The organism is Nocardia sp. NPDC050408 (assembly GCF_044458905.1).
GTDB lineage: Bacteria > Actinomycetota > Actinomycetes > Mycobacteriales > Mycobacteriaceae > Nocardia.
On record NZ_JBITIL010000002.1, the window covers coordinates 297,376 to 355,046 of the forward strand.

The 57,671-nt window shown below is 66.2% G+C and carries 51 protein-coding genes and 1 pseudogene (2 of these 52 only partly in view); 17 read left to right on the forward strand and 35 right to left on the reverse strand.

Going from position 1 to position 57,671, the window contains the following annotated elements:
- The 12 genes from coaBC to ACIBJI_RS06215 form a co-directional block, all read right to left on the reverse strand.
- Positions 1-1,213 carry the 5' portion of a bifunctional phosphopantothenoylcysteine decarboxylase/phosphopantothenate--cysteine ligase CoaBC gene (gene coaBC, locus ACIBJI_RS06160; protein ID WP_364340214.1) on the reverse strand. The gene continues 11 nt to the left of window position 1, outside the view, so only the first 1,213 of its 1,224 coding nucleotides appear in the window; it begins with the start codon at positions 1,211-1,213; its stop codon lies beyond the left edge, outside the window.
- Positions 1,214-1,237: 24 nt separating this feature from the next.
- Positions 1,238-1,519 carry a DNA-directed RNA polymerase subunit omega gene (gene rpoZ, locus ACIBJI_RS06165; RefSeq protein ID WP_040692158.1) on the reverse strand — a complete coding sequence of 94 codons (282 nt, stop codon included), beginning with the start codon at positions 1,517-1,519 and terminating at the stop codon, positions 1,238-1,240.
- Positions 1,520-1,577: 58 nt separating this feature from the next.
- Entirely contained in the window at positions 1,578-2,162 is a 585-nt protein-coding gene (gmk, locus tag ACIBJI_RS06170; protein WP_364340211.1) for a guanylate kinase, read from the reverse strand.
- 8 nt (positions 2,163-2,170) lie between these two features.
- Positions 2,171-2,488, reverse strand: coding sequence for an integration host factor, actinobacterial type (gene mihF / locus ACIBJI_RS06175; RefSeq protein WP_040692163.1), 318 nt, complete (start codon positions 2,486-2,488; stop codon positions 2,171-2,173).
- Between the two features lie 663 nt (positions 2,489-3,151).
- Entirely contained in the window at positions 3,152-3,976 is an 825-nt protein-coding gene (gene pyrF, locus ACIBJI_RS06180; protein WP_364340208.1) for an orotidine-5'-phosphate decarboxylase, read from the reverse strand.
- A 16-nt stretch (positions 3,977-3,992) separates the two neighbouring features.
- Positions 3,993-7,301 (reverse strand): carbamoyl-phosphate synthase large subunit, encoded by a 3,309-nt coding sequence (gene carB, locus ACIBJI_RS06185; protein ID WP_396955068.1) that lies wholly within the window; start codon positions 7,299-7,301, stop codon positions 3,993-3,995.
- Positions 7,301-8,440: a glutamine-hydrolyzing carbamoyl-phosphate synthase small subunit gene (gene carA / locus ACIBJI_RS06190; RefSeq protein ID WP_364340716.1), complete on the reverse strand. Its 1,140-nt coding sequence runs from the start codon at positions 8,438-8,440 to the stop codon at positions 7,301-7,303. Before carA ends, carB begins: the two co-directional genes overlap by 1 nt.
- Before the next feature lie 23 nt (positions 8,441-8,463).
- Positions 8,464-8,955: a transporter gene (locus tag ACIBJI_RS06195; RefSeq protein ID WP_364340203.1), complete on the reverse strand. Its 492-nt coding sequence runs from the start codon at positions 8,953-8,955 to the stop codon at positions 8,464-8,466.
- Entirely contained in the window at positions 8,956-10,251 is a 1,296-nt protein-coding gene (locus tag ACIBJI_RS06200) for a dihydroorotase (RefSeq protein ID WP_364340201.1), read from the reverse strand.
- The gene (locus ACIBJI_RS06205; RefSeq protein ID WP_364340198.1) at positions 10,248-11,204 is read right to left on the reverse strand and encodes an aspartate carbamoyltransferase catalytic subunit; all 957 of its coding nucleotides are present in this window, start codon (positions 11,202-11,204) and stop codon (positions 10,248-10,250) included. Before ACIBJI_RS06205 ends, ACIBJI_RS06200 begins: the two co-directional genes overlap by 4 nt.
- 197 nt (positions 11,205-11,401) lie before the next feature.
- Positions 11,402-12,037 carry a bifunctional pyr operon transcriptional regulator/uracil phosphoribosyltransferase PyrR gene (gene pyrR, locus ACIBJI_RS06210; protein WP_040692178.1) on the reverse strand — a complete coding sequence of 212 codons (636 nt, stop codon included), beginning with the start codon at positions 12,035-12,037 and terminating at the stop codon, positions 11,402-11,404.
- A 152-nt stretch (positions 12,038-12,189) separates the two neighbouring features.
- Complete coding sequence (locus ACIBJI_RS06215; RefSeq protein ID WP_364340196.1) at positions 12,190-13,050, reverse strand: SAM-dependent methyltransferase; 861 nt, start codon at positions 13,048-13,050, stop codon at positions 12,190-12,192.
- A 104-nt stretch (positions 13,051-13,154) separates the two neighbouring features.
- Here ACIBJI_RS06215 and ACIBJI_RS06220 point away from each other — a divergent pair, with 104 nt between their 5' ends.
- From ACIBJI_RS06220 to ACIBJI_RS06230, 3 genes are read left to right on the forward strand one after another with little or no spacing between them, the layout of a single operon-like run.
- Positions 13,155-13,709: a helix-turn-helix domain-containing protein gene (locus ACIBJI_RS06220; protein ID WP_364340194.1), complete on the forward strand. Its 555-nt coding sequence runs from the start codon at positions 13,155-13,157 to the stop codon at positions 13,707-13,709.
- Between the two features lie 50 nt (positions 13,710-13,759).
- Entirely contained in the window at positions 13,760-14,386 is a 627-nt protein-coding gene (locus ACIBJI_RS06225) for an alpha-ketoglutarate-dependent dioxygenase AlkB (RefSeq protein WP_397083247.1), read from the forward strand.
- A gap of 51 nt (positions 14,387-14,437) precedes the next feature.
- The gene (locus tag ACIBJI_RS06230; RefSeq protein WP_397083249.1) at positions 14,438-14,884 is read left to right on the forward strand and encodes an SgcJ/EcaC family oxidoreductase; all 447 of its coding nucleotides are present in this window, start codon (positions 14,438-14,440) and stop codon (positions 14,882-14,884) included.
- A gap of 3 nt (positions 14,885-14,887) precedes the next feature.
- On the opposite strand, the gene ACIBJI_RS06235 is transcribed toward ACIBJI_RS06230, so the two are convergent.
- Positions 14,888-15,778, reverse strand: coding sequence for a hypothetical protein (locus ACIBJI_RS06235; RefSeq protein ID WP_397083251.1), 891 nt, complete (start codon positions 15,776-15,778; stop codon positions 14,888-14,890).
- Between the two features lie 169 nt (positions 15,779-15,947).
- On the opposite strand from ACIBJI_RS06235, the gene ACIBJI_RS06240 reads away from it, so the two are divergent.
- Positions 15,948-16,661 carry an HD domain-containing protein gene (locus ACIBJI_RS06240; protein ID WP_364340186.1) on the forward strand — a complete coding sequence of 238 codons (714 nt, stop codon included), beginning with the start codon at positions 15,948-15,950 and terminating at the stop codon, positions 16,659-16,661.
- On the opposite strand, the gene ACIBJI_RS06245 is transcribed toward ACIBJI_RS06240, so the two are convergent.
- Complete coding sequence (locus ACIBJI_RS06245; protein WP_364340184.1) at positions 16,658-17,233, reverse strand: helix-turn-helix domain-containing protein; 576 nt, start codon at positions 17,231-17,233, stop codon at positions 16,658-16,660. The genes ACIBJI_RS06240 and ACIBJI_RS06245 overlap by 4 nt on opposite strands.
- 81 nt (positions 17,234-17,314) lie before the next feature.
- Here ACIBJI_RS06245 and ACIBJI_RS06250 point away from each other — a divergent pair, with 81 nt between their 5' ends.
- Positions 17,315-18,283, forward strand: coding sequence for a zinc-binding alcohol dehydrogenase family protein (locus ACIBJI_RS06250; RefSeq protein ID WP_397083254.1), 969 nt, complete (start codon positions 17,315-17,317; stop codon positions 18,281-18,283).
- 196 nt (positions 18,284-18,479) lie between these two features.
- Here ACIBJI_RS06250 and ACIBJI_RS06255 read toward each other — a convergent pair whose 3' ends face one another.
- From ACIBJI_RS06255 to ACIBJI_RS06265, 3 genes are all read right to left on the reverse strand, one after another.
- Positions 18,480-19,709, reverse strand: coding sequence for an FAD-dependent oxidoreductase (locus ACIBJI_RS06255; protein ID WP_364340180.1), 1,230 nt, complete (start codon positions 19,707-19,709; stop codon positions 18,480-18,482).
- A 129-nt stretch (positions 19,710-19,838) separates the two neighbouring features.
- The gene (locus tag ACIBJI_RS06260) at positions 19,839-20,387 is read right to left on the reverse strand and encodes a DUF4334 domain-containing protein (RefSeq protein WP_396955058.1); all 549 of its coding nucleotides are present in this window, start codon (positions 20,385-20,387) and stop codon (positions 19,839-19,841) included.
- A gap of 66 nt (positions 20,388-20,453) precedes the next feature.
- Positions 20,454-26,156, reverse strand: coding sequence for a TIR domain-containing protein (locus ACIBJI_RS06265; RefSeq protein WP_397083257.1), 5,703 nt, complete (start codon positions 26,154-26,156; stop codon positions 20,454-20,456).
- A gap of 96 nt (positions 26,157-26,252) precedes the next feature.
- Here ACIBJI_RS06265 and ACIBJI_RS06270 point away from each other — a divergent pair, with 96 nt between their 5' ends.
- Positions 26,253-27,521 (forward strand): SLC13 family permease, encoded by a 1,269-nt coding sequence (locus ACIBJI_RS06270; protein ID WP_364340712.1) that lies wholly within the window; start codon positions 26,253-26,255, stop codon positions 27,519-27,521.
- A 1-nt stretch (position 27,522) separates the two neighbouring features.
- On the opposite strand, the gene ACIBJI_RS06275 is transcribed toward ACIBJI_RS06270, so the two are convergent.
- The 7 genes from ACIBJI_RS06275 to ACIBJI_RS06305 all read right to left on the reverse strand — a co-directional run bounded on the left by ACIBJI_RS06275 (position 27,523) and on the right by ACIBJI_RS06305 (position 32,899).
- The gene (locus ACIBJI_RS06275; protein ID WP_364340176.1) at positions 27,523-28,449 is read right to left on the reverse strand and encodes an inositol monophosphatase; all 927 of its coding nucleotides are present in this window, start codon (positions 28,447-28,449) and stop codon (positions 27,523-27,525) included.
- Positions 28,431-29,117, reverse strand: a complete 687-nt coding sequence (locus tag ACIBJI_RS06280; RefSeq protein ID WP_364340174.1) for a hypothetical protein — start codon at positions 29,115-29,117, stop codon at positions 28,431-28,433. Before ACIBJI_RS06280 ends, ACIBJI_RS06275 begins: the two co-directional genes overlap by 19 nt.
- Positions 29,118-30,014: a hypothetical protein gene (locus ACIBJI_RS06285; RefSeq protein ID WP_364340172.1), complete on the reverse strand. Its 897-nt coding sequence runs from the start codon at positions 30,012-30,014 to the stop codon at positions 29,118-29,120.
- Between the two features lie 339 nt (positions 30,015-30,353).
- Positions 30,354-30,620, reverse strand: coding sequence for a YciI family protein (locus tag ACIBJI_RS06290; RefSeq protein WP_364340170.1), 267 nt, complete (start codon positions 30,618-30,620; stop codon positions 30,354-30,356).
- Positions 30,617-31,126 (reverse strand): transcription antitermination factor NusB, encoded by a 510-nt coding sequence (gene nusB / locus ACIBJI_RS06295; RefSeq protein WP_364340168.1) that lies wholly within the window; start codon positions 31,124-31,126, stop codon positions 30,617-30,619. Before nusB ends, ACIBJI_RS06290 begins: the two co-directional genes overlap by 4 nt.
- 34 nt (positions 31,127-31,160) lie before the next feature.
- Positions 31,161-31,724 (reverse strand): elongation factor P, encoded by a 564-nt coding sequence (gene efp / locus ACIBJI_RS06300; protein ID WP_364340710.1) that lies wholly within the window; start codon positions 31,722-31,724, stop codon positions 31,161-31,163.
- 47 nt (positions 31,725-31,771) lie between these two features.
- The gene (locus ACIBJI_RS06305; protein WP_364340166.1) at positions 31,772-32,899 is read right to left on the reverse strand and encodes a Xaa-Pro peptidase family protein; all 1,128 of its coding nucleotides are present in this window, start codon (positions 32,897-32,899) and stop codon (positions 31,772-31,774) included.
- Between the two features lie 154 nt (positions 32,900-33,053).
- On the opposite strand from ACIBJI_RS06305, the gene ACIBJI_RS06310 reads away from it, so the two are divergent.
- The 4 genes and pseudogenes from ACIBJI_RS06310 to aroB all read left to right on the forward strand — a co-directional run bounded on the left by ACIBJI_RS06310 (position 33,054) and on the right by aroB (position 36,885).
- On the forward strand, positions 33,054-33,509 hold the full coding sequence (locus ACIBJI_RS06310) for an A24 family peptidase (protein ID WP_364340164.1): 456 nt from the start codon (positions 33,054-33,056) through the stop codon (positions 33,507-33,509).
- An 82-nt stretch (positions 33,510-33,591) separates the two neighbouring features.
- Positions 33,592-34,785, forward strand: a complete 1,194-nt coding sequence (gene aroC, locus ACIBJI_RS06315) for a chorismate synthase (protein WP_364340708.1) — start codon at positions 33,592-33,594, stop codon at positions 34,783-34,785.
- Positions 34,782-35,300 (forward strand): annotated as a pseudogene (locus ACIBJI_RS06320) (shikimate kinase); the annotation flags it as partial. The gene aroC and the pseudogene ACIBJI_RS06320, both read left to right, overlap by 4 nt.
- A 412-nt stretch (positions 35,301-35,712) precedes the next feature.
- Positions 35,713-36,885 (forward strand): 3-dehydroquinate synthase, encoded by a 1,173-nt coding sequence (aroB, locus tag ACIBJI_RS06325; protein WP_364340162.1) that lies wholly within the window; start codon positions 35,713-35,715, stop codon positions 36,883-36,885.
- Between the two features lie 257 nt (positions 36,886-37,142).
- On the opposite strand, the gene ACIBJI_RS06330 is transcribed toward aroB, so the two are convergent.
- From ACIBJI_RS06330 to ACIBJI_RS06355, 6 genes are all read right to left on the reverse strand, one after another.
- On the reverse strand, positions 37,143-37,625 hold the full coding sequence (locus tag ACIBJI_RS06330) for a B-4DMT family transporter (protein WP_364340160.1): 483 nt from the start codon (positions 37,623-37,625) through the stop codon (positions 37,143-37,145).
- Positions 37,626-37,671: 46 nt separating this feature from the next.
- Positions 37,672-38,484, reverse strand: a complete 813-nt coding sequence (locus ACIBJI_RS06335; RefSeq protein WP_364340158.1) for a shikimate dehydrogenase — start codon at positions 38,482-38,484, stop codon at positions 37,672-37,674.
- Positions 38,485-38,488: 4 nt separating this feature from the next.
- The gene (mltG, locus tag ACIBJI_RS06340; RefSeq protein WP_364340156.1) at positions 38,489-40,072 is read right to left on the reverse strand and encodes an endolytic transglycosylase MltG; all 1,584 of its coding nucleotides are present in this window, start codon (positions 40,070-40,072) and stop codon (positions 38,489-38,491) included.
- Positions 40,069-40,602 carry a Holliday junction resolvase RuvX gene (ruvX, locus tag ACIBJI_RS06345; protein ID WP_364340706.1) on the reverse strand — a complete coding sequence of 178 codons (534 nt, stop codon included), beginning with the start codon at positions 40,600-40,602 and terminating at the stop codon, positions 40,069-40,071. Before ruvX ends, mltG begins: the two co-directional genes overlap by 4 nt.
- On the reverse strand, positions 40,602-43,268 hold the full coding sequence (alaS, locus tag ACIBJI_RS06350) for an alanine--tRNA ligase (protein ID WP_364340154.1): 2,667 nt from the start codon (positions 43,266-43,268) through the stop codon (positions 40,602-40,604). Before alaS ends, ruvX begins: the two co-directional genes overlap by 1 nt.
- A gap of 94 nt (positions 43,269-43,362) precedes the next feature.
- Positions 43,363-44,709 carry a replication-associated recombination protein A gene (locus ACIBJI_RS06355; protein ID WP_397083261.1) on the reverse strand — a complete coding sequence of 449 codons (1,347 nt, stop codon included), beginning with the start codon at positions 44,707-44,709 and terminating at the stop codon, positions 43,363-43,365.
- A gap of 310 nt (positions 44,710-45,019) precedes the next feature.
- Here ACIBJI_RS06355 and ACIBJI_RS06360 point away from each other — a divergent pair, with 310 nt between their 5' ends.
- Positions 45,020-45,367, forward strand: coding sequence for a YciI family protein (locus ACIBJI_RS06360; RefSeq protein ID WP_364340152.1), 348 nt, complete (start codon positions 45,020-45,022; stop codon positions 45,365-45,367).
- Positions 45,368-45,371: 4 nt separating this feature from the next.
- On the forward strand, positions 45,372-46,628 hold the full coding sequence (locus ACIBJI_RS06365; protein WP_364340150.1) for a sigma-70 family RNA polymerase sigma factor: 1,257 nt from the start codon (positions 45,372-45,374) through the stop codon (positions 46,626-46,628).
- 19 nt (positions 46,629-46,647) lie between these two features.
- On the opposite strand, the gene ACIBJI_RS06370 is transcribed toward ACIBJI_RS06365, so the two are convergent.
- Entirely contained in the window at positions 46,648-47,817 is a 1,170-nt protein-coding gene (locus tag ACIBJI_RS06370; protein ID WP_364340148.1) for a kinase, read from the reverse strand.
- A gap of 193 nt (positions 47,818-48,010) precedes the next feature.
- Here ACIBJI_RS06370 and ACIBJI_RS06375 point away from each other — a divergent pair, with 193 nt between their 5' ends.
- Positions 48,011-49,297 (forward strand): hypothetical protein, encoded by a 1,287-nt coding sequence (locus tag ACIBJI_RS06375; RefSeq protein ID WP_397083264.1) that lies wholly within the window; start codon positions 48,011-48,013, stop codon positions 49,295-49,297.
- Positions 49,298-49,364: 67 nt separating this feature from the next.
- Here the strand turns inward: ACIBJI_RS06375 and ACIBJI_RS06380 are convergent, their stop codons facing one another.
- Together ACIBJI_RS06380 and aspS are read right to left on the reverse strand one after the other, a co-directional pair.
- On the reverse strand, positions 49,365-50,333 hold the full coding sequence (locus ACIBJI_RS06380) for a DUF389 domain-containing protein (RefSeq protein ID WP_364340144.1): 969 nt from the start codon (positions 50,331-50,333) through the stop codon (positions 49,365-49,367).
- Between the two features lie 170 nt (positions 50,334-50,503).
- Positions 50,504-52,300, reverse strand: coding sequence for an aspartate--tRNA ligase (gene aspS, locus ACIBJI_RS06385; RefSeq protein ID WP_364340142.1), 1,797 nt, complete (start codon positions 52,298-52,300; stop codon positions 50,504-50,506).
- Between the two features lie 340 nt (positions 52,301-52,640).
- Here aspS and ACIBJI_RS06390 point away from each other — a divergent pair, with 340 nt between their 5' ends.
- A complete protein-coding gene (locus tag ACIBJI_RS06390) occupies positions 52,641-53,564 on the forward strand; it encodes a neutral zinc metallopeptidase (protein WP_364340140.1) in 924 nt (307 codons plus the stop codon).
- A 63-nt stretch (positions 53,565-53,627) separates the two neighbouring features.
- Positions 53,628-54,149, forward strand: coding sequence for a hypothetical protein (locus tag ACIBJI_RS06395; protein WP_364340138.1), 522 nt, complete (start codon positions 53,628-53,630; stop codon positions 54,147-54,149).
- A 148-nt stretch (positions 54,150-54,297) separates the two neighbouring features.
- On the opposite strand, the gene ACIBJI_RS06400 is transcribed toward ACIBJI_RS06395, so the two are convergent.
- Both ACIBJI_RS06400 and ACIBJI_RS06405 read right to left on the reverse strand, forming a co-directional pair.
- Positions 54,298-55,899 carry a hypothetical protein gene (locus tag ACIBJI_RS06400; RefSeq protein WP_397083266.1) on the reverse strand — a complete coding sequence of 534 codons (1,602 nt, stop codon included), beginning with the start codon at positions 55,897-55,899 and terminating at the stop codon, positions 54,298-54,300.
- Positions 55,896-56,225 carry a type VII secretion target gene (locus tag ACIBJI_RS06405; RefSeq protein ID WP_364340134.1) on the reverse strand — a complete coding sequence of 110 codons (330 nt, stop codon included), beginning with the start codon at positions 56,223-56,225 and terminating at the stop codon, positions 55,896-55,898. Before ACIBJI_RS06405 ends, ACIBJI_RS06400 begins: the two co-directional genes overlap by 4 nt.
- Before the next feature lie 246 nt (positions 56,226-56,471).
- On the opposite strand from ACIBJI_RS06405, the gene ACIBJI_RS06410 reads away from it, so the two are divergent.
- Entirely contained in the window at positions 56,472-57,476 is a 1,005-nt protein-coding gene (locus ACIBJI_RS06410) for an NAD-dependent epimerase/dehydratase family protein (protein ID WP_364340132.1), read from the forward strand.
- Positions 57,477-57,507: 31 nt separating this feature from the next.
- A protein-coding gene (locus ACIBJI_RS06415; protein ID WP_364340129.1) for an Rv2578c family radical SAM protein crosses the window boundary here: on the forward strand, positions 57,508-57,671 show its 5' portion. The gene runs 853 nt beyond the window's last position; the window shows 164 of its 1,017 coding nt (coding positions 1-164); the start codon lies at positions 57,508-57,510; its stop codon lies off the right edge, out of view.

Genomic DNA, 57,671 nt, shown 5'->3' on the forward strand with positions numbered 1-57,671 from the left:
ACGGACCGAGCGCATCCAGCACCCGGCTGCCGAGCAATGCCTTCGATCCGTGGTCGAGCGCCTGTTCGGTGCCGTCGGCACCGAGTAGCCAGCCGTCGTTGGTGTCGACCTCGAACGCCTTGCCCTCGCCGACCGCGTTCACGACCAGCAGATCACAGCCCTTGCGCGCCAGTTTGGCCCGCGCGTGCGTGAGCACATCGCCGTGTTCGTCACCGGTTTCGGCGGCGAAGCCGACGATCGCGGTTCCGGGTAGCTGACCGTCGCGGCGCGCCTGAACCAGTCCGGCGAGAATATCGTCGGTCTTGGTCAGCGGGATCACGTCGGGCTCGTGTGCGCCCTTCTTGATCTTGGCGGCGGCCACGGTGGTCGGCCGGAAGTCGGCGACGGCCGCGGCCATGATCACCGCATCCGCACCGAGCGCATGCTTCTCGACGGCGGTCTTGAGTTGTTCGGCGGTCGTGATGTGCACGAGGTCGACGGCGGCGGGTGCGGCCATCTCGATCGTATTGCCCGCGATCAACGTGACCTGGGCGCCGCGCTGTGCGGCGACCCTGGCCAATGCGTAGCCCTGCTTGCCTGAGCTGCGATTGCCGAGGAAGCGCACCGGATCCAGCGGTTCCCTGGTGCCGCCCGCGGTGATCACCACGCGGCGGCCCACCAGATCGCGCGGTATGGCGTCGGCGCGTTCCAGCAGCAGCGTCGCCAGCCCGAAGATCTCCTCGGGCTCAGGCAACCGTCCGGGACCGGTATCGGTACCGGTCAACCGGCCCGACGCGGGTTCCATGACGATCGCACCATGCGCGCGCAGCGTCGCGACATTGGCGACGGTGGCCGGATGCTCCCACATCTCGGTATGCATCGCGGGCGCGAACAACACCGGACATCGGGCCGTCAGCAACGTGGCGGTGAGTAGATCGTCGGCGCGGCCCTGTGCGGCACGCGCCATCAGATCAGCGGTCGCCGGGGCGATGACCACAAGGTCCGCCTCCTGGCCCAACCGCACATGCGGCACCTCGGGCACATCGGTGAACACATCGGTGTGCACCGGGTTCCCGGAGAGTGCCTCGAAGGTTGCCTTGCCGACGAACTGCAGCGCCGACTCGGTGGGGATCACCCGTACCTGGTGCCCGGTCTCGGTGAACCGGCGCACGATCGAACAGGCCTTATAGGCGGCGATCCCTCCGCCGACGCCGACGACGATCCGTGTGGTCACTACGCCTCCGGCCTAGATGGGTTGTTACTCGCCTTCGGAGTGCTCGAGCAGGTCGGAGTGGATCTCACGCATCGCGACCGACAGCGGCTTCTCCTGCAGGCCGGGCTCGACCAGCGGGCCGACGTATTCGAGAATGCCGTCGCCGAGCTGGTTGTAGTAGTCGTTGATCTGACGGGCCCGCTTGGCCGCGTAGATCACCAGCGCGTACTTGGACGAGGTGCGCTCGAGCAACTCGTCGATCGGGGGGTTGGTGAGGCCGACCGGAGTGTCGTATGCGGGCGCGGGCTTGATGTCCGTACTGCTCACTGAGAGGGCTCCTGCGGGGATCGGTTCTTCAGGCTGGGTGGTTTTCCGAGAGTGCGGGTCACGAACTCGAATTTGTGCTAACGAACAACGATACCAACTGCTCACAGGCGCTGGTCACCTCGTCGTTCACTATGACGATGTCGAACTCGTCACAGGCCGCCAATTCCGTCCTGGCGGTCTCCAACCTGCGGGCGATCACCTCGGGTGATTCAGTGCCCCGCGAGGTCAGCCGGGAAACCAGTTCGTCCCAGCTCGGCGGGGCGAGAAATACCAGCAGCCCCTCCGGCATGGCCTTGCGCACCGACCGCGCGCCCTCGAGGTCCACCTCGACGAGCACCGGCAGGCCGGCTGCGAGTGCGTCACGGACCGGTGCGGCCGGCGTGCCCGAGCGCTGCAGTCCCCCGTGGATATCTGCCCACTCGAGGAGTTCGCCCGCCGCGATCATGGCGTCGAACTCCTCCCGGGACACGAACCGGTAGTCGCGGCCGTCGACCTCCCCGGGCCGGGGGGCCCGGGTTGTCGCCGACACGCTGAAGACCAGTTGGGGCAGCCGCTCGCGGACGCAGCGGACCACGGTCGACTTGCCCACGGCCGAGGGGCCGACCAGTACTACCAGTCGACCCTTCCGCGTGTGTTCGACCACCTTGGTGGTCAGGCGAAGTCGAATCGGGCGAGCAGCGCCTTGCGCTGCCGATCACCCAGTCCGCGCAGACGCCGGGTGGGGGCGATCTCCAGCTCGCTCATGATCTCCGCCGCCTTGACCTTGCCCACCTTGGGCAGGGCCTCCAGCAGCGCCGACACCTTCATCTTGCCGAGGATCTCGTCGGATTCGGCGTCTGTGAGGACCTGCTTCAGGTCGGTGCCGCCACGCTTCAGGCGCTCCTTGAGCTCCGCCCGAGCACGGCGAGCGGCAGCCGCCTTCTCCAAAGCAGCGGCGCGCTGCTCGTCAGTCAGCTGGGGAAGGGCCACGGTTCCTCCGTCTCATCGTTCATTGCATCAACTCCTGCCGGTAAACCCAGCAGTCTCAGCGACCGTACCCACGACGTTGCTCGATTGCGAACCCACCCCCCAGGTCAGCGCATGATTCGCCGATGTCGTAGGGGTGAGCCCGGCGGGATGCGCGCAGCGCGTCGATCACTGCGGTGATCCTACCGCCGAAAGAGCGAAATGCCCCGCTAGCAGGGCGTTTTCATGGCGAAAGTGGGTTAGCGGACTGGTTGCGGCGACGTCCCGCATCGGACCAGCAACCGGTCACCTGTCCGACCTGGAACTTTCTAGGATTTTTCCGCGTGTCGCGTTGTTCTTGCGCGTGTCGGAGCGGAAATGACCGATTACGGGCTCCTGCACCCGCCCGACCGACGCCGGCCCCGTGGAAAGCCACAAAAATCCTGACCTTCGCTTGGACCGCAGCGTGGCGAGAGCGAGCGGCACTGTGTGCCGGTCCAGTTGGCTCCGTGATCGATCAGGACGCCGCCCCGGCCACCGGTATGCCGGATAACAGGAAAATCGGCGCAGGGGGCCGCACAGCTGTTCGATATGACACGTCATGCCCCGCTCAACGGGTCCTCCCCTGCCCCCAAAAAGCGAAATGGACCGACGCCGAAGCGTCGGTCCACCGCAGTCGTCACCGCGTCATCGCCGCAGGAACGCGAACTCCTCCTGCAGCGCGCTCACCTTGGCACGCAGTGCCGAGACGGACGGGCCGTGGCGCAGCACCTCGCGCGAGGCGTTGGGCACAACCGCGTGCAGCATGTGATCGGAGACCAGCTCACGCACGGTTTCCGGACCGCCCCCCTGCGCGCCGACGCCCGGCATCAGGATCGGGCCGTTGAGCCGAGCGAGATCCGGCGCCTCGGTGAGGGTGGCCCCGAGCACAACGCCGACCGAGCCGAATTCCTGGCCCGCATTGCACTGCGCCGCCGCATCCACCATGGTCTGCGCGATCGTGCTGCCGTCCGCGGCGAGTGCCCGCTGGACCTGTGCACCTTCGGGATTCGAAGTGGCGGCGAGTACGAAAAGACCGCGGCCGTTCGCCTGCGCCAGTGTCAAAGCCGGTGCGAGCGAACCGAATCCGAGATACGGCGAAACCGTAAGAGCATCCGAGCCGAGCGGCCCATCGGCGAGCCAGGCGCGGGCATAGGCGTCCATGGTGGAGCCGATATCGCCGCGCTTGGCGTCGGCGAGCACCAGGGTGCCCGAGGCGCGCAGCACCTCGATGGTGCGCTCCAGTACCGCGATCCCGCCACAACCGTAGGCCTCGAAGAAGGCGACCTGCGGTTTGATCAGCGCGACCCGGCCGTCGAAAGCCTCGACGCAGATCTCGGCGAATTTCTCGACACCATCGACATCGTCGGTCAGGCCCCACGATTCGAGCAGGCCGGGATGCGGATCGATGCCGACGCACAGTGGCCCGAAATGCCGCATGGCGTGCTGCAGTCGGGCACCGAAGGTCTTCATCGCTGCGTCTCCTTGGTCAGCCACGCAGCACCGAATGCAGTTCCTGCAGCGAGCGCACCCCGATGCCGCCGTTGATGCTCGCCTCGATGCCCTGAACGGCCGCGGCCGCACCCTGCACCGTGGTGATGCACGGAATGTTCACACCGACGGCCGCCGTGCGGATCTCGTAGCCGTCCACGCGCGGCCCGGAGTTGCCGTAGGGGGTGTTGAACACCATGTCTACCTCGCCGTCGCGGATCTGCTCCACGATGGTCGGCCGATCGGCCGGGCCCTGCTCGGAATGCTTGCGTACCTGTTCGCACGGAATTCCGTTGCGGCGCAGCATTTCCGCGGTGCCCTCGGTGGCCAGGATGCGGAAGCCGAGGTCGTTGAGGCGCTTGACCGGGAACACCATGGCGCGCTTGTCGCGGTTGGCGATCGAGACGAAGACGGTGCCCTCGGTCGGCAACGATCCGTAGGCCGCGGCCTGGCTCTTGGCGAAGGCGGTGCCGAAGTCGGCGTCGATGCCCATGACCTCACCGGTGGACTTCATCTCCGGCGAGAGCAGCGAATCCACGCCGCTGCCGTCGGCCTTGCGGAACCGGTGGAACGGCAGCACCGCTTCCTTCACCGCGACAGGTGCGTCGAGCGGCACATGGCCGCCGTCGCCCTCAGCGGGCAGCAGCCCTTCCTTGCGCAGTTCGGCGATGGTGGCGCCCATGGTGATCCGTGCCGCTGCCTTGGCCAGCGGCACCGCGGTCGCCTTGGAGACGAACGGAACCGTCCGGCTCGCGCGCGGATTCGCCTCGAGCACGTAGAGCACGTCGTCCTTGAGCGCGTACTGCACATTGAGCAGGCCCTTGACGCCGATGCCCTTGGCCAGCGCGATGGTCGAGCGGCGCACCGCCTCGATATCGCTACGGCCCAAGGTGATCGGCGGCAGTGCGCAGGCGGAGTCGCCGGAGTGGATGCCCGCCTCTTCGATGTGCTCCATCACACCGCCGAGGTAGACCTCGTCACCGTCGCAGAGCGCGTCGACGTCGATCTCGATGGCGTCTTCCAGGAAGCGGTCGACCAGCACCGGATGTTCCGGGCTGAGTTCGGTGGCACGGGAGATATAGCCCTCTAGCGAGGCCTCGTCATAGACGATCTCCATACCGCGTCCGCCGAGGACATAGGACGGGCGCACCAGCACCGGGTAGCCGATGCCGGCGGCGATCTTCTTGGCCTGCGCGAAGGTGGTCGCGGTGCCGTACTTCGGCGCGGGCAGGCCCGCGGCGACCAGCACGTCACCGAATTCACCGCGATCCTCGGCCAGGTCGATGGCGGCGGCGCTGGTGCCGACCACCGGCACACCGGCATCGGTGAGGCGCTGCGCCAGACCCAGCGGGGTCTGGCCGCCGAGCTGCACGATCACACCGGCGACGGTGCCCGATTCGGTTTCGGCGTGGTAGACCTCGAGCACATCCTCGAAGGTCAGCGGCTCGAAGTAGAGCCGGTCGGCGGTGTCGTAGTCGGTGGAGACGGTCTCCGGGTTGCAGTTGACCATGACGGTCTCGTATCCGGCCTGCGAAAGCGTCTGCGCCGCATGGACACACGAGTAGTCGAACTCGATACCCTGACCGATCCGGTTCGGACCGGAACCCAGGATGATCACCTTGTCCCGTTCACGCTGCGGCGAGACCTCCGACTCGGCCGCGGGGTCGAGCTCGTAGGTCGAGTAGTGATACGGGGTTTTGGCCTCGAACTCCGCGGCGCAGGTGTCGACGGTCTTGAAGACCGGACGGATACCGAGCCGGTGCCGCAGTGCGCGCACGCCGGTCTCACCCGCCAATTCCGGTCGCAGCGCGGCGATCTGGCGGTCGGAGAGGCCATAGTGCTTGGCGCCGCGCAGCAGCGGCTCGTCCAGTACGGGCGCGTCGATGAGCTCCCGGCGCAGCTCGACCAGCCCGGCCACCTCGGCGACGAACCAGGGGTCGATGCCGGAGGCCGCGGCGACGTCCTCGATGCTCGCGCCCAGGCGCAGCGCCCGTTCGACCTGGTAGATGCGCCCCTCGGTCGGAGTGCGCAGATCTTCGAGGATGGCCTCGGTATCGGTCCAATTGCCATCGTCCTGGGTCCAGAAGCCAGCGGCCTTGGTTTCCAGGGAGCGCAGCACCTTGCCGAGCGCCTCGGCGAAGTTGCGGCCCAGCGACATCGCCTCGCCGACCGACTTCATGGTGGTGGTCAACGTGGCGTCGGCGCCCGGGAACTTCTCGAAGGCGAAGCGGGGGGCCTTGACGACCACATAGTCCAGGGTCGGCTCGAAACAAGCCGGGGTTTCCTTGGTGATGTCGTTGACGATCTCGTCCAGGGTGTAGCCGATGGCCAACTTGGCCGCGATCTTGGCGATCGGGAAACCCGTCGCCTTGGAAGCCAATGCGGACGAGCGCGAGACGCGCGGGTTCATCTCGATGACGATCAGGCGGCCGTCGCGCGGGTTCACCGCGAACTGGATATTGCAGCCACCGGTATCCACGCCGACCTCGCGCAGAATGTCGATGCCCAGGTCGCGCAGCCGCTGGTATTCGCGGTCGGTGAGGGTCATGGCGGGTGCGACGGTGACCGAATCGCCGGTGTGCACACCCATCGGGTCCACATTCTCGATCGAGCAGACGACCACGACATTGTCGCGGCCGTCGCGCATCAGCTCGAGTTCGTATTCCTTCCAACCCAGGATGGATTCCTCGATGAGCACATTGGCCGTCGGCGAGGCGGCCAGACCACCGCCCGCGATCCGATCCAGGTCCTCGTCGTTGTAGGCCATGCCCGAGCCGAGCCCGCCCATGGTGAACGACGGCCGCACAACCACCGGAAAGCCCAGGTCCGCAACGGTTTCGCGGACCTCGTCCATGGTGTGGCAGACCCGCGAGCGAGCGCTCTCGCCGCCGACCTTGGCGACGATGTCCTTGAATTTCTGCCGATCCTCACCACGCTGGATGGCCTCGAAATCGGCGCCGATCAGCTCGACGTTGTATTTCTGCAGCACACCGCGCTCATGCAGGGCGACCGCGGTATTCAGCGCGGTCTGCCCGCCGAGGGTGGCCAGAATGGCGTCGGGGCGTTCCTTTTCGATGACCTTCTCGACGAATTCCGGGGTAATCGGCTCCACATAGGTGGAATCGGCGAATTCCGGATCGGTCATGATGGTCGCCGGGTTGGAGTTCACCAGCGATACCCGCAGGCCTTCGGCCCGCAGCACCCGGCACGCCTGGGTGCCGGAGTAGTCGAATTCGCACGCCTGGCCGATGACGATCGGGCCGGAGCCGATCACCAGGATGTGCTTCAGATCCTCGCGGCGAGGCATCAGGCTCCTTCCATGAGACCGGCGAAACGGTCGAAGAGATAGGCGGCGTCGTGGGGTCCGGCGGCGGCCTCCGGGTGGTACTGCACCGAGAATGCGCGGCCGTCGACCAGGCGCACGCCCTCGACGGTGCCGTCATTGGCGCACACGTGGCTGACCTCGGCCTTGCCGAACGGGGTGTCGAACTGTTCGCCCTGTTCGCCCTCCAGTGCGAAGCCGTGGTTCTGCGCGGTGATCGAGATCCGGCCGGTGTCGTGTTCGACGACCGGGACATTGATGCCGCGGTGGCCGAACTTCATCTTGTAGGTCTTGCGGCCGAAGGCGCGGCCGAGGATCTGGTTGCCGAAGCAGATACCGAACAGCGGCAGCCCCTTCTCCAGCACACCCTGGGTGATGGCGACCGCGCCGTCCTGGGTGGCCGGGTCGCCGGGACCGTTGGACAGGAAGACGCCGTCGGGCTTCAGGTCCAGGATCTGGTCCAGCGAGACGGTCGAGGGCACCACATGCACCCGCATGCCGCGCTGGGCGAACATGCGCGGGGTGTTGGTCTTGATGCCGAGGTCGACCGCGACAACAGTGAAGCGCGGGTCGCCGTGCGGTTCGATCGTGTACAGCGCGTCGGTGCTGACCTCTTCGGCCAGATCCGCGCCGAGCATCGATGGCTGTCCATTCACCCGGGCCAGCAGTTCGTCGGCGTCGGCGAGCGCCGAACCGGAGAAGATGCCCGCCTTCATCGAACCGCGGGTGCGCAGGTGGCGCACCAGCGCGCGGGTGTCGATACCCGCGATGCCGACGATCTGCTGGCGGTCCAGTTGGTCCTGCAGGGTGCCGGTGGAGCGCCAGTTCGACGCGACGCGCGAGGCGTCGCGGACCGCGTATCCGGCGACCCAGATCTTGCCGGATTCGTCGTCCTCGTCGTTCCAGCCGGTATTGCCGATCTGCGGGGCCGTGGCCACCACGATCTGGCGGTGGTAGCTGGGGTCGGTGAGGGTCTCCTGGTACCCGGTCATCGCGGTGCAGAACACCGCCTCACCGAGTGTTTCGCCAACCGCGCCGAAGGCCGTGCCGCGGAACACCCGGCCGTCCTCCAGCACCAACGCTGCCTGATCTGGCCCACCGGTCACCCGACCACCGCCTCCCATCGAATCGCTTCGCGATCCTGCATTCATTCGTCGTCTCCCGTCATCGCCCTGGCCCACGCCGGGTACACCGTCTTGTCGTCACCTCGGAAACCGGTATCAATCTCGGTTCCGGTCGGCAGCTTCCAGCGAATTACCAGCACACCATCTTCCGTCATCACCTTGCCCGCATGGCCACGTTCGGCCCGCACGGCCGTAATGGATTCCTGCGGAATCCAGATCACCGTCGCACCGTCGCGCTCGAGCAGAATCCCCCGTTCGAACCGCGTGAGTTCCGCTGTGGCCCGGAAGCCCAAGTCCCCCACCGCGATCCGGTCCTGCCAGCTCGGCGCGATGGTGCTGCCGAGATACATCCCGGAGGTCGGCTCGAGCACCTGGGCGCCGAGATCACCCGGCACGTGCGGTAGTTCGCCGATGCGCGCCGCCTGGCGCGCGGCTCGGTTCAGCCAGCCCCGGTACATCAGCCAGACGCACAGAACGAACAGTGCGATCAACCCGACCACCAACAGCGTTCTCATTTACGAACCTCCGACCGCCTTGCCCTCACGGGCAGTTACCCGGCCTCGGAGCAACGTCGTCGTCACTCGAGCCGGAAACGTCATGTCCTCGAACGGCGTGTTGTTCGAAATGCTGGCGAGTTCGGCGGCCCGCACGGTCCAGGTCGTATCTGGATCGACCAGCGTGAGGTTGGCGGGTTCGCCGACCTCGATCGGGCGGCCATGGCCGTCTAGTCCGACGATTTCGGCTGGACGCTCGCTCATCACCCGGGCGACACCGCGCCAGTCCAGCAGGCCGGGTTCGACCATGGTCTGCACGATGATCGACAGCGCGGTCTCCAACCCGAGCATGCCAGGGCGGGCGGCGGCGAATTCGCAGCACTTGTCCTGTTCGGCGTGCGGGGCATGATCGGTGGCGACGCAGTCGAGGATGCCCTCGGCGAGTGCCCGCCGCAGCACGATGGTGTCGGAGACCTCACGCAGCGGCGGGTTCACCTTGTTGACCGCGTCGTAGGTCTCCAGGCGTGAGTCGTCGAGCAGCAGATGGTGCGGGGTGACCTCGGCGGTGATCGAAATGCCCTGCGCCTTGGCCCATTTAACCAATTCGACGGTACCCGCCGTGGAGGCGTGGCAGATATGGACGCGGGCACCCGCGTCGCGGGCCAGCAATGCGTCGCGAGCCACGATCGACTCCTCCGCGGCGCGCGGCCAACCTGCCAGACCGAGGCGGGCGGCAGCGGGACCTTCGTGCGCGACAGCGCCTTTGGTGAGGCGCGGTTCCTCGGCATGCTGAGCGATCAAGACGCCGAGGGAGTTCGAGTACTCCAGTGCGCGGCGCATGAGCAGCGGGTCGTAGACGCAGTGGCCGTCATCGGAGAACATGCGCACCGCACCGACGCCGGCCGCCATGGTGCCCATTTCGGCGAGTTGCTTACCCTCCAAGCCGACCGTGACCGCACCTACCGGATACACATCGACCAGGCCGACCTCTTGGCCGCGCCGCCACACGTGATCGGTGACAACCACCGAATCGGCGACCGGGTTGGTATTGGCCATGGCGAAGACCGCGGTGTAACCGCCGAGCGCCGCCGCGGCGGAACCGGTTTCGATGGTTTCGGTGTCCTCGCGGCCGGGTTCGCGCAGATGGGTGTGCAGATCGACGAAGCCGGGCAGCAGGATCTGGCCCCGCGCGTCGATGACCTCGGCGTCGATAATGCCGAGATCGGTTCCGATGGCGGCGATTACACCATCGCGCACGAGTACGTCGACCGGCTCGCCCTCGCCGTACGGCCGGACACCCTCGAGCAGCAGACTCATGCGACAGCCTCCTGGGTACCGACCAGCAGCCGGAACAGCACGGCCATCCGCATATGCACTCCGTTCGTCACCTGTTGCAGAATCGCCGCCTGCGCGGAATCCGCCACGGGCGAGGCGATTTCCATGCCGCGCAGCATCGGACCCGGATGCAGGACGACCGCGTTCTCGTCCAACAGCGCGAGCCTGCGCTCGGAAAGTCCGTAGTTGACCGAATATTCGCGGGCCGACGGGAAGAAGCCGCCGTTCATCCGCTCCTGCTGCACCCGCAGCATGAGCACCGCATCGGCGCCGGGCAATTCGGCGTCCAGCGAAGCCGAGATCCGGGCAGGCCACAGGTCCGCGCCGACCGGTAGCAGCGTGCGCGGCGCGACCAGCACCACCTCGGCACCAAGAGTATCGAGCAAGAAGACATTCGAGCGCGCGACCCGGCTGTGCAGGATATCGCCGACGATGACGATCCGCTTGCCCTCGATATCGCCGAGACGCTGACGCAGTGTCAGCGCGTCCAGCAGCGCCTGCGTCGGATGCTGGTGGGTGCCGTCACCGGCATTGATGATGGCCGGACCCTGCCGCCCCTCGGAAACCGCCCAGCCATCCATCCAGCGCGCGATCTGATGCGCGGCGCCGGAGGCCGGATGCCGGACGATGAGTGCGTCGGCTCCCGCCGCGTGCAAAGTCAGCGCGGTATCGCGCAGTGATTCGCCCTTGGAGACCGAGGAGCTGCTCGCGCTGACATTGATCACATCGGCGCTCATCCACTTGCCCGCGACCTCGAACGAGACCCGGGTGCGAGTCGAGTTCTCGTAGAACACCGTCATCACGGTGCGCCCGCGCAGCGTCGGCAGCTTCTTCACCTCGCGGCCCAGCAGCGCCTGTTCGAAGCGTTCGGCCTCGTCGAGCAGCTCGGTGGCGGTGGCATGATCGAGATCGGTCACCGTCAGCAGATGTCTCACGACTCCACCTCGCTAGCGCTCGGCTCCGCCGTTCGACCTCCGGTCGCTGTGTTGATGGTTCGCTCGCTGCACTCGCTCACGACTCCACCTCGCTAGCGCTCGGCTCCGCCGTTCGACCTCCGGTCGCTGTGTTGATGGTTCGCTCGCTGCACTCGCTCACGACTCCACCTCGCTGACACTCGCTCCGGCGAGCCGGTTCACTGCGCTTCCTCCTGGTGCAAATAGACGCCGTCACGGCCGTCGTGTTCGGTGAGCAATACGGATATGTCCTCGCTGCGGGAGGTCGGCACGTTCTTGCCGACGAAATCCGCGCGGATCGGGAGTTCGCGATGGCCGCGGTCGATGAGCACCGCGAGTTGGACCGCGCGCGGACGGCCCAGATCGCGCAGACCGTCGAGGGCCGAGCGCACGGTGCGACCGGAGAAGAGCACGTCGTCGACCAAGACCACGAGTGCGTCCTCGATGCCGCCCTCGGGCACCGAGGTGCGCTCGAGTGGGCGGTGTGGGCGGCTGCGTAGATCGTCGCGATAGAGGGTGATGTCGAGCGAGCCGAGGGCCGGGCGGACGCCGGAGAATTCCTCGATCTTGTCGGTGAGTCGCGCGGCCAGCGTGGTGCCGCGGGTGGGAATACCGATCAGCACCACGCGCGGTGCGTCCGGCTCGCCCGCATCCAGGGCGGTTTTTTCGATGATCTGATGCGCGATGCGCGCGATGGTCCGGCCGACGTCGGAGGGAGACAGCAACTCGCGTCCCGCGCTCACCCACTCCGGGGTGTGTCGCTGCGACGTTTCGGCAGCGCCGGACTTGGCGGCCCGTTCCTCGGGCACAGCCATGCCGACCTCCTTCCCCGCCTCACCGGACGGTCCGTTAAAGGATGTCTTTACGGCATGCAGCCTAGCAGCGCCTTTTGCACTGTTTTAACCAGGCATATCCCGCTGTGAGCAGGGCCACGCGCGGTTCGGACACTCCGGACATTCCGGGAGGTTCACGCTTCGCGGACCGCGATGACGACTCCGATGTCCGGATCGTTCAAAGCGACGGGGCGGTCCATGGCGGCGACCATATCGTCCCAGCTACGGAATTCGGTATGCCAGCCGTGTTCGTCCAGCCAGGTTCTGGCGTCGGCGCCGAGGCCGGTGCGTGGACGATCCGCGCCCTCGTCACCGCGGACCAGGCGTTTGAGTTCGGCGTACGGTCGAGCATTTTCGTCGACGGCGAAGCGGCTGACACCGAAACGGCTTCCCGGAGCGGATAATTCGGTCAATGTGGTGACCACGTGCAAAGCGTATTCGTGAGTCAGGTAGCCCAGGACGCCCTCGTCCACCCAGTGCGTGGGCAGATCCGGCCGAAATCCGTGCTCTGCGAGCAGCTTTGCCCAGTCGTCGCGCAGATCGATGGCCAGCACCTCGCGGTCACAGCGAGGTTGCGCATGTGCCGCGGCAAGCACCGGTTCCTTGAACGCGAACAGCTCCGGCAGATCGATCTCGAACACTCGAACATCGGCGGGTAGCGCCATGCGGAATGCCCTGGTGTCCAAGCCCGCACCGATCAGCACGATCTGGCGTATCCCCTGTTCCACCGCCTCGGCGACCCGGTCGTCGACGAGCCGGACGCCGGCCGTGCGGCCTTCGAAGAACATATCGGCGACCTCTTCCAGCCGCGCCCAGCGCTCGATTCCTCCGTCGACCTCGCGGTAGGCGTCGCGTGCCGCGTCGACGAACAGCTGCGCGAACGGGTCGTCGTACAGGCGGTCCGTGCGCACGGCTTCCTTCGCGCGGATGACCGCGACACCGATCGCGGTCAATGCGACACCTGCCATGGGCGCCTTCGGATGCGTTTCTGTCATTACTGCCTCCCCAATAGATAACTTGTCGCCCGGCTAGCAATTCGGGCTCAGCGCAGACGCTAGGCTTCCGCTAGCCGGTCGTCAAGCAAAAAGAGAAGGACGCCATGGACGGACGTCGCAGCGATACGCGTGAGCGGATTCGTACTGTCGCAATGGAATTGTTCTCCGAACGCGGCTACGAGAAGACCTCCCTGCGCGAGATCGCCGACCGCCTCGGTGTCACCAAGGCCGCGTTGTACTACCACTTCCGAACCAAAGAAGACATCGTCGCCAGCCTCTCCGACGACTTACGCCGCGGCATCGACGACATCGTGACCTGGGCCGAGAGCGCACCGCCCGGCCCGGACCGGGCCAACGAAATCCTCACCCGCTACGGCGCACTCCTGCACGGCATCGGCCGCAGCATGGTCCGCTTCTGGCACGAGAACCAGCCCGCCTTCCGCCAGCTCGACTTCGGCTCGAGCATGCGTTACCAGTTCCGCGTGCTCGCCGACCTGATGGCCGAACCGGACAACCCGCCGCTCGCTGTCTTCCGCGCACGTGAAGCCCTGCTTGCGATCAGCTGGAGCACCGCCATGATGGGCGATCTTCCGCTCACCGACGACGAGTGCTACGCCGCCGCCGTCGACATCGCGCGGGACATCCTCACCAAGAATTGATGACCGTTTTTCGCTAGCACATATGTTCGATGACGCGTAGATTCGGCGGCATGTCGACACCGCTGCAGGGATCGTTGCTCGCCGGGTTCGGGGACGTCGAGGTGGGCGGGCTCGATGGTGTGCAGCGGACGGACTTGCCCCATGGCGCCTGGATGGATCTGCTGCCCGGGTGGATGTCGGGGGCGGACTTGCTGTTCGAACGGTTGGCGGACGGGGTGCCATGGCACGCGGAGCGGCGGTCGATGTACGACCGGGTGGTGGATGTGCCGCGACTGCTGTGTTTCTACGAGGAGGATGCACAGTTGCCGGATCCGGCACTGGACGAGGCACGGGAGGCGCTGACCGCACATTATCGCGAGGAACTCGGCGAACCGTTCCGCACAGCCGGGTTGTGCTACTACCGCGACGGACGCGACAGTGTGGCCTGGCACGGCGATACCATCGGGCGCGGGGCGACCCATGACACCATGGTCGCCATTGTTTCGATCGGTGCGCCGCGTGCGCTGCTGCTGCGACCGCACGGGGGCGGTGCAAGTCTTCGATTTCAGGTCGGACACGGGGATCTACTGGTCATGGGCGGCTCATGTCAGCGCACCTGGGAACACGCCGTACCGAAGACGCGCAGGCCGACAGGGCCGCGAATCAGCATTCAATTTCGGCCGCGGGGCGTGCGTTGATTCCGTGAGCTTGTTGACCTCAACCATGGTTGAGATAAGAAGCTGATTTCCATGAGCCCAACGACAATTCAACCGGTGGTCGCGGATACCACCGTTGACCACGCCGAAGACATTGCGGCTATCGAGCGCATCATCGCCAATGTCGAAACCGCATACAACACCAACGATGCCGAACTGATGACCGCCGACTTCACCGCGAATGCGGCGGTGGTCAACGCGGTCGGTGCGCTCATAGCCGGGAAAGACGCACTGCTGGAGGCGAATCGGCAGGGGCTGGCGGGATTCCTGAAGGACCAGTATGTCCGCTACGAGGTCGCCGGCATCGTATTCCTGCGCCCCGATATCGCGATCGCGCACAAGCTCGCCCGGGCGACGACGGCCGAGGCCGAGCTGATCGATATCGATCACGCGATGATCGCGCTGTACGTCTTGGTCAAAGAGAACGGTCGGTGGTGGACCGCGGCGCGACAGAACACACCGATCCCGCAGGCGAAGTAGCCGTCAGTTCAGGGGCGCGGCGGGCCGTTCCTCGCGCGTCGGGAAACGACGGCGGCGAACGCTCGCACCGTGCGACCAGATGGCCTGCTGGACCTCCTGCTTCGAGGCATGACCGTCGAATCGCACGAGCACTTCGGCGCGGGCCTGACGTGCGATATTCACCTTCCTGCGGTACTGCCGGAAGATCTGCACCTCGCCATTGCGATCCTCGTCCAGGTACTCGTAGTCCATGCCGTAGTAGGCGTAGGTCCCGAGTGTCGCGAGCGAGGTTGCCCAGGATCGCAGCTGATCGCGAGCACCGAAAATCGTGACCATGCCGCCGATGCGGTCGATCCGTTCCCAGCCGGTCGGTACATCGGCGAAATTCCAGTCGCGCTCCCCCGGCCCCTTCGCCCGCCACCGCTGCAGCTCGTCCACCGCGGCATCCAGACCGAACGTCTGCCAGCGCACCGTGCCGTGTGAACCCTCGCGGAACGGCAGCCGCCGACGCAAGGCGACGGCGGCGGCGCGGGTGAAGACGGTCAGGTCCGCGGGCACCAGCACGATCGGATCGGAGGGCGCGGCGTCGAACGGATTGGGATCCAGATGGGCCGGATCGATGACGACGATCGTGCCCGGCCGCCGCTGATAGGCCAGGCCCCACAGCAGTCGAGCCAGCATCCGCGCACCCCGCCAATCGGAGAGCACATGCCAGGTGTCGTGGAAATGGTTGGTGGCGAAGCGGAAATCGCTGCCGGGGCGCAGGCTCAGCACCGTATGCACCCGCCCGTCGAGCACCATGGTGCGTCGATGCAGTTTCGCCATATTGTCGGTGGCCGAACCGGGGCGCGGCCGTTTGATCTGCGCGGCCACATTCACCTCCAGTTCCGCCTCGCGTGCATTCCAGGAGACCACGGTCGCCACCGCGCGGCAACGGATTATTTTCGCGCAGTTGAACAGTTGTCCAGAGCACAGCGGAGAGCGGCCGGCCCCGATACATTGGCCATATGAGCGAGCGCAGCGAGCGATTCATCTGCCAGCGCGCGTTGCGCATGCCGGAGCCGAGCGCCAGCGAGTCGAAGGCATGAGCAATCCCGGCGCGGGGGTTTTGGCCGTGATGCCGCTGCATACGATCAGCGAGGTCTACGGCGAAAGCGGACTGCGCGAACGACTACTGCTGGAAATAGCCGAACTATCCGACACCGAACGGCTCAACGAGGCATTGGATCTGGCCACCGAATTGCACCGCGACGATCGTTACGGCCGCGAACCGTATCTGAGTCATCTACTGCGCGTTGCCATTCGGATCATCAGCCACTATGAAGTGCGGGACCCGGACGTCGTCGCGGCCGGGCTGTTGCACGATTCGGTCGAGGATCACCCGATCGACCTTGCCGGCGCGCGTCCCGGTTCGCCGACCGAGGCCGCCCTCGCCGAACTCTCGGCCCGGTTCGGCGCCCGAGTCGCCGAACTCGTCGCCGCCGTAACCAATCCGGAACCGGATCCGGATAGCGATCGGCATGCGCAATATCGCGAACACGTGGCGGCCAATCTCGATCACGCGCCGTGGGCCCGCATCGTCAAACTGTCCGACTTCACCGATAACGGCGTTGGCATCCTCTACGCCGACGGTCCCGCGATGCGCAAACTCGCCACCAAGTATCGCCCGCTCACCGATATCTACCGCGACCTCGTCACCCGCGCCGATACTCCGCTCGCCGAGCACGTCAAACGGCATATCCTGCACCAGCTCGACAGCGCCGACGAACGTTTCGACGCCATTCTCGCCAGGGACTAGGGCGCGCGCAGCACCGATTCGACGAGTTCGCGAACCGCCGCGAGCAGCCGTTCAGTCTCCCCCGCACGTGCGAGCGCCGGCACCTGTTCGCCACCCAATGCGCCGAGCAGCAGCCTGCCGACCACCTCGGCATCCAGGTCCGGGCGGGCCTCGCGCAGTAGCGCGGTGATATGGGTGTCCCAGAATTCGTGGATTTCGGCGGCGCGCGGGTGCGGCGGGCCCTGCAGGTAGGCGACCGTCACCTCGATGTTGTCGGTCATCATGCGCACGAAGGCATCGAAGAAGGCCAGCAGTCGCTCCCCGGCCGGTGCTCCGGGGCCCAGCGGCGGCGGACCGCCACGGACGGCATCCATCACGGCGAACGTGCTCTCGGCGATCATCTCGTGCAGTAACCCGGCGCGATTGCCGAAGCGATGGAAGATCGTGCCCTTGCCGACACCGGCGGCCGCCGCGACCCGGTCCATGGTGAGCGCGTCGGCGCCGTGTTCGGCGAGCAGCGCGGCAGTCGCGGTCAGGATCGCCTGCCGGTTACGCGCGGCATCCGCCCGTTCCCTCGGGCGTTCGTCGGTCATTCCACCACCTCGTTGACAACTTGACCGCCGGTCCATATTGTTCGAGACATCTGGACCGACAGTCAAGTTATGGAGTTATTTATGAAGGCAATCGTAATGACGAGGGTCGGCGGACCCGAGGTCCTGGTCCCCCAGGATGTCGCCGTACCGCATCCGGGCCCCGGCGAACTGGTGATCCGTGCCGAGGCGATTCCGGTGCTGTTCCCGGAGACCAAGCTGCGTTCGGGTGAGTTCCCGATGGCGGTGGAACCACCGGCGGTCTTCGGTTTTCAGGCCGCCGGAGTGGTCGTCGAGATCGGGGACGGAGTCGACGCGGCTTTGCTGGGCCGACGGGTCACGGTGGCAACCCTGGGCTTCGGCGCTTACGCCGAATTCGTCTGCGCACCAGTGGCTTCCGCGACCCCGATCCCGGATGGGCTCTCATCCGCCGACGCGGCCGCCGTCCTGATGGACGGATCGGTGGCACTGCCCCTGCTCGCGACCGCGGCGCTCACCGGCGGCGAAACGGTCCTGATCGAAGCCGCCGCAACAGGAATCGGCAGCGCGCTGACTCAACTCGCCAAGGAATTCGGTGCCGCGCGCGTCATCGCGACCGCTGGCGGTCCCGAAAAGGTAGCGCGGGCACTGGCATTGGGCGCGGATCAAGCCATCGACCACAACGCGCCGGACTGGCCGAACCGACTGCGCGAAACCCTCGACGGCACCACCCTGGACGTCGTCTTCGATTCCATCGGCGGCACCACTGCCCGAGATCTACTGGCGGCCATGACTCCGGTACGCGGCCGAATCCTCAGCTACGGCTGGCTCTCCGGAGCCCCAGCCCAGATCTCCACAACGGACCTACTCCCGCTCGGCCTCACACTCACCGCCTGCGCCGGACCAGCCTGGCTCGCAGAGGTGTCCCGCTCCGGCGCCGCCGTCCTCAATCGAGCTACTACCGGAACCCTCACTCCCCAAGTCGATTCCGTGCTTTCTCTCGACGAGGCCGCCAAAGCCCACCAACTCATCGAGCAGCGCTCCCCCATCGGCAAGATCGTTTTGCGTCCCTGACGAACCACAGCCGTCACAGAAAGTCACGCCCTTCCTCGGGATTCCCTTGCGCACTCATCAGAGGTGCGATTCCAAGGGGGGATCTCGTGCGGCGTATACACGGTCGGGCGGGATTGAAATGAACTGTGGCCGTTGATGTTTCCCGTGGAGCATTCGGTGCGTCGACTGCATTGTTGCACCGAGTGCATCCACCGGGTCAGGCGCGGCGGGCGAAAGTGGGGGCGTGTTCGGGGAGTATTCCTCGGGCGATCAGGAATGGGGGGACGGTGCGCAAGACGGGGATCCGGCGCAGGATGCGTAGCGGCAAGGGAGTCGTTGCCGCGTTGGCGATATTGATTCGGCCGGATAGGGCGGGGCGGATTACGGCGGTGTGCAGGATGCGTTGTAGGCCCTGGGTGACGGCGGTTGGGAGGGTGCGGCGACGCTGCACTCTCGCCAGGTCATGGGTGCTCAGGGTGCCCGAAGTCAGGGGTGGGGCAAGGATTCTCGCGGTGGCGACGGCATCCTGGATCGCGAGGTTGATTCCGACCCCACCGGCGGGTGACATGGCGTGGGCGGCGTCGCCGATGCAGAGCAGGCCGTCGGTGTACCACTTGGTCAGGCGATCCAATTTCACGTCGAGCAGTTTCACCTCGTCCCAGTCGCGCAACGCATCCTCCCGGTCACGCAGCCACGGTGCGGAATCGGCCATGCTGCGCACAATTTCGGCGACCGGACCGCGGCGGGCTGTCGCATCGCCACCCTTCGCGATGAGGGTCGCGACCTGCCAGTAGTCGCCGCGGTCGAACATGACCGCAGCGCGGTTGGCGCTGAGCAGTCCGATCAAACCGGCGGGGTCGATATCGGTGCGCGGCAGGCGGAACCACCACACATCCATCGGTGTCGGCCAACTGCGTGAGCCGAGACCGACTTCGGCCCGCAGCACCGAATCGCGGCCATCGCAGGCAACGGTCAGATCGGCGCGAATCTCGCCCGTTTCGCCGTTACTGGTGCGGTAGGCGACACCGGCGACCCGACCGTTCTCCCGAATCACCGCTGTCGCTTCGGTATTCATGCGCAACCGGAAGCTCGGCTCCCGGTCGGCCGCTCCGGCCAACAGGTCGAGCAGATCCCACTGCGGCACCATCGCGATGTATTTGTGCGGACCGGGCAGATGTTCCAGGGTGAACACCGTCTGTACCGACCCGCGGATCGGCAGCTGGATCTGCCGCAGTTTACGCGCGGGCAGTTTCGCGAATTCCTCGCCGAGGCCTAATTCGTCGAGCAGGTCGAGGGTCGTGGGATGTACTGTGTCGCCGCGGAAGTCGCGCAGGAAATCCTTATGTTTCTCCAGAACGGTGACATCGATACCGGCGCGTGCCAGCAGCAGCCCGAGCACCATGCCGGCCGGTCCAGCACCAACCACCAGACACGTCGTAGGTTCCATTGCCCGACCTCCCTCCGTGCGCACGCGCCGGACGGACATTCCGCGGGCGCGGATGTAGCGTTTCCCTTGGCCGACTTCAATGGTAGGCCGCAGCCGAGCCCAAGGCCCACAACCGCGGCAGCGATCAGATCAGCGACGCAGCACAAAAAAGTACGGCTCGGCCGTCCCGCGCATATCCATCACCCCGAGCAACGTTTCGGTATCCACCCGACGGAAGTGATCGATGATCGGCAGATCGTCGTAAACCATCGCGGCACTCACCGCACCGCGATATTCGATATCGCGCAAACGCGCTGCTGGCCTGCGAGTTCGGATTGCCGGACCGAGGACCGGCAGCAGCTTCCGTACCGTCTGCACGCCCGCGAGCGGCACCTTTCCGGCCAGACCGAGCGGCACCCGGCGCGGATCGACCGCGAAGATACTTCCCGATTCATCGGCGAACAACAGTGGATGTACCGACTCCGGATCATCGAACTGCTTGCCGTACCAACCCGAGGCCGCCAACACCCCCGCGAGCGGATGCCCGGTATCGAATTCCTCGCCCCGCCAGCGGCCGACGGTCACCTCCGCGACCCTGGCCGCGGGCAAGCTATCGAACAGCTCCCACGCCTGATCCACCGTGCACCCACCAACGAGCAGGTGCGCCAGATCGGATTGCGCGCTCTTATTCTCGACCACCAGCGGTCTCCTTACGGACAGCAACGTTGCGAGGACAAGGCTATCAATCTCTCATCGTCGACCGGCTCAGAAGGGTGCATCGGCCGCCAGCTGTCCCACTTCCGGCAGGTAGGGGTCGAGTTCGCCGGATTCGAATCGCGACATGCCGATGACATGCCAGAACTGCCCGGCAATATTGCCCTCGAATTTGTATCGACCGTCGGGAGCGAGCGCCGCCCATCCTTCGGGTAGACCGAGCAGGATCGCGCGGATCGACGGCGCGTCGTCCTCCGGCCGCGACCACAGCAGAATGTTGCCGTCATCGCCGCCGCTGGCCAGCAGCTTGCCGGACGGGTCGAAGCTCAGCGACCAGACTCGGCGCTTATGCCCTTCGAGGGTATGCAGATGACGACCGGATGCCATGTCCCACAACCGAACAACCAGATCATCGCCCCCGGTCGCCAATGTACCCGTGCGCGGGTCGACCGAGGCGGTCCAGAGCCTGCCGGTATGCCTGGTCAGCGTATGCAACGCAACGCCGGATTCGATATCCCAGATGCGGGCGGTGGTATCCCAGGACACGCTGGCGAGGCGGTCCTCATGGAAGGCGACCGCGTACACCCGATCGCGATGTCCGGACAGTGCCCGCAGGAATCGTCCAGAGCGCACATCCCACAGCCGAACGACGGAATCGTCGCAGCCGGTCGCCATCAGCGCACCGTCGGCGCTGAATGCGATCGAGCGCACCCGCCCGCGATGTTCGGCGCAGACGGCGTGCAGTGCGCCGGTGGTGCGCACCCAGATGATCACCGTGTCGTCGTCGTTAGCGGTGGCCACATAGTCGCCGGTCGGGTCGAAGGCGGCGGCCCAGATCGGTGCGGATTCGACATTGATGTGGCGTTCGTACAGATCGGCGTCGAGGTTGAACAGGCTGAGCCGCCCGTCGTTGACGACGAGACCGAGCTGATGGCGGCCGAGTTTGCTGAATATCGCCGATTCGAAGGTGAGCAAGCGGTCGTCGCTGCCGATCAGTCGGCGAACCAACCGCCCGGTCACCGGATCCCACAGGCGAACCACACCGTCGTTACCCACGCCCGAAAGCAGGGTGCCGTCCGCATTGAAGCTGACCGTACGGACCTGGCGGCCATGGCCGGTCAACGTGTTTTTGCAGGTACCGGTCACGGGATCCCACAGCCGAGTGGTGAATTGGTCGTCGGTAATGGCCAATTGGGAACCGTCTGGGCGAAAGGCGAACGGCCAAATCGAGCCGGTATGCGCGGTGAGCCGGTGCCGCAGTTCCCCGGTCTCGCTCTCGCGCAGACAGACAAGTCCGGCGCTGTCGCCCGAGGCGAGCAGATCACCCGCCGGATCGAAGGCAAGCCAATAGATGGCCGCGGTATGTTCGGCGAGCGACTGCCGCGGCACGCCGGTGTCCACATCCCACAGACGCAGTCCGCCATCGGTATCCGCGCTCGCCACGATAGGGAGGCGAGGATGGAAAGTCACTGTATAGACCCGCCCGGTGTGGCCCGATAGATCGCGAATCTTCCGGCAGCTCAACGGGTCCCACAGCGCCAGCGTGCCATCGACGCCACCGACTGCGAGTAGTTCACCGGTCGGATTGAACGCCACCCGAAACACAGATCCGGGCGCACCGCTGAATTCGCCACTCTCCCGGCCACTTTCGATATCCCACAGCCGCACGGTGCCATCCCGATACGAGGCGGCGACCAGCGGTCCGCGAATATCCAAGCTATAGATGAGTTCCCGACTCCCACCTCCGGCACGGCATTCGTGGCGGAGTTCACCGCTCGGCAACGCCCATAGCCGCAGCACACCGTCCGCGTCACCGGTGGCCAGCAAATCACCCGCCGGACTCAGCACCACCGGCCACGGCCAGTTCTGGTGCCCCAACAGGATTCGGCGCAGTTCGCCGGTGACGGCATCCCAGATGCCCACGGTGCCGTCGCCGGATCCGGTCACCAGCACCGTATCCGTGAACGCCACCGCGAACGTCCGGGCTCGGTGGGTCTGCAAGGTGCGCAGCGGTCTTCCGGTTTCGGCATCACAGATGAGCACGCCGCCGTCATCACTGCCGATGGCGAGCGTGCCGCCGTCCGGGTTGTAGGCGACCGGCTGCGGCAGTCGGCCGTGCCTGGCATGGAAGCCGTGCCGGACTCCGATTGCGGCAGGAGCGAATTCGGTCTGTGCCGCAACTCCCGGCACCCACGCCGCACCACGCAGATCGGTGCCGGCCGGGGTGCCGGTAACCTCGATGAGTGCCGCGCGGGACCAGCGGCTACCGCTGGCCCGCGATCCGGTCAGATCGGTGCGCACCAGGCGAGCGCGGGTGAGATCGGCCTCGCCCAGATCCGCGCCGACCAGGCTGGCCTCATCGAGACGCGCGCCGACCAACCGCGCACCGTGCAGTACGGCGCGGTCGAGGTTCGTGCCGACCAGCCGGGCGCCGCTGAGATCGGCTCCGGTGAGATCGACATCGCGTAGATCCCGATATGACAGATCCTCACCCGCCAGGCTGGCACCGCGCAGATCCGCGGTCGGTGCGGTGCGCAGCCGCGTCGCCACCCGAATCGCATTGGTGCGCGACACTTCATCGGCCGCCTGGTCGGCGAGCGCACCCTCGGCCCAGGTGCGCAGCGCCCGGTTATCGGCGAGATCACAGAGGAAGTCGATCGACAGTTGGGATAGCGGCGACTGGGTCAGTTGGGCCGGCGCGGGGGTACCGACCTCGAATTGTTCGGCAATGTGGTTGGCCACCAACCACTCCATTACCGAGGAATGGATGAAGCCGAACAGGTTGTCCTCGGTGCGCACCAGCAGGCTGCCGGAGCCGATGGCATGCGCCGACTGCTGCACCGACATCCGGCTCGAGCCGGTCAGCTCGACCAAATCCGCTGCTACCTCGGTCAATTCGGACAGCCGCAGATATGGCTCGCCGGTTTCCCAGACGCGCAGCGCGAATGCCGTCACACCGAGCCACAATTCGTGCAGACGCAGCCCTGGCAGCGCACCGGCCACGCCCGCGGTCCGGTCGGCCTCGTAAGTGAGCCAGGACTCCAGGATCTCCCGGTACAGCCCGGCCGGCCCCACCGCCTGCTTCGCGCCCGCCGCAGCCCGAAGCCGCCGCTCGTCCAGATCGGCGATGAAGCCGAGCATCCTGGGATTCTGTGCCAGTCCGAGCAGATCCTCGATACCGGTGATCAACCCCATTCTGGCGTCGGCGCGACGGATATCACCGCCGTAGCGGTTGGTCAGGAAGGCGTGGATCTGCGCCGGGGCGAAATCCTCGATGCTCACAATGCGCCGATCCTGCAGCAGACCCACGCGTTCGCCGAGGGCGGTAAGCACCTGGGCGCGGGATTCGAAGTGCTGGGTGCGGCTGGCCACGATGATCTTCGCCTTGCCGACGGTGGCCTGCAGCAGGGTTTCGAGATGGTCGGCGGCGAAGTCGTAGCTGATCCGGGTGACGAGTTCGTCGAAGCCGTCGAACAGCAACACCACCCGTCCCTCGCGCAGCATGTAGTGCAGCGCCTTCAGATCGATCCGATCCTCGCCGTGATTGGCCAAATGTGCGGCGACCAGACCGTCCACCGAATGGGTTTTGTCCAAGGCGCGCAGATCGATCAGAATCGGGATCAGCGCCGGCATGGTTTCGGTAATGCGGCGGGCCAACTCGCGCAGCGCGAAGGTCTTCCCGCGCCCGAAATCACCGAGTATGAGGATGAATCGGCCGTGGTCGGCCGCGATCACCTTCATCAGTTCGCCGACCAGATCCTCACGGATCTGCTGGTCACCGTGTTCGAGGATCCGGAAGCGCTGTGGCACATACAGATCGGGCGGATAGGTGCGATCGGCGCGCAAACGCGCCGCCTGCTGCGTGAGATAGTCGTCCAGATCGAGCAGGCCCTGGAATTCGGTGAAGCTGCGCACTCGCAGACCGTGGCTGGCCGCCTCCTCGCGCAGCGACCGCGGTGGCGCCGCACCGCGATACACGAGTTCGGAACCGTATTCCGGATCGTGGCCGAGGAAGTCCTCCACCACCTGCCTGGTCATATCACCGACATGCACACCGACGCGCCACTGGGCGATGACCTCGTCGTCCTCGCTGGTGATCAGCAGATGCGGCGGCTCCACCTCGACTCGCCGGACTTTCGCACCGGGATAACGGGTTTCGCACACCTCGGCGACGCGCTCGAGCAGCCGCCCATGCGGATCGACCGCGGGAGTTTCAGCGGGCGGTTCCGGAAGCTCCGGCTCGTCCGGTCCGAGGAGTTCGGGTTGTTTGGCTGTCGGCAGTGCCGCGGCCACCTTCAGCCAATCGAATTCGAGTTGCGCGGTGGATTCACCGCGTCCGGAGAACCTGGCCAGCCCCGCGGCGGTGAGCTGGATGATCTCGTCGCGCCCCGGAGCGGCAGCGGGCAGGACGGGCAGTGTGTTGTCGAGCCGATCCAGATGCGGCCCACCGGGTCCCGGACCGTGTAGCAGCAGATTCAACCGGCCGCCGAGCAGTCGGGACAGCGTATCCGCATCGCGCAGCAGATCCGGATCATGGGCGGGCGTGCCCGCGCCGGGCAGCGGATCGTGCCGGACGACGCCGAGGCGCAACCACCCGTTGTCCTCGAACAGGCGCAGCCGCTCGGCGAACCAGGACGCCTGCGGTTCACCGATCCGGCCGTAATCGTCCTCGGGCAGATGGGTGGCGGCCATCGTCGAGTTCAATCCGGCAACCACAACCCGCAATTCGGGAATCGGAAACAGCGTCCACGGCTGACCGATATCGAAGACGAGGTGATCCAGGCCCTGATACAGCGCACCGAACATCCGTGCGTACTGCTCGAGCTTCGGGAAATACGGCGGCTGCGGTTTGCGATCGCGCGCCTCGCAGTTCAGGAAGTACGCGTGACATGCCGGTTTGGAGACATCGTGATTGCCGGGCACCACGATCAGCCGCTCCGGACCGAGGCCGAGCAGCGTACGCAATCCGCTCAGGAAGGTCAGCGCTTCGTCGACCTCGCGCGGACGGCCGGATTCGGTCATATCGCCGGACACCACGATCAGATCCGGTTTGGCCACACCTTGATTCACCAGATGGGTGACATTGGCGTGGATGCGCGCCTGTAATTCGGCAGCGGTGCTCGGCTCGTCCGGTGCGAGCAGCCCGCGACCGAAGCGCGGCCCCGCGACATGCAGCACGGAGACGCTGGTACGTGCCTCGTCATGGTCGGTGGCACCCGGAAAGGCGGGGGCCGCAACCGGTGTGCGGCGCGGCAACATGGGTTCGGGTGTGTCCGCGATGGTTTCGACGGCGAAGCGGTCCGGCCCATCGTGCGGGAACCCTGGTTCCGAAGTTGGCTTCGCCCGCCCCGCGAGCAGATGCCCGACCCGCTCCAGCAGGATTCGACGCGCCTGCTCCGCGGTGGACACGCGCACCAGATCGAGATAGGTGATGGTGGCGAGCAGACCCTCCAGCGTGCATTCAGCAATGCGCACCGGCATCAACTTGCCCGGATCGGTGCGGTAGGCCGCCTGCCATTCCATGGTGCCGTAATAGGAACCGAGATAGTTCTGCGACAGCACCACCAGCACCACCGCCGAATCGCGCACGCCGCGATCCATGAAATCGATGAAGTTGGTGCCGGGCACAAAATCCCAGGCCTGGATGAGAGTGCTGTATCCCGCGGTCTCCAACTGCCAGGCCAGCCAGGTGGCCCATCGCTCGTCGGTCGGTGAATAGCTGATGAAGAAGTCCCGCCGCCCGCCCGAAGTCACAGCATCAGTATGCCCCGATGGGTCGCCACGCCAAACGGAAGAAGATCATTACCAGGCATACCGAATGCGGAAGTGCCCCAGCGGATATGCTGCATGATGGGGCATGTGTCCGAGCAACAGGTCGATTCCGCCGCGGAGAACTCACCGTCGAGTGCCCTGGTGTCCGCACCGTCGAGACGGGCACTGAGCACGCTGGATTGGGTCCGGCTCGGACTGTTCGCGGCCGGACTGCTGTGCGTGGCGACCGGATTGCTGCCACGCGCCGAGGCCGCCGACAATATGCGCCGGATCGGTCCGCTGCTGCTGTTCCTGTGCAGTGTGATAATTCTCGCGGAACTGACGCGGCAGGCGAAGGTGTTCGATGTGATCGCGCACCGGCTGGCCATTCTCGGGCGGGGCTACTATCCGGCGTTGTTCCTGCTCTGTGTGCTTTTCGCGTCGGCGACAACGATTCTGCTCAATCTCGATACCACTGCCGTCTTGTTGACCCCGGTCATGCTCGCGCTGGCGATACCGGCCCGCATTCCACCGCTGCCGTTGGCGATGACCACGCTCTGGCTGGCCAATACGGCGAGTCTGCTGCTGCCGGTCTCGAATCTCACCAATCTGCTCGCCGCCGACCGGGTCGCGCTGCGCGCCACGGATTTCGCGGCGCGAATGTGGGCGCCGCAGCTGGTGTCGATCACGGCGACCATGGTGTGCCTTTGGGTCTGGTACTGGCGGCGCGGACGACGTGAAGCCGACCGGTACGTACCGCCGGAACCGATTCGTCCGGCGGATGCCAGGGAGCGCACGCTGCTCTATACAACAGCAGGCGCATGTCTGCTGTTCATTCTGGCGATCCCGTTCGTCGGTGACCGGATCGGTATCGCCGCCACCCTGGCCGCCACCATCGCGGTGGTCGCCTTCGCGATCTTCGACCGTTCGGCGCTGCGACTATCGCTGATCCCGTGGCAATTGCTGGTTTTCGTAGTCGGGTTGTTCCTGGTGGTGCCGACGTTGAGCAGGTTCGGGCTGGCTGATGTCATGCAAGCCCTGATCGGGCACGACTCCGGAGCAGTCGGGGCCTACCGTGCGGCGGCCGCCGGTGCCGGATTGTCCAATGTGGCCAATAATCTTCCCGCTTACACCGCCGGTGAGGCGGTGGTGTCCGAGGAGAATCGAAATCAGTTGCTGGCCTTGCTCATCGGCACCAACGTCGGGCCGATCGTGACGCCATGGGCGTCGCTGGCAACGCTGCTGTGCCTGGAGTTCTGTCGCACCCATGGTGTTCGGGTGCCGATGCCGCGGTTCGTGCTCACCGGACTCGGGCTCGCGGTTGTCGCTACGACCGCTGCCGTGGCTGCGCTGTTGGCGACGGGATAGCTCAGCCCGGCAGCCCCGTCACACTGACCTCGGCGGCGGCCTTCACCAGCAAGGCCAACTCCGGCAGCATCTCGGCACTGGCTGCAATGAAGTTCACTTCACCGCCGGGGAGGTCGAGGTGGTCATTGAGCGGAGCGCCGTCGAAATCGGTGATGTGGATACCGGACTCGCGGGCCAGCAGGGTGCCTGCGGGCAGATCGACCAACCCCGCTCGGTAACCGACGAATCCGTCGATATCGCCGCGACTCAGCATGACCCAGCACAACAGCGGCGACCACAGTTGGATCAGGCGACGGGAACCGGATTCCAGGGCCAGGCGCAGGGCGCGTGCCGTGGTGTCGCTGCGGGTCACCGGATAACCCTGCAACCAGGCCAGGGTCGGGGCGGATTCGGAGGTACGGTGCGGCGGTCGCCAGAGTGGGCCGTCCGGACCCGTCGCGCCGGATCCGCGCACGGCGGACCAGGCGCGGTCGGCCAATGGTTCATGGACAATGCCGAGCATCGGAATTCCGTTGTGGCACAGGGCGATACCGATTGTGCATACGGGCAGGCCGATGGCGATATTATTGGTTCCGTCGAGCGGGTCGACGACCCAGCACCAGGAATCGTCGACTCCCTGCAGCCCGGATTCCTCGGCGAGGATGCGATGGTGTGGGAATGCCCGGCGGATATGGCCGACGATGATATGTTCCGCACGCAGGTCCAGATCGGTGACCAGATCACCGCTGGCGTCCTTGGTGCGGACCGTGAGTGATCCGGCCAGACCCTCCCGAATCGCTCGACCCGCCTCGATCGCCGCCCCTCTGGCAACCTCGGCAGCGGTCATCAGGACGGTCTCCAGCCGGTCGAAGGGGCTGATCGGATCCGGATCGCCCAGCGCCGGACCATCGGGTGGCAATACCAGGTTCGCTACGTCGCCTGCTCGCATCGGTCCTCCAGTTGTTCCGGCAGGGTGGGCTCCTGCAGGTGGTCCAGCACCGTTTGCGCGGCACGGCGGGTTTCGATCGGGCTGCAACCGGTTCGGTGCACCCAGTGGTCGACGGTGGCGAAGGTGCCGAGGGATCGGTCCGGTCGGCCGCGGCGAACCTCGCCGAGCACCACGGTGGCCGCCTCACCGCGCACATCGGAGAGGTGAAATACCCCGTGCGGCAGGGTGTATACCTCGCCTGCACGGAAATGTTCACTGGATCGGGTGCGATAGCGGACCAGACACTCCGTCGCACGCACTACATCACCGTCGGCGCCACTATTGATTTCGAAGATACGATGGGTCGCCCGGTCCGCAGAGCTTTCCACTTCGAGTATCTCGTTGCCGACCTCGCCGTACAAGACGACGCTGAGCAGATCCCAGCTGTGCGCGTGCATCGCCGAGGTCGTCGGATGCGACCGCAGCCCATCGGTCCAGACGTGCACGCAGACGCCGAGGCCACCGCCACGCCACGCGGGAAAACACAAGAACCCCAACGGATGCCGGACCGCGCCGACCTCGGCGCGACCGTCGAGCACCGCAGTCATGAGATCGCGCGCCCAGCCTCGGACCGCGGGCCCCGCCGCATCGGAGCCGATCAACTTGCGTAGTCGCGCGTAGTCGTTCATTCAGTACGGATTCCTCGGCTGCAGTGCGCGTCGCACGATATCGGCGACATCGCGATCGGTATAGGACGCCGGTAGCGCGAGACCGAGCAGATCGAATAGCGCGCGGGTCTGATCGACCGACGGCTCGTCGGCGAGCGCGAGTTCCTCGCTGCGACTCAGCGGCACCTGTCTGGCCTGCTTGAAACTGGCCACGAGCTCCCGGTTGAAGTCCCGGTAGTAGGGCTTGTCCCGTTCGAACATCAGGGCCGGAGTATTCGGATTGTCCTGCGTGACAATGACACAACTCGACGAGAGGTCCCAGCGGAAGGTTGTCATCACCATCGAGAGCCCGACATCGATGGTCAGGAAGGTGAACCGCTGCCGGTACCAGCAGGCCGCGAGCACCGTCGCGAAGGACTCCTTACGGGTCCGCTCGGTGGTCCACAATTCGCCGGTGCGGTCGGCCTCGGGTACCAGCGAGGAGCGGAACTGCGCATAGGTCTTGCACAACGGTTCATTGGTCGGATCCAGCACCTCCACCTGGATCCGCAGCGGACGCTGTTCGCGGCGTGCGTTCTCCACACACTCCCGCAGCGTCACCGCACGCAGATAGGTTCCGGTGCCGCCCTTGAAAAGCCACTGTTCGGTACCGCGCCGGGCAAGTGTATGCGCGTGCCCGATCTCGGGACCGTAGAGCAACTGCACCGAGGTCGTATCGCGAATGGCCTTGGCCGACAAGTGCCGATCGCGCAGCAGCGTAGTGGCCAGCAGGCCGAGCACCAGCAGAATGACCGCGTTGATCAGATCCGAATCGAACAGGCCGATATCGATCAGCGATATCACGCCGAAAATCACCGCGAGCACCAACGCGACGAGACCGTCGATATTGTTGCGCAGCCAGATCAGAACCCGTCCCATACGTTTTCGGCCTCCCCAAGGGTTTCCCCCCAGGATAGGTGCACCCGGCTACGACGGCGTATCGATTGGCGAGTCCATTGCAACCGTGACCGGCCATGTGGTACCGGTCACATCGGCTTGACCTCGAGTGCGGTTGAGGAATCAGGATCGGACAGGTGTCACGGTTCGGATGCGACATCTCGCTGCGAATCCGGCACACCCGAGTCCGCGGGCCGTCGGAGTGGACGGCTCGTGGTTCGCTCCCGCTGGGCCCGTACACCCACCAGCGGGAGCGCGGGCGGGTGCCGAAACGCGAACAGCCGCACACCTTTTGAGGTGTACGGCTGTTTCCGTTGTCGATCAGGCGGAGACGGCGATCTCCCACTCGTACACGGTCAGCTCCGAGGAACCTGTGGTGTGCACCGGGTCGGTGAGCGCGATTTCCCTTGCGGCTTCGAGACTTTCGGCATGGATCACGTACGCACCACCGGTGCCGTCGGTGAACCGCCCGCTCTCCACCAACTGCCCGCGCTCGAGCAACTCGTTGAGGAACCGCCTATGCGGTTCGATCACGGCCGGGTCGAACGACGGCTTACGCATCGCCATGACCAGGTACTTGTTGATCACTCCTGCGACTCCGGACGCGGCGCCCTGGTCGCAGCGGCGGCCGCGCGCACCTGCGGGGCGACCAGCACGACCTGGCCGAGCACACCGTTGACGAATCCGGGCGAATCGTCGGTGGACAGCTCCTTGGCCAACTCGACCGCCTCGTCGACGGCGACCACCGGCGGAACATCGTTGGCGTGGAACAACTCCCACACCGCGATCCGCAGGATGGCCCGGTCGACGGCGGGCAGCCGGGACAGCTCCCAATCCTTGAGGTAGGACTCGATGGTGCCGTCCACCCGATCCAGATCGTCGGCGACGCCCTCGACCACGGTGCGGGTATAGGGGTGCACCGGGGCGACCGCCTGATCCTGGGTCGCCAGCTCGGCCCGCTCGGTGAGCAGGTCGGCCGCGTCCACATCGCGGGCCTCCGCCTCGAAGAGCAGATCGACCGCCCGGCGGCGGGCCTTGTGGCGCGCGCCGAGCTTCTTGAACGTGGACTTCTTGTCTACGGGCTGTTCCGCCACAACAGTCATTATCCCTGTTCGCCGCGACCGGCGATCAGGCGTTCACGCGGCCGAGGTAGCTGCCGTCGCGCGAATCGATGCGCAGCTTGTCGCCGGTATTGATGAACAGCGGGACCTGCACCTCGGCACCGGTCTCGAGGGTGGCGGGCTTGGTGCCGCCGGTGGAGCGGTCGCCCTGCAGGCCGATATCGGTGTGCTGCACCTCGAGCTCGACGGTGACCGGCAGCTCGACGTAGAGCGGCGCGCCCTCGTGCGTGGCGACCTGCGCCACCATATTCTCCAGCAGGAACCGCGCGCCCGGGCCGATGGTCTCCTCGGAGATGGAGATCTGGTCGAAGGTCTCGCCGTCCATGAAGACGTAATCCGAGCCGTCGTGGTACAGGTAGGTCATATCGCGACGGTCGACGGTAGCGGTCTCCACCTTGACGCCCGCGTTGAAGGTCTTGTCGACAACCTTGCCGGACAGCACGTTCTTCAGCTTGGTCCGCACGAAGGCAGGGCCCTTACCCGGCTTGACGTGCTGGAATTCGACGATCTGCTGGAGCTGACCGTCGATCTTCAGCACGAGGCCGTTCTTGAAGTCGCTGGTGTCCGCCACTGTTCTCGGATCTCCTAGTTCTGGATATGCGGTCTCGGTGACCGGCGTCATTCGACGACGGTCAGGTCTTTGCTGGTGTTGGTGAGCAGATCCGGGCCCCCCTCGCGCACCACGAGCGTGTCCTCGATCCGGACGCCGCCGCGGCCGGGGAAGTACACACCTGGTTCGACGGTCACCGCCACGCCAGACAGAAGTGTACCGGTTCCGGTTTTGGCGATTCCCGGCGCTTCGTGGATCTGCAGTCCGACACCATGTCCGAGACCGTGCACGAACAACTTCCCGTGCCCGGCCTCCTCGATCACCGCACGCGCCGCCGCATCCACATCGGCGACCTGTGCGCCGGGCTTCAGCGCCTCGCGTCCTGCCCGCTGCGCCGCCTCGACCAGCGCGTACACCTCCCGATGCCAGTCGGACGCGGCGCCGAGTACGAAAGTGCGGGTCATATCGGAGTGGTAGCCGCCGACCACAGCGCCGAAGTCGATCTTGACGAAATCGCCGGTGGCCAGGATCGCCCCGGTTGGCCGGTGATGCGGGATGGCGGAGTTCGCGCCGGTCGCCACGATGGTCTCGAAGGCGACCGCATCGGCGCCGTGTTCGAACATCGCCCATTCCAGATCCCTGGCGACCTGACGTTCGGTACGACCGGGGCGCAGGCCGCCGCGTTCCAGCAGCGTCGCCAGCCCAGCGTCACCCGCGGCGCAGGCGGCACGCAACTGTTCGATCTCGTAAGCGTCCTTGACCATGCGTAGCTGTTCGACCAGCCCCGGAGTGGCGACGAATTCCAAACCGGTCTTCTGCTCGATCAATCCGCGATGCTGGTCGACGGTGACGATATGGCTCTCGTAACCGACCCGGCCGAGCTGCCACTCCCCCGCGAGCTCCACGATGCGTCGGGCGGTGGCCCTGGCGATTTCGGCGCGCAGGTCGGGCACCTGCTCGACGACCTGGCTCAGATAACGCCCATCGGTGCCGATCACGGTGCGTTCTTCGGAATTACGGATATCCCAGGAGGTCACCAGCAGTGCGGCGTTGGACCCGGTGAAGCCGGTCAGGTACCTGATGTTCACCAGATCGGTGACCAACAGCGCGTCGACCTCGTTCTCCACCAGCAGACTGCGCAGTGCGCTACGGCGCCCCGCGTAGTCGGGCCCAGGGCCCACGTGATCAGCAGACATGTCTCAAAACTACCGCCGACACGCCGTAGATCCCGCATAAAACACCGGTCTAGCGGTATTCGAGCGAGGCGATCGATGTTCACATATTGATCGGTTATCCCCAATCCGGAATCGGGGGCTGCTTCCGCGACCGGGACGGGCGAGGCTGAATGCCATGTCCCCCATCGTTTTTGCCCTGCTGGCGGCCTGGTGCTCGGCGCTAACCGCCTTCGATATCCAGCAGCGTCGACTGCCCAATGCGCTCACCGCATCCGGTGCGGTGATCATCTTCGGATATGCGCTGTTCGCAACACAATTCACAGCCGCGGTGGTCGGTTCGGTCCTATTGACGACGCCATATTTATTGGTGCACTTGATCTCACCGCCCACACTCGGGGCCGGTGATGTGAAACTGGCCGTCGGACTGGGCGCGGTCGCTGCCCTCGGCGGTGCGCAGGTTTGGGTGCGGGCGGCGCTCATCGCACCGATTCTGACCGCGGCATTCGGGCTCGCCGTGTTGGCCCACGGGCGGATTCGATCCGGCGCTGACCGCGCCGGACCGCATCCGCTACCCCATGGGCCGGCCATGTGTCTCGCGACGGTGCTGAGCCTGGCGGCGGCGTATGGCTAGTCGATGTCGTGGCGCGGCCGTGCCGGTGATCACGGCGGGCCACGTGCCGGAGCACCCGCGCCGACATGGGAAGATGGACAGCGTGTTGCGCTGGATAACTGCCGGAGAATCCCATGGTCCCGCTCTTGTCACCATCCTCGAGGGGATGGTGGCCGGTGTCGAAGTGACATCCGACGAGATCTCCGCACAGTTGGCGCGCCGTCGGCTCGGGTACGGGCGCGGCGCCCGGATGAAGTTCGAGGCCGATAAGGTCACCATCATCGGCGGGGTGCGGCACGGGCGCACCATGGGTGGTCCGGTGGCCATCGAGATCGCGAACTCCGAATGGCCGAAGTGGACGACGGTCATGTCCGCGGACCCGGTGGATGAGGGCGAACTCGCCGATCTGGCCCGCAATGCACCGCTGACCCGGCCGCGACCCGGCCATGCCGACTACTCGGGCATGCTCAAGTACAACTTCGACGACGCCCGCAATGTATTGGAGCGCGCCAGCGCCCGCGAGACCGCCGCGCGGGTGGCGGCGGGCACGGTCGCCAGGAACTTCCTGCGCCAGGCCTTCGGCGTCGAGGTCATCTCGCACGTCGTCTCGATCGGCACCGCCGCCAACACCACCGGCATCGTGCCGACCGCCGCCGACCTGGCCGCGATCGATGAGAGTCCGGTGCGCGCGTTCGACAAGGACGCCGAGGCCGCGATGATCGCCGAGATCGAGGCCGCGAAGAAGGATGGTGACACCCTTGGCGGTGTGGTCGAGGTGGTCGTGGACGGGCTACCGGTCGGATTGGGTTCGTTCATCAGCGGCGCGGATCGGCTTGATTCGCGACTCGCGGGTGCACTCATGGGGATTCAGGCGATCAAGGGCGTCGAGGTCGGCGACGGTTTCGAAACCGCGCGCCGTCGCGGCAGCCAGGCACATGACGAGATGAAGCCGGGACCGGACGGCGTGCTGCGCTCGACCAACCGAGCCGGTGGTCTCGAGGGCGGTATGACCAATGGCGAGCCGCTGCGCGTGCGCGCCGCGATGAAGCCGATCTCGACGGTGCCGCGCGCGCTGTCCACGGTCGATATGACCACCGGCGAGGAGGCCGTCGCCATCCACCAGCGCTCGGATGTCTGCGCCGTGCCCGCCGCGGGTGTGGTCGCCGAGACCATGGTCGCGCTGGTTGTCGCGCAGGCCGCGCTGGAGAAGTTCGGCGGAGATTCGCTGGTCGAGACCGTCGATAACATCACCAGCTACGTCAAGCGCATCGGCACCCGACCACACGTTCCGCAATGATCGTGCAGTCCGATCCGCGCGCACCGCGCGTGGTGCTGGTCGGACCGCCGGGGGCGGGGAAGTCGACGATCGGCCGCAAGCTCGCCAGGGAACTCGGTGTCGAGCTCTACGACACCGATGCCGGAATCGAGCGCGAGACCGGACGCACCATCCCGGAGATCTTCGCCGAGGACGGCGAACCGGAATTCCGCCGGATCGAGGAGCAGGTGGTGCGCCGCGCCATCCTCGCCGAACGCGGTGTCGTCTCACTCGGCGGTGGGGCCGTGCTGTCCAACGACACCAGGGCGCTGCTGCGCAATCGCACCGTGGTGTATCTGGAAATCAGTGTGGCCGAAGGACTTCGGCGCACCGGCGCGAGTACCCAGCGACCACTGCTCAACGGAGCGGATCCGGGTGCGAAATATCGGGAGCTGATGCGCAAGCGCAGACCGCTGTACCGGGAAGTCGCGACGGTGCGGGTGCGCACCGACGGTCGCAGTCCGGGCCGGGTGGTGCGGATGATCATGGCGAAGTTGGGCATGGAATCGGTGCTGCCACAAGAATCGGAGCCCGATTCGAGCGAAACCGCGTCGACGGGCACAGCACCGAAACCGCAGGGCAGCAATAGATCTCGCGCCCGCCGAGCCGCCAGGGCCCGTGCGGCCGCCCGTCGCCGGGCAGCAGCAGCACAGACGGATGGCACCGACTCCGCGGCAACCGAGCGGATCAAGCCCACCGGCAAGATCACCGCGGGCAACCGGATCACGACCGATACCGCCACAGTCGACCGCCCGAAGCCAACCGGCAAAATCACCAATGGCCGCGCCGGTTCCGAAGGATCCGGCGACCCGGCAACACCTGGAAGCCGGTCCCGCCGCACCCGGGCCCGGCGCGCCCGCGCGCGAGCGCTCAAACAAACAGCACGCACAGAATCGGAGCCGAGTACGCATGAGTGAGCGAAGCGAGCGACCGGTCAGCCCCGCTGACCATCCGACAAGCCCGACCGAGCCCAGTCGCATCGAGGTCCGCACCGCCGATCCGTATCCGGTGATCATCGGCCGCGGCCTACTCGGTGAGCTCGTCGAGTCGGTCGTCGGCGCAACCACCGGCGTGCGCACCGTCGCGATCTTCCATCAGCCGCCCCTTGCCGAAACCGCCGAGGTGGTGCGCAAGGCCTTGGCCGACAACGGTATCGACGCGCACCGCGTCGAAATCCCGGATGCCGAGGCCGGTAAGGATCTGGCCGTGGCCGGGTTCTGCTGGGAGGTGCTCGGCCGCATCGGCCTGACCCGCAATGACGTCGTGGTATCCCTCGGTGGCGGGGCGGCGACCGATCTGGCCGGCTTCGTCGCCGCCACCTGGATGCGCGGGGTGCATATCGTGCATGTGCCGACCACGCTGCTGGCCATGGTCGACGCGGCCGTCGGCGGTAAGACCGGTATCAATACCGAGGCGGGCAAGAATCTCGTCGGCAGCTTCCACGAACCGGCCGCGGTGCTGGTCGATCTGGCGACCCTGGAAACGGTGCCGCGCAATGAGATCGTCGCCGGTATGGCCGAGATCATCAAGGCCGGTTTCATCGCCGACCCGGTGATCCTGGACTTGGTGGAGCGCGATCCGGAGGCCGCACTCGACCCGACCGGCGACGTGCTGCCCGAACTGATCCGCCGCGCCATTCAGGTGAAGGCCGATGTTGTCGCAGCCGATCTCAAGGAAGCCAGCCTGCGCGAGATCCTCAACTACGGCCACACTCTCGGTCACGCCATCGAGCGCCGCGAGCGCTACCGCTGGCGGCACGGTGCGGCTGTCTCGGTCGGTCTGGTCTTCGCCGCCGAACTCGGCCGCCTCGCCGGACGCCTCGACGATGCCACCGCCGACCGTCACCGCAGCGTCCTGGCCAGCGTCGGCCTGCCGACCAGCTACGACGCCGACGCCCTCCCCCAACTCCTCGACGCCATGCAGACCGATAAGAAGACCCGCTCCGGCGTTCTGCGCTTCGTGGTCCTCGACGGCCTCGCCAAACCCGGCCGCCTCGAAGGCCCCGACCCCACCCTGCTGGCCGCCGCCTACTCGGCCATCGCCAGGGAGGACAGCGACAGTAGTGGCGCGATCCTGCTGTAGTCGCGAACATTGCAGCGGCGCATCCGAGTCGGGTGCGCCGCCTCGCATCACGATCTCGGCACATCTGCCGACGACATCCCGACCGGCTGCACGGGCGCTGAGCAACCCGTCCTCGTCGAACATGGGCTCGGTGAACAGACCGGCCGAACCCGCCCGTCCCCGGGACGCGAACAGGATTGCGGCCCATCCGGAAAACGAAGGCGACCCTCCGGCCGTATCAGCCGATGAGGGTCGCCTCCAGTCGAATACGTGAGCGGCTACGCGGGAGTCGCCGCGGCGCCAGGTGCCTGAGGTGTAGGCCGATCAGCGGACTTGTTGATCTGGCGATCGGCAATGATGCGGCCGATGCCGATGCCGATAAGACCTGGAATGAAGACCAGCAGGACGATGAAGGACGCGCCCGCCGTCATTTCGAACAACAGGCCGTTATCGCCGAGATCGAACCGGGGCAGCCAGTCGAGCAGCCACGAGACCGCGCCGCTACCCAGACCTGCGGCGACCGCGGTTTTCAGCCAAAGGATGGTCAGGTCGGAGCCGTGCTCCGAATCCGGATGGACCTCACGATCCTTGCGGCCATCCAACACACCCCAGAACACCACCGCGACAAGCAGCACCACCAGGCACAGCGGTCGCATCCAACTGCCCTGGGTCGGCCAGTACACCATCGCGAATCCCAGCGCGGCACGCAGGAAAACGACCAGCGCACCGAGCCCAATGGCCCGCAACACCCAACCATTCATGGTCAACACCATAGCCTCGAGTCGGCCGGATCCAAATGAGAACCGGTTACAGATTTATTGCCGCGGCCATTTCCGCGTGCGGAGCCGGGCGGCCGGTGAACTGTTCGACCTGCCCATAGGCCTGGTTCAGCAGCATCTCCAGCCCGCCGACCACAGTGTGCTCGGCCCGCGCGACCGCAACGGCCAGCGGCGTCGGCCACGGATCGTAGATCGCGTCGAGCACCACGGGGGCCGCGGCCACCGCTTCGGCGACGACCGCAGCCGCCTCGGCCGGGATCGTGCTCACCACAGCACCGGCATCCGCGCACGCCGCACGCAATGCGTCTTTGTCGAAGCCGATCACGGCGGTAGTCATACCGAGCCGCTCGGCAAGATCCACGGCGTTGCGTGCCCTTCCGGCATCGCGGGCGACGACGGTCACCGTCTTCGCACCGAGTTCGGATAACGCGAGCAGCGCCGGACGTGCGGTCCCGCCCGCACCGAGTACGACGCCCTCGGTCAACTCGCCGACGCCAGCACCGCGCAACGCGCCGAGCACCCCGTCGACATCGGTGCAGTCGGCACACCAACCCTCCGAGCCGATCCTAACCAACGTATTCGCCGAGCCCACCAGTACCGCACGCTCCGTGCGTTCGCTCGCATATGCCAGCGCGACCTCTTTACCCGGCATGGTCACCGAAAGCCCGACCCATTCCGGCCCGAGCCCATCGACCAGACCGGGCAACTCCTCGGCCGAACATTCGATGCGCTCATAGGTCCAGTCGAGCCCGAGGGCACGGTAGGCCGCCAGATGCAGCTGCGGCGACCGCGAATGCGCGATCGGCTTACCGAGCACGGCCGCCTTGCGCGTTGTCGGCATCGCCTCACCGCCCACTGTCGAGAATTCCGCTCTGCCTGGCCTTTTCGATATTGCGCAGATGTTCGCTGTAGCTCTCGGTGAACAAAGTGGTCCCCTGTTTGTCGACGGTCACGAAGTACAACCACGTCCCCGGCTCCGGATTCTCCACGGCGCGCATCGCATTCAACGAGGGCGCGGAGATCGGAGTCGCGGGCAGTCCCGGCATGGCGTAGGTGTTCCACGGCGTGCGCTTGCCGCGGTCGGCGTCGGTGGTCGCGACTTCGGTGCGGTCCAGCGCGTAGTTCACCGTCGAGTCGAACTGCAGTGGCTGGTTGGCCTCGAGCCGGTTCACGATCACCCGCGCCACTTTGCCCATATCCTGCGGCAGCGCTTCGCGTTCCACCAGCGAGGCGGCGATCAAGGTCTGGTACGGATTCAGCTTCGTCTCCGCGCCCGACTGCAACAGACCGGTCGACTCGTAGCTGCGCGAACTCGCACCCACCAGCTGCTTCAGGATCTGCTCCGGCGTACCGCTGGGATCGAAATCCCAGGTGCCCGCGGCGATCAGCCCCTCCAGCTGCCTGCTGCGGTCGGGCACGTCACGCACCCGCTGCTCCGCCCAGCTCGGCACGCCGAGGGCGGTCAGATCCGCGCCCGCACCGGCGGCATCGAGCTGGTCGTAGGTGATGCACTTCTGATTCGTACCGGTGCCGACACAGCTGGCGTCGGCGATCTTGCGGTAGATGCCGTCCTTGCGCGAGCCGGTATTCACATCCTGCTGGTCGTGCAACTGCCGTCCCTCGGAGACGACCAGATTGCCGACCCGGGAACTCTTGCCGAGTAGCGCCGTCACCGCCTGCGTGGACGGGCTGTGACTCGGGATCGCGTAGTAGCCGGGCTGCACCGAATTCATATTCGAATTGCGCACGGCCGCCTGGAAGAAGGCTTCGCTGCTCGCGACGACGCCCTTCTTCTGCATCTCGTCCGCGATCTGGTTCGAGGTGTCGCCGGAATGCACCTGCACTACTACCAGCGGTCCCACTGGACCCGCGAAATCCTCGGGCGCGCCGAACATCTTGACCACTTTCATCCCCGCGAATACCGCGGCCCCGGCGAACAGCGCCACGAACAGCGCACCGATCAGCCACAGATTCCGGCGGCGCTTCTTGCGCTCGGCCGCCTTGCGCGAGGCAGCCCGGGACCGTCGGCCGCGCGAGGGCGCGCTGCGCTGACGCTCGGAGCGGGACTCCGCACGCTCCTCCTCTCCCCGACTCCCGCCGCGCTCGGACCTGCCGCGGCCGGAGCGCGCGGACGCGGCACCCGAGCGCCCGCCACCCAACCCGTCACCGCGGGACCGCCGCGGCGGCGCACCCTCGGCCCGCTGTGGACGGCCGCGCCGGGGTTCGTCGCCGCGCTCGGCTCGCTGCGGGGCCGCGCGCCGCGAACGCTCGGCCGCGAGTGCCTCGTCGTGATCTTCGTCGTCGGTGTAGCGCGGAATGACCGTGGTGTCGTCGTCGTAGTCCTCCCATGCCTGGTCGTTTCGCCGGTAACGCCGTTCAGCCTCGCGCTGACGGAAACGTTCCTCGGCTCGCGTCCATCGATCCGTCATGCACCGTCTCCGGACTCAGACGCCGCTTCGGCCGACTTCAACACCGCACTCCGTTCGTCCAACCATCCTTGCAGGATCGCTACGGCGGCCGCCTGATCGATCACCTGCCGCTGGCCACGCGCGCGAACTCCACTGTCCCGCAATGCACGTGCAGCTGACACCGTAGTCAAACGTTCGTCGGAAAGTCGGATAGGCACGGGTGCTATGACTGCGCGCAAACGCTCCGCGAATAGCATCGCCGCATCGGCGGCAGTGCCTTTTTCCCCGCGCAATGTCCGTGGCAGACCGACGATGACCTCGACGGCCTCGTACTCCCGCACAATTTCGGCAATTCTGGAAATGTCGCTTGCCGGTCCAGGCGCGCGCTTATTCGGCTTCGCGCGCGCCACCGTTTCCACGGGCGTGGCGAGCATGCCGTCCGGGTCGCTGGAGGCGACCCCGATTCGGACACTGCCGACATCGATACCGATCCGCCTGCCGCGGCCGGGATCGGTGTCGGGCGAGGGACGATGACTCTCCGAGTCGCCCATCACCCGGCCAGTTCGGCCACCCGAGCACGGACCGAGGCCAGACCCACTTCGATACCCGAGGGGTCCGAACCCGCACCCTGCGCCATCTCCGGCTTGCCGCCACCGCGACCGGAAATGCTCGGGCCGAAGCTGGCGACCAGATCTCCGGCCTTGAAGCCGAGATCCTGCGCGCTCTTATTGACCGTCACAACGAAGGGCACCTTGCCATCGGCATTGCCGAGCAGCACCACGACCGCCGGTTCGGTGCCGAACCGGCCACGGATATCGGTGGCGAGGGTGCGCAGGTCACCGGCGGTGACGCCTTCGGGCGCGGCGGCGGCCACCAGCAGCACGCTGCCGACCCGCTCGGCCTCCGCGACGAACTTCGCCGCCGATGCGAGCACCGCGGCGATCTTGGTGCGCTCGAGCTCCTTCTCGGCCACCTTCAGCCGCTCCACGAGCTGCTCGACGCGCGCGGGCACCTCCTCCGAAGGCACCTTCAGCGAGGACGCGACACCGGCCAGCAGCGCACGCTCCTTCGCCAGATACTTATAGGAGTCCAGGCCGACGAAGGCCTCAACGCGTCGCTTGCCGGAACCGATCGCCGATTCGCCGAGCACGGTGATCGGGCCGATCTGCGAGGAATGCTGGACGTGCGTACCACCGCACAGCTCCATCGAGAACGGTCCGCCGATCTCCACCACGCGCACCTCGTCGCCGTAGTTCTCACCGAACAGCGCGAGCGCGCCCATTTGCTTGGCCTTGGGCAGATCGGTGACGAAGGTGTTCACCGGGAAGTCCGAGCCGACCGCGTCATTGGAGACGGCCTCGATATCGGCCTTCTGCTGTTCGGAGAGCTGGCCCTGCCAGTTGAAGTCGAAGCGCAGATAGCCGGGCTTGTTCAGCGAACCGGCCTGCACGGCGTTCGGACCGAGCACCTGCCGCAGCGCGGCATGCACCATATGCGTGCCGGAATGGCCCTGGGTGGCACCCTGGCGCCAGGCCGGATCGGCCTGGGCGAGTACGACATCGCCCTCGGTGATCTGGCCCTGTTCCACCGTGGTCTTGTGCACCCACAGCTTCTTGGCGATCTTCTGCACATCGTTGACGCGCAGCTTGAGGCCCTGCGCCGTAATGGTGCCGCGATCGGCGATCTGACCACCGGACTCCGCGTAGAGCGGACTGCGGTCCAGAATGACCTCGACGTCCTGGCCGATGGTGGCGGTCGGCACCCGCACGCCGTCGGCGATCAGGGCGAGGACGTGCGCTTCGGAGGTCAGCTCATCGAAGCCGGTGAATTCCGTTGCGCCGCGGTCGACCAACTCCTTGTAGATGGACAGGTCGGCATGTCCGTGTTTGCGCGCCTGGGCATCCTCCTTGGCCATCTTGCGCTGTTCGGCCATGAGCGAGCGGAAGCCCTCCTCGTCGACCGACAGTCCGGCCTCGGCCGCCATCTCCAGGGTCAGCTCGATCGGGAAGCCGTACGTGTCGTGCAGTTTGAAGGCGTCCGAACCCGGAATTGTCTTGCCGCCCTTGGCCGCAACCTCGTCCACGGCGTCGGCGAACAGCCGCGAGCCGGTGTTCAGAGTCTTGAGGAACGCCGTCTCCTCGCCCACCGCGACGTTCTCGATCCGCGCGAAGTCGGTGGCCAGTTCCGGATACGACGGCGACATCAGCTCACTGACGACCTTCATGAATTCGCCGATCACCGGCTTGTCCGCACCGAGCAGCCGGGCCGAGCGCACGATCCGGCGCAGCAGGCGGCGCAGCACGTAGCCACGGCCCTCATTGCCCGGGTTGACGCCGTCGGCGATCAGCATGGCCGAGGTGCGGGCATGGTCGGCGATGACGCGGAAGCGCCGGTCGTCCTCGTGTTCGACACCATAGGACCGGCCGGTCAACTCCTCGGCCTTATCGATGATCGGGCGCAGCAGGTCGGTCTCGTAGACGTTGTCGACGCCCTGCAGCAGCAGCGCGATGCGCTCGACGCCCATACCGGTATCAATGTTTTTCTTCGGCAGCGATCCGACCGGCGGGTAGCCGAGCTTGGGGCTCTGCTCACCGCGGATGTCCTGCATGAAGACCAGATTCCAGATCTCCAGGTAGCGGTCCTCGTCGGCGACCGGACCGCCGTCCTTGCCGTATTCGGGGCCGCGGTCGTAGTAGATCTCCGAACACGGGCCGCCCGGACCGGGCACGCCCATATCCCAGTAGTTGTCCTTGCCGTCGCGGAACTGGATCCGCTCCTTCGGGATGCCCGCGACCCGGTGCCAGATCTCGGCGGCCTCCGGATCGGATTCGTAGGCCGTCACCCAGATCCGCTCGGGATCGAAACCGTAGCCGCCGTCCTCCTGCGACTTGGTGATCAACTCCCAAGCGAGGGTGATGGCGTCCTGCTTGAAGTAGTCACCGAAGGAGAAGTTGCCCGCCATCTGGAAGAAGGTGTTGTGCCGGGTGGTGACGCCGACCTCTTCGATATCGCCGGTGCGGACGCATTTCTGCACACTGGTCGCGCGCGGGAACGGCGGCGCCTCCTGGCCCAAGAAATACGGCTTGAACTGAACCATGCCCGCGTTGACGAACAACAGGGTCGGGTCGGCCAGGATCAGCGAGGCACTGGGCACCTCGGTGTGTCCGGCACGGACAAAATGGTCCAGGAATCGCCGTCGGATCTCGTGGGTCTGCACAGATATCCAGCCTACCGGTGTCCCGCATCCCCTTTTTCAGCGCCCGGGGTGGTCCACGTCCGCTGGCACGGCCGACCCGAAACCGTCTGAGCGTTTATCGTCCTCGGACGATTCTGCGCAACTTCTCGACACGACGTTGGATATCACGTTCGACGCCGTGGTCGGTGGGCGTGTAGTAGTCGCGGCCGACGATTTCGTCGGGCGGATACTGCTGAGCCAGCACGCCATCCGGGTCGTCGTGCGGGTATTTGTAGCCCTGGGCGTTGCCGAGGGCGGCGGCTCCCGCGTAGTGGCCGTCGCGCAGATGGGCGGGGACCGCACCCGCCTTGCCCCCCGAAATATCGGCGAGGGCGGCGCCGAGCGCGGCAGGTACGGCACCGGATTTGGGGGCCGTGGCCAGGTGAATTGTCGCGTGTGTCAGGGTGAGTTGGGCCTCGGGCATGCCGATCAGCTGCACCACTTGCGCGGCCGCGACCGCGGTTTGCAGCGCCATCGGATCGGCCAGGCCGATGTCCTCGCTCGCCGAAATCACCAGGCGGCGGGCGATGAAGCGGGGATCCTCGCCCGCACTGAGCATGCGGGCCAGATAGTGCAGTGCCGCATCGACATCCGAGCCGCGGATGGATTTGATGAAGGCGCTCACCACGTCGTAGTGCTGGTCACCCGCGCGGTCGTAGCGGACGGCGGCCTTGTCCACGCTGGCCTCGACCAGATCCACATCGACGGTACCGTCCAAGGAGGACTCCGCCGATGCCTCCAGCGCGGTGAGCGCCCGGCGCGCGTCACCGCCCGCGATCCGCACGATGTGCTCGAGCGCGGCCTCGGTCACCGTGTACGCGCCGTCGTAACCGCGCGGGTCCGTGAGGGCACGGTCGAGTACCAGCCGGCTATCGGCCGCGGTGAGCGATTGCAATTGCAGCACCAACGAACGCGACAGCAGCGGCGAGACCACCGAGAACGATGGATTCTCTGTCGTCGCGCCGACCAGCAGCACGATCCGGTTCTCGACCGCGGCCAACAATGCGTCCTGCTGGGTCTTGGAGAAGCGATGCACCTCGTCGATGAACAACACGGTCTGCTCGCCCGCGGTGAGACGGCGGCGGGCCACATCGATGACCGCGCGCACCTCCTTCACACCGGCCGACAAGGCCGACAGCGCCTCGAAGCGACGACCGGTGGCCTGCGAAATCAGCGAGGCCAGCGTCGTCTTGCCGGTTCCCGGCGGCCCGTACAGCAGCACCGACGCCGCGCCCGAACCCTCGATCAACCGCCGCAGCGGTGAGCCGGGTCCGAGCAGATGCTGTTGGCCGACCACCTCGTCCAATGTCGCGGGCCGCATCCGCACCGCCAGCGGCGCACCGGCATCGCGGCGTACCACACTGTCGATGGAGTGTCCGGTCGGCACCTCGTCGCCGGGCACGTCGAATAAGCCTTCGCTCACACCGAGCACGTTACCGAGGGGGACCGACAGCTCCGGGGCGTGTACCGGTTTGCCTGGGCGGTGCAAGCTCGTCGGCAATTCGGTGATGATCGCGCCGCTGGTATTCCTGCGGCTGGAACCGGCGACCACCGAGCCATTACGACCATGGGTGTGCCGCTCGGGTCCGCATCGGCGCGACTCGCGAGACTCCACGCGATTCCAGGAGCAGAATTTTTCTCGCGACAGGTTTGTCGATTTCCGCCGAGCTCGCTCGTCGGAACGAATACGACGGCCCGATCGGCGGGCCGGCCGAACCCGAAGGAGCGAGATCATGAGCCAGTACCTGGTGCTGATTTACGAGGACGAAAGCGCGTACGCGGGCGCATCGGAGCAGGTCATGGGCGAGGTCTACCAGGCGCACGTGACCTTCCAGGAGATCGCGGGCGACGCGGTGCAAGGCGGTAACGCACTCCAACCGACCGCCACCGCCACCTCCATCCGGCAGAACGACAACGGCGATTTCACCGTGACCGATGCCCCATTCGCCGAGGCCAAGGAGGCGCTGGGCGGCTACTACCTGATCGAGGCCGCGGATCTGGACGCCGCGATCGCAGTGGCAAAGCAAGTACCCGCCCGGTTCGGCGGTGTCGAGGTGCGTCCGATCATGACCTTCGACTAGACCTGTGCCGATCGACACCGATACGGTCGCCGCTGTCGACCAGGCGCACCGTCGCGAATGGGCCTTCGTGCTCGCCGCGACGGTGCGGCTGGTCCGCGACTTCGACCTCGCCGAGGAATGCGTCCAGGACGCTTATGCGCGTGCGCTCACCGAATGGGCCGCGCACGGCGTTCCGGCGAAACCCGGCGCCTGGTTGACCACCGTTGCCCGCCGCCGCGGCCTCGACCTGCTGCGCCGCGACTCCACCTTGCGGCGCACACTGCCCATGCTGATCACCGACCAGGCCGAGGACACCGCCGATCTCGCACTCGCGGGACTGGATTCGGCATCCGCCATCCCCGACGACCGGTTGCGCCTGATCAGCACCTGCTGTCACCCGGCTTTGGGCCGCGAGGCCCAAGTGGCACTGACACTTCGACTGGTCTGCGGTGTCACCACCGCCGAGGTCGCCCGCGCCTTCCTCACCAGCGAATCGACCATGGCGGCCCGCATTACGCGCGCCAAGAAGAAGATCGCGGTGGCACGCATTCCGTATCGGGTGCCATCGGTGCGCGAACTCCCCGACCGCCTCGACGCCATCTGCGCGGTCATCCATCTGCTGTTCACCACCGGTCACACCGCGCCCTCGGGTGACGCGCTGGTGCGCCCCGATCTGATCGAACGGGCGCTCCAACTTGCGCGGATGATGCACGCGCTGGTCCCGGACGACCCTTCCGTCACCGGCCTGCTGGCCCTGATCCTGCTCACCGACGCACGACGCGAGGCCCGCGTGGATACCGAAGGCCGACTGTGCACCCTCGAACACCAAGACCGCTCCCGCTGGGATCGTGAGGCCATCACCGAGGGCATCGCCTTGGTGAAAACCGCTCTGCCACATACGGATCGATACACTCTGCAGGCCGCCATCGCCGCCGTGCACGATGAGGCACCGTCCTGGCCGGAAACCGACTGGCGTGAGATCACCGGCCTGTACGCACTGCTACTGCGAATTTGGCCGTCGCCGGTGGTGCGCCTCAATCATGCGGTGGCGGTTGGCCTTTCCGGCAACCCGACCCGAGCCCTCGACCTGCTCGACGAACTCGCCACCGAACCATCCCTCGCCACCTACGGCTACCTCGAAGCCTCTCGCGCGGCCTTGCTGACCCAGCTGGGTCGCACCACCGAAGCAGCCCGAGCCTACGAATCCGCGCTACTCCTGACCGAAAACACCATAGAACGAGCCCACCTCGAATCGCGCCTATCCGAGCTCACCGCCGAGTAGCAGCGCGAGGTCTCCTGACCTATTCCGACCAGCGCTCTTCGAGCATCGCCGACACATCCTCGGCGAAATCACCCACTACGTCGTCCCCGGTGCAGCGCGCGTCTTCCGCCAAGGCGGCCCAGCGGTTGATCAGGGCTTCCGAGCGCGGAACGGACAGGCCGTGTTCGCGGGCGGCGGCGATGCGGGTGTGGTCGGCGGGCAGGAACCAGTAGGTGGTGAGCCAGACCCAGATGAGGCGAGCTTCCAGGATGCGTTCGGCGAGCACAGCGTCGTCGGCCAGTGCGGGCCAGACACCGACGACCTGGGCGCGCCACGCATCGACCATTTGCTTGGCACGATCGCGGGACAGTTCGAAGTCGCAGAGGCAGCCGGGGAAGGACACCAGCGCGTAGGCGATATCGAGGGTGGCGTCGCGGTAGCCGCCCCATTCGTAGTCGAGGAAGCGCGCGCCCTCTTCATTCAGGATCACATTGTCGGGGCACAGGTCCGAGGGGCTGAATGCCCGGAAGCGCCCCGCGGAGAAGAGACGATTGCCTCGAACGATCCGCTCGGCGATCTCACCAGGGACCTCGATACCGAGTTCGCGCTGCAGCATGCCGGGCACCTCGGAGATGGCGGCCTCGGCCTGTTGCGCGATGCCATCGACCCGGTGCACCACATCCACCCGCCGCAGCAGCGCGACGAAATCCGCTTCGCGCCCGACGGTCGCCGCATGCATCCGACCCAGTGCCTGCGCGAAGGCCATGAGCGCGTTGCGCGTCGCCGGCTCCACACCGGATTGCAGCACCTGCGTCATCCGGGAGTTCTCCCCGAGATCACTCAGGACGAGCAGCCGGTCCGGGAGGCTGTGCGCGATCAGATATGCGCCGGGCCGCTGATCCCGGCTGAGCGCGGTGGTGAACTGATACGACACGGCCTCGCGCAGAAATGCGGAGTCGATGCTGGCGACGCCGGGCGCTAGACCACCCGTCGTGCGGTCCGCCGCGGATCCGCGAACCTGCTTGACGATGAGCGTCCGGGGCAGGGAGTAGGCGTTCTCTGAAACACGCACGCGTAGGACCGTCGTCCTACCACTACCGCTGAGTTCCATCGGATCGCTCAGCTTTACCGGAGCACCCATTCGCTTTGTGAGCAACTGCTGTGCTGCGGACACGACTTCGGCGGCGCGTTCGGCCAATAGTGCGGTCATCGCTAATCAAGCTACTCGCACCGGGTCACTTCTAGCGAGCGGTTACACAACCTTTCCGCGTCGTTCGGCGTGTCTGCGTCAAGGTTGCGGAACAGGCGCTGCTTGCTTGACACCATTGCGGCTGTCCGGTTTTCTCATCGTCAACTGCCGTGCGCCACACCGCAAACCAGTTGCGTCGAAAGGTCTGCAGACAATGTCCGACTCACCGTCGCCCAAGCCGAACGAACCAACTGGCTCGCCCGAACCGAGCGGCGGCGCACCCGACGAGCGCAGTGGCGACCAATTCGCCGCGCGTCCGGGTCAGCACGAAAGTGCCGATCCACAACCGACACAAACGAGCAGCGAACACAGCAGGCACGAGATGGCCGGGCCCGCTGGCTACCCACAGTTCGAGGGTCCCGGCGCGGCACAGTACGGCAGTGAACCGCTGGAGCCACCACCACCGCCGGTCGGCGCGCCGGGACAACCGGGACAGCCCAGCTACGGTCCGCCGGGAACCGGTCCCGGCACGGCACATCCCGCAACGATGTCCCCGCCCGGAGCTGCCGCAACGCCTGCGGGGGCCGCCCCACCTGGCGCAATGCAACCCGGCTTCGAACCGGCTGGCGCAGCAGCGCCCAGCTTGGCGAAGCCCGGCGCAATGCCGCCCGGCGCCGTACCTCCCGGCGCAATGCCGCCCGGTGCCGTACCTCCCGGCGCAATGCCGCCCGGTGCCGTACCTCCCGGCGCAATGCCGCCTGGCGCAACACAACCCGGCGCCATGCCGCCGGCTGGCACGACGCCTCCCACCGGTGCTATGCCGCCCGGCTCCGAGCCCGGCGCGCCGACCTACGGCTATCAATCCGCCCCCGGAACACCCACCACCCTCGACGTCGGCAATGCCCTGAGCTACGGCTGGGAGAAGTTCCGCGCGAATTTCGGCCCCTGGCTGGCTGTTACCGCGGTCGGCGTGATCATCTATTTCGCCTTCGTACTCATCGTCCAGGTCGTGCAACCGAATTCGCTGTTCAGTCTGTTGCTGACCTTCCTCGTGGTCATGGTCGCGATCTGGCTGCTGCAGGCAGCTATGATCCGCGGCGCGCTCTATGAAACCGATGGCAACAAACCGACTTTCGCGTCCTACTTCCAATTCGTGAATGCGGGAAATGTCCTCTTGACAGCCCTGCTCGCCTTCGTGCTCACCTGGATCGGGGCCGCGCTGTGCTTCGTACCCGGTCTGATCGCCGGATTCCTGTGCATTTTTTCGCTGCACTTCGTCGTCGATCAGGAACAGAATCCATTCGACGCGATCAAGTCCAGCGCGACGCTGGTCATCGCCAATATCGGGCAGGTGCTGCTACTCGCCCTCGCGGTGCTGGTCATCACTTTTGTCGCCACTTTGCTGTGCGGCTTCGGGCTTCTGGTGGCCGGGCCGGTGTGCACGATCGCGGTGACCTACGCCTACCGAGCGCTCACCGGCGGCACCGTGTCCGTGACCTAGCATTCGGTGCGCCGCGCGCGTCGGCTCTCAGCACACCGGAACCCGGCCACCGCAACAGAATTGGCGGTCACTTCGCGGACAGCGACCGCATCCACCACCACTGCTTGAACCGTGCGATCGGGCCGCCCTCGCTACCCGCGCGCGGGCGCAGTGCCAGCACGAGCACCCCGGCCGTGACGATGCCGGCCAGGTTCACCGCGAGCTGCCCGGCCGACATGAACGCGATGTGCCACTGCCCCAAAGTTGCCGCGATCACCGCGAATCCGGCCGCGGGAACGGTCGTCACCGAGATGAACACCCCGACCAGTGCCGCCGATTTCGATGTCACCACCGCCAGCATGCCCGCAGCACCCGCGAGCAGTGCGACCACCAATGAGAACGGCCCGACCTCATAGATGAAGTCGACATTCTGGATGGCTTCCACTCCGGTCAACGTGATCCAGCCGAACTGCTCCCACAGCAATGTCGCCAACATCGTGATGAGCATCGCCACCGGAAATGCCACCAGCAGCGCGACCGCCGACTTGCGGGCGAGCCGGAAATCGCGTCGCCACAACCCCGCCGAAAAGGCTGCCAGCGGCCCGAATTCGGGCCCGACCACCATCGCACCGACAATCGTCACCGGCGAGTCGGTGGCCACGCCGACGGCCGCGAGCAGGCAGGCAATGGTGAGAAAGGCAACGAAACTCAGGGTCAGCGAGGACTCCTCATGAGTCTGCGCGAGCAGTTCCTCCCACACCACCGCATCGGTCGGATCGCCAGGCGCCGCCTCGATCGCCCGCTCGCCGGCATCGGAGATCACCGTCTCGACCGGTCCGAGCGTGATGCCGCCGGTGTGTTTGATGCCGAGCGTGGTCAGATCCGCGAGTACATCGTTGGCGGCCTCACGCGCGACATCGGCCTGGATCAGATCACCGACGGGTTCGACGGCGACTCCCCGCGCCAGCGTCACATGGGTGACGCCCGGGTCGGCACTCAGCACCGCCATCACCTTGTCGGTGAGTTCGGGCGGGCTGATCATGCGCAAGTGCAGCAACGGGACCCCTCATGGTCAGCGTCGATGCGGCAAGCATCGACGATACTGACCAAAAAGTACCGTTCGGGCGACCGCCTCGCTATCCAGCAACCCGACCCGCACCGTACTCATCATGCCGACCAGTGAACGGTCGAGAGAAGGTCCGAGCGTGTCCGCTTCGAATGTCCGGCCTACTCGGCGGCGCCCTTCGCCTCGCCGTCCTTCTTCTTCTCGGGCTTGAAGTCCAGCCCCGCCTCCTTGCGCTGCTGTGCGGTGATCGGCGCGGGCGCATCGGTCAGCGGGTCCACACCGCCACCGGTCTTCGGGAAGGCGATGACCTCACGGATCGAATCCACTCCGGCCAGCAGCGCGGTGATCCGGTCCCAGCCGAAGGCGATGCCGCCGTGCGGCGGCGCGCCGTAGGAGAACGCGTCGAGCAGGAAGCCGAACTTCTCCTGCGCCTCGTCGTGCCCGATGCCCATCACATTGAACACGCGTTCCTGCACATCGCGGCGATGGATTCGGATGCTGCCGCCGCCGATCTCGTTGCCGTTGCAGACGATGTCGTAGGCGTAGGCCAGGGCCGAACCCGGGTCGGTATCAAAGGTGTCCAGTGACTCCGGCTTGGGCGAGGTGAACGCGTGATGCACGGCGGTCCATGCCGAATGACCAAGTGCCACATCACCACTCGCGGTCGCCTCGGCGGCGGGCTCGAACATCGGCGCATCCACGATCCACACGAAGGCCCACGCGTTCTCATCGATCAGACCGCATTTGCGCGCGATCTCGCCACGCGCCGCACCGAGCAGCGCGCGCTGCGCCTTGGCCGGACCCGCGGCGAAGAACACACAGTCACCAGGTACCGCGCCGACATGCTTCGCCAAGCCCTCGCGTTCGGATTCGCTGAGGTTCTTGGCAACCGGTCCGCCGAGCGTGCCGTCCTCCTGTACCAGCACATAGGCCAGACCCTTAGCTCCGCGCTGCTTGGCCCACTCCTGCCAGGCGTCGAGCTGACGCCGCGGCTGACTCGCGCCACCCGGCATCACGACCGCGCCCACATACTCCGCCTGGAAAACCCGGAACGGGGTCTCCTTGAAATATTCGGTGCATTCGGTGATCTCGACGCCGAAGCGCAGGTCCGGCTTATCGCTACCGAAGCGGCGCATCGCCTCCGCGTAGGTCATATGCGGAATCGGGAACGGAATGTCGTAGCCGACCAGCTTCCACAACTCCTCCAGGATCTCCTCGGCCACCAGGATCACGTCCTCCTGGCGCACAAAGCTCATCTCGAGGTCGAGCTGGGTGAACTCGGGCTGGCGGTCGGCGCGGAAGTCCTCGTCGCGGTAGCAGCGCGCGATCTGGTAGTACCGCTCGATACCGGCGACCATCAGCAGCTGCTTGAACAGCTGCGGGCTCTGCGGCAGCGCATAGAAGTTGCCCGGCTGCAGGCGCGCGGGCACCAGGAAGTCGCGGGCGCCCTCGGGCGTGGAGCGGGTCATCGTCGGGGTCTCGACCTCGACGAATTCATGACGGGCCAGCACCGCGCGGGCGGCAGCGTTGACCCTCGAGCGCAGCCGGATGGCCCTACCTGGCGCCTCGCGGCGCAGGTCGAGGTAGCGGTACTTGAGGCGGGCCTCGTCACCGGGCTGCTCGTCGAGCTGGAACGGCAGCGGAGCACTCTCGTTGAGTACCTCGAGTTCGGTGACGTTGACCTCGATGGAACCGGTCGGCAGCTCCGGGTTCTCGTTGCCGCCGGGCCGCTGCTCGACCACACCGGTCACCTGCACGCAGAATTCGGCACGCAACTTGTGCGCCTGCGCGGCGGGCTCGCCCTCGCGGAATACCGCCTGCGCTATACCCGAGGCATCGCGCAGATCGATGAAGATCACGCCACCATGGTCACGACGCCGGGCCACCCATCCGGTAAGGGTGACGGTCTGACCGGCGTGCTCGCTTCGCAGCGAACCAGCCAAGTGGGTGCGCAGCACGGGATTCCTTTCGACGGATGTGACACCGGCAGGGCGATCCGGTGCGGTTGCCATCGTAGTGAGACACATATCCCGAGAGGAAACCGATATCGCCGCCCCGCGTGCGAAGCTGTAGACATCAGGTCGTCGGTCCGCAGGTTTGGGCCGAAACCGGGCAGTACCGCACACGTTCCCACCAGGGTACGAGTCTTACGAGCGCCGTTCGCGGCCCGTCTCGCATCCGAGTGGCCGAAGCGTAGCGCCGCAGGCGCGAGTCTCGGCCGCTCGGATGCGAGACAGCGGGGGGCCGCGAACACGCGGCGCCGCAGGCGCCGCAAATCCAACACAGAAAGCGAAGCAGATGACCTTCAACGAAGGCCTCCAGATCGACCCGGATCGGGCTTCTTCCGGCGGTGGCCCCGGGATGGGTGGCAAGCTCGCCCTCGGCGGTGGTGCCGGTGGTCTCATCCTGCTGGTACTCGGCCTGCTGCTCGGCGGAGATCCCGGTTCGCTGCTCGGACAGTTGAACGGCAGCGAGAACAGCACGGTGCAGCCCGGCACCGCGGGCACGCCCGAGCACTGCAAGACCGGCGCGGACGCCAATAAGTACGTCGACTGCCGGGTGGTGCTCACCGCACAGAGCCTCGACGCGGTGTGGGCGGCGCAGCTGCCCCAGCAGACCGGCAAGAAATATTCGAAGCCGAAACTGGTGCTGTTCACCGGCTCGGTCTCGACCGGATGCGGCAATGCGACCAGTGCGGTCGGCCCGTTCTACTGCCCCGCCGACCGGACCGCCTACTTCGACACCGCCTTCTTTCAGGAACTGGTCGACCGCTTCGGTTCCAGCGGCGGGCCGCTCGCCCAGGAGTACGTGGTGGCACATGAGGTCGGCCACCACATCCAGAATCTGCTCGGCGATATCGGTCGGGCCCAACAGGATCCGCGCGGCCCGGAATCCGGCGCGGTGCGCACCGAACTCCAGGCCGACTGCTACGCGGGCATCTGGGCCCACTTCGCCGATAAGCAGCCCGCCCCCGGAACCAACCAGCCCTTCCTGAAAGCCCTGTCCGACAACGATATCCGTGACGCGCTCTCCGCCGCGTCCGCCGTCGGTGACGACCGAATTCAGCGGGCCGCTCGGGGCCGCGTCAACCCTGAGGCCTGGACCCACGGCTCCTCCGACCAACGCCAGAAATGGTTCCTCACCGGCTACAAGACCGGACAGCTCCAAGCATGCGACACGTACTCGGCCGCCGATCTGAACAACCCGTCGGCATTGCGCTGATCGCCATCGAATGATCAATAATCGACGCCAGTTGGACTGTGGCACAGCGTAGATAGGGATTTCATGCGGAGAACAAAGTCGGCACTGCTGCTTCTCGTCGTGGCACTCGCGGGTAGCTGGGGTCTCGCCTCGGCTCAACCGGCCGCCGACACACCACAACAGCCCGCCACGGCGCTGCTGACACTCACCACCATTCCGAGCGGTTGGTCCGAGCGGGTCGACCTGCGTCCGCTGCTGCAGATCTACGCCGACGGCCGCGCGGTCGAACAGCCCGACGCGGCATCCACCACCCGCGCCGCCGACACCCCACCGCAGCGGCTCACCGGCACCATCCCGAGCGACGTCCTGAATACCGCACTGGCGGAAACGAAATCACTCGCCGCCCTCGACCTCGGCATGCCCAGCGCCACCGACCAAGGCACCCAGATCATCGATCTCATGCAGACGCCGCCCGACCAAGACGTCCACCTGCTCATGTACGCCCCCGACGCGACCGAGAACCTCACGCCCGACCAACAAGCCAACCGCAAACGCTTCACCGACCTCTACCGCAAACTTCTCGACGCTTTCACCCGAGACCACTGAACCGGGTCTCGATCTCCGAAGCGATGTAGCCACGAGGAACGTTGTGCGCCTTCGGTATCCACCCGGGCCGAGTAGCGCAACCTACGCACGACCAGAACACCAGTGCCCCCACTCGAAGACGAGCGGGGGCACTGGAGAACGTTGTCGACTAGAACTGGTCCTGTTCGTAGTCCGAGCTGACCAGCTCATCCGGGTGAGTCGCGCCGATGACATCCGGGGTGGACTCACCGAGCGGGCCAGTGAGGTCGTCGTTGCCAGTGCGGCTGTGGTACGGGTCCACATTCCGCGAGTGCTCGTCGTCACTGCCGCCGCGTTGGCCGGTGGCACCGGGGCTGCCGCCCATGAAGGAGTTCCCGGTGCCCGCCGCGCCGGTCGAGGTACCCGTGCCCAAGGATGTGCCGGACAGGCCCGAGACCCGGCTGATGGGCGAAACAGAGCTGCCCGGCGTGCCGGTCACCTTCTGCGTCGATGGCGAGCCCGAGGAGCTCGGCGAGCCGGAATGGCTTCCGATGCCGGTGATGCCCGAACTCCCCGAGGTGGTGTGCCCGGTATTGAACGATGCCGCCGTGGTGGACGTGCTCGGCGAACCGGAGGTGCTGGAACCGTCCAACAGGCCGGCAGCATTGGTCGACGCATCCTGCGCGACCGACTGCGCCTGTTCCATGATCGGCTCACCGATGTTCTGCATGACCGCCTGAGCGACCTCCTGCGGCGCGGGCAAACCGCTGGCCCCGAGCAACTGATTCACCAGACCGGTCAGCTCGGCCGTCTTCCCCGCCAGATCACCACGGGTGGCATTGGCGACCGCGACGGCCGAGCCCAGATGTTCGGTCGCCGTCGCGATGAGTGCGGCCTGACCGGGCGGCGTCAGCGCCACCGGCACGAGTGCGGTTGCCTGCGTGGCGAATTCGCTCGCGATGCCGAGCAGCTGCGCATTGCCCTGCTGCACCACCGCGGCGGCGCGCTGGGTGAGTTCGGAGATATCGATACCGCGCTGGCTGGTGTCCTGTCCCTGGGTCTGCGCGGTATTGCTCGCGGCCTGCGCCTCCCGGGAGGATTGGCCCTGCCAGAGCTGCTCGACGGTCTGCAGGCCACCCTTGCCGACCGATACCGCGGCCTCGATGATCTTCGATGATTGACTGAGAATCGCGGTCGGGTCGAAGGCTCCGATGACGCCGGTGCCGAAGCTGTTGAGCAGCTCGAGGATCGGCTGGAACAGCGTGTCGATGCCGGGAATTCCGGGAATCGACAGCCCCTGCATCAGCGCCGCGACCGGATCGGATGGAATATTCGTCGCCGCCGCGCCCGCGGCCGCCCCCTGGTTACTCGCCCCGCCGAGCGCACTGCTCACCGCACTCTGCGCCTGCTGCGCCGCCTGCAACACCGGAGCGGCCGCATGGCTGATCGCGGCCTGTGCATCGGTAAGTGCCTGCGACACATCGGGCGGCACCGCACCGGACAGAATCGCGTTCGCGTCCGGCGTCGAATTGCCGTTGAGCCCCGGCATGCCCGTGGGTATGGTCCCCAGCTGCGGCGATTCCTCGGTGATCTTGCGTGCGAGCACGAATTCGGGCGCCTCGATCGGCGGCAGATCCGCGGGCAACTGCGGTAGCGACAGATCGCTCAATCCCTGCGACGCGTTCTGCAGCGCGTCGACCGCGGTGTTCTGCGTCGCGATCACGGCCTCTTCGATCGCCACGCTCTGGTCGGGTGCGATCACGCCGGTCGAGCCGGTATCCATCGGCTTCATACCCCGCCCCCGACCTGGTTGGTGATCGCGCTCAGTACGCCCGCGTTGCCGGAGTCGGTGGTGTCGAATGCGGCGGCCGCGGTGAACGCGGACTTCGAGAGCTTGTCGTATTTGGCCGACAGCTCATTGATGTCCTTGGCCTGCAATACCTGCGCAGCGGCGAACGCCAACAGATAGTCGGCGCCGATCAGACCGAATACCGGCGTGAGCGCGGCAACGTTCTGCACGGCATCGAAATCGGCCGCACCCGCGATCTCGCCAGCGACCCCGGCATTAGTCGCCGCGAATGCTCGGACCGCATCGGTTTCCACCGAGAGATCAGCCATCGAGTTGCACCCCCCAAATCGTCGTGAACTGCAGTTCAGTGTTCATAGCGTCGATCAACATCTACTCCCTGCCCGCCCCGGCAGCTCGGCTGCGATCGGGCCCCTGCGCAGCTGCGAGGTGGTACTTGCGCCGCTGCGGTTGCGCTCAATATAGCCGACCCCACCGGCAAGTTTCGAGCCCAACGCGGCCACCCGACGGAACTGGAACATGTTGCAAATTAGAACAAGTTCTATATTCTCGATCGCATGAAGGTCGCAGTGACCGGCGCAGCCGGCTACCTTGGCACGAATCTGCTCAGCCTGCTGGTCGAACGAGGACACGAGGTCACAGCAATCGATCGCGTCGTTCCGCAGCAACGGACGGACCCGAACGTCACCTGGGTCTCCGGCAATGTGCTCGATCCGGAATCCATGCGCTCCGTGCTCGCGGGCGCGGAGATCGTCTATCACCTCGTCGCCGTGATCACCCTGGCCGAGCAGCACGACCTCGCCTGGAAGGTCAATACCGAAGGCGTGCGCGTCGTCGCCGAGGCGGCACTGGATCTGGGCGTGCGCCGCATGGTGCACGCGAGTTCCATCCATGCCTTCAACCAGTACACCTGCGGCGGTCGCATCGATGAGTCCTCAGTGCGCTCGACCGATCCCAGCCTGCCGGTCTACGACCGCTCCAAATGGGCGGGCGAGATCGAACTGCGCAAGGTGATCGAGCAGGGCCTGGACGCGGTGATCTGCAATCCCACCGGCGTCTTCGGGCCGCTCGACTACGGCACCCCACTGTCCAGGATCAACCGCACCCTCAAGGACGCAGCGCGCGGCCGGGTGCCCGCGATGATCGGCGGCGGCTTCGACCTGGTCGACGTCCGCGATGTCGCGAAAGGCCTGATCCTGGCCGGGGAGCGGGGCCGGACCGGCGAGAACTACCTGCTCGGCGGTTCGATGATCTCCATGCTCGACCTGTGCCGCATCGCGGCGGAATGCGGCGGCAAGAAGGGGCCGAAGTTCTCGATCTCCCCCAAGGTGGTCAACGGTTTGATTCCGGTGTTGGCACCGATGGGCAAACTGTTCAAGACCGACATCGTTTCCAAGGCCGCACTCGGCGCGCTGGTCTCCGCCCCGATCGTCGACCACGGCAAGGCGGAGCGCGAAATCGGTTATCAGCCAAGGCCCATCGAGGAGACCGTGCGCGATCTGGTGACCTTCTTCGCCGATCCGAAGCAGCTCACCGCACCCGACGCCCGACAGATTGCTTGACACCGCTTAGAACACATGTTCGACTGATGGGGTGCGGTGGCAAAGCCAAACCCTGGATGCCGACGACGGCGCCCTGCCCGGTCTCGACCGGGCAGGTTTCGTGCGCACCGTGCAGACTCCCGAATTCGAGGGCATCACGTTTCACGAGGTGCTGTGCAAGAGCGCGCTGAACAAGATGCCGGAGGCGTCGAATCT

Coding starts and splice junctions, on each gene's coding strand:
- ACIBJI_RS06410 (WP_364340132.1), top strand. CDS start 56,472: ATGAAGGTCGCAGTGACCGGCGCAGCCGGCTACCTTGGCACGAATCTG.
- ACIBJI_RS06240 (WP_364340186.1), top strand. CDS start 15,948: ATGAGCAATCCCGGCGCGGGGGTTTTGGCCGTGATGCCGCTGCATACG.
- ACIBJI_RS06400 (WP_397083266.1), bottom strand. CDS start 55,899: ATGAAGCCGATGGATACCGGCTCGACCGGCGTGATCGCACCCGACCAG.
- ACIBJI_RS06360 (WP_364340152.1), top strand. CDS start 45,020: ATGAGCCAGTACCTGGTGCTGATTTACGAGGACGAAAGCGCGTACGCG.
- ACIBJI_RS06250 (WP_397083254.1), top strand. CDS start 17,315: ATGAAGGCAATCGTAATGACGAGGGTCGGCGGACCCGAGGTCCTGGTC.
- mltG (WP_364340156.1), bottom strand. CDS start 40,072: ATGACGGATCGATGGACGCGAGCCGAGGAACGTTTCCGTCAGCGCGAG.
- pyrR (WP_040692178.1), bottom strand. CDS start 12,037: ATGGCTGTGCCCGAGGAACGGGCCGCCAAGTCCGGCGCTGCCGAAACG.
- ACIBJI_RS06230 (WP_397083249.1), top strand. CDS start 14,438: ATGAGCCCAACGACAATTCAACCGGTGGTCGCGGATACCACCGTTGAC.
- ACIBJI_RS06375 (WP_397083264.1), top strand. CDS start 48,011: ATGTCCGACTCACCGTCGCCCAAGCCGAACGAACCAACTGGCTCGCCC.
- ruvX (WP_364340706.1), bottom strand. CDS start 40,602: ATGGGCGACTCGGAGAGTCATCGTCCCTCGCCCGACACCGATCCCGGC.
- ACIBJI_RS06225 (WP_397083247.1), top strand. CDS start 13,760: ATGTCGACACCGCTGCAGGGATCGTTGCTCGCCGGGTTCGGGGACGTC.
- ACIBJI_RS06200 (WP_364340201.1), bottom strand. CDS start 10,251: ATGAGTCTGCTGCTCGAGGGTGTCCGGCCGTACGGCGAGGGCGAGCCG.
- ACIBJI_RS06335 (WP_364340158.1), bottom strand. CDS start 38,484: ATGCCGACAACGCGCAAGGCGGCCGTGCTCGGTAAGCCGATCGCGCAT.
- pyrF (WP_364340208.1), bottom strand. CDS start 3,976: ATGAAGACCTTCGGTGCCCGACTGCAGCACGCCATGCGGCATTTCGGG.
- ACIBJI_RS06220 (WP_364340194.1), top strand. CDS start 13,155: ATGGACGGACGTCGCAGCGATACGCGTGAGCGGATTCGTACTGTCGCA.
- ACIBJI_RS06245 (WP_364340184.1), bottom strand. CDS start 17,233: ATGACCGACGAACGCCCGAGGGAACGGGCGGATGCCGCGCGTAACCGG.
- ACIBJI_RS06280 (WP_364340174.1), bottom strand. CDS start 29,117: ATGAACGACTACGCGCGACTACGCAAGTTGATCGGCTCCGATGCGGCG.
- ACIBJI_RS06405 (WP_364340134.1), bottom strand. CDS start 56,225: ATGGCTGATCTCTCGGTGGAAACCGATGCGGTCCGAGCATTCGCGGCG.
- carB (WP_396955068.1), bottom strand. CDS start 7,301: ATGCCTCGCCGCGAGGATCTGAAGCACATCCTGGTGATCGGCTCCGGC.
- ACIBJI_RS06330 (WP_364340160.1), bottom strand. CDS start 37,625: ATGAATGGTTGGGTGTTGCGGGCCATTGGGCTCGGTGCGCTGGTCGTT.
- ACIBJI_RS06285 (WP_364340172.1), bottom strand. CDS start 30,014: ATGGGACGGGTTCTGATCTGGCTGCGCAACAATATCGACGGTCTCGTC.
- carA (WP_364340716.1), bottom strand. CDS start 8,440: ATGGGAGGCGGTGGTCGGGTGACCGGTGGGCCAGATCAGGCAGCGTTG.
- ACIBJI_RS06215 (WP_364340196.1), bottom strand. CDS start 13,050: ATGACAGAAACGCATCCGAAGGCGCCCATGGCAGGTGTCGCATTGACC.
- ACIBJI_RS06310 (WP_364340164.1), top strand. CDS start 33,054: ATGTCCCCCATCGTTTTTGCCCTGCTGGCGGCCTGGTGCTCGGCGCTA.
- ACIBJI_RS06195 (WP_364340203.1), bottom strand. CDS start 8,955: ATGAGAACGCTGTTGGTGGTCGGGTTGATCGCACTGTTCGTTCTGTGC.
- aroB (WP_364340162.1), top strand. CDS start 35,713: ATGAGTGAGCGAAGCGAGCGACCGGTCAGCCCCGCTGACCATCCGACA.
- ACIBJI_RS06395 (WP_364340138.1), top strand. CDS start 53,628: ATGCGGAGAACAAAGTCGGCACTGCTGCTTCTCGTCGTGGCACTCGCG.
- ACIBJI_RS06270 (WP_364340712.1), top strand. CDS start 26,253: ATGGGGCATGTGTCCGAGCAACAGGTCGATTCCGCCGCGGAGAACTCA.
- ACIBJI_RS06390 (WP_364340140.1), top strand. CDS start 52,641: ATGACCTTCAACGAAGGCCTCCAGATCGACCCGGATCGGGCTTCTTCC.
- ACIBJI_RS06305 (WP_364340166.1), bottom strand. CDS start 32,899: ATGTCTGCTGATCACGTGGGCCCTGGGCCCGACTACGCGGGGCGCCGT.
- ACIBJI_RS06255 (WP_364340180.1), bottom strand. CDS start 19,709: ATGGAACCTACGACGTGTCTGGTGGTTGGTGCTGGACCGGCCGGCATG.
- ACIBJI_RS06370 (WP_364340148.1), bottom strand. CDS start 47,817: ATGACCGCACTATTGGCCGAACGCGCCGCCGAAGTCGTGTCCGCAGCA.
- ACIBJI_RS06275 (WP_364340176.1), bottom strand. CDS start 28,449: ATGCGAGCAGGCGACGTAGCGAACCTGGTATTGCCACCCGATGGTCCG.